This window comes from uncultured Tessaracoccus sp., from assembly GCF_947255005.1.
Classification (GTDB): Bacteria; Actinomycetota; Actinomycetes; order Propionibacteriales; family Propionibacteriaceae; genus Arachnia.
This window is the reverse complement of sequence record NZ_CAMYFI010000004.1, coordinates 1-57,062: the sequence shown is the minus strand read 5'-3', so window position 1 is coordinate 57,062 and position 57,062 is coordinate 1. Positions and strand designations below refer to the sequence as shown.

Genomic DNA, 57,062 nt, shown 5'->3' with positions numbered 1-57,062 from the left:
CGGACTCCCAGGTCCGGGAGCGTGATGAGGCTATGACGGCGTCCGTCAGCTGGGCTGCTCGGAGCCCGTCATCGAAGGTGGGGAGCCCATCTACGTCTTCGCCGCCAAGCTTGCGATAGACATCGTTGATGAGGAATGTGAAAGCTTCCCGGTACCCCTGCGGGTGGCCCGCAGGGGAGTGTGAGTAGGTGCTGGCGGACGGCTGGGCCGTGGTCGGGTCACGCATAACCAGGACATTCTGATCCCGTCCACCAACCCATAGTTGCTCAGGGTTTTCCTGATCGAAGGCAAAGGAAGCATCCGTGCCGTCGAACGAGAACGCGAGCCGGTTCTTACGGCCAGGGGACACCTGACTAGTAACGACGCTACCCGTCGCGCCCTGATCTGTCTCGAAAAGGACGACGCAGCCGTCTTCGGTGCCTTGACGTTCCTGGAAAGCGTTGGCCATGTGGGCGCTCAATTTGACAATGCGATGGCCAGTGACGAATTCCATGAGATCGCACCAATGAACGCCAATATCGGCGAAGGCGCGAGATGCACCACCTACTCGAGGATCCACCCGCCAGTTAGTGTCGCTGGCGCGCGAAAGCCAGTCTTGAAGGTAGGAACCGTGCAACATCCATAGCTTCCCGGCATCACCGCGAGCGATTCGCGCGCGGGCCTCTCGGACATTAGCGTGGAAGCGGTACACGAAGGGCACAGCCGTTACTGCACCCAGATGGTCGGCCTTACGCTGCAGAGCGAGTGCATCGGCCACCGTGGTAGCCAGCGGCTTTTCGCAGATCACTGCCTTGCCGGCATCGAGTGCGGCCATGGCGAGCTCGGCATGAGTGGCGTTGGGTGTGCAGATGTGGACTACGTCAATGCCTGGATCATTGATGAGCTCGAGCGGTTCGCGACTGCTTCGATCGGCACCGAGCTGAGCGGCTGCTGCCTGAGCATTGTCGCCGAAGGTATCGGCCACCATTGCGAGGTGACCTCCTGAGGCCCTCACTGCGTAGGCGTGGATTTTGCCGATCATGCCGGCGCCAACGATGCCGGAGGAGAATTGTGTGCGAGTCATGTTACTTCTTCCTTGCAAGTGCGACGGCGAGGATGATGATGATGCCGCGAACCACTTGCTGTTGACTAGAATCGAGGCCAGCGAGAATTAGACCGTTGTTGATCAGGCTCATGAGCAAGGCGCCAAAGAGCGTGCCAATCACAAATCCGGCACCGCCAAAGAGGCTGGTTCCACCAAGAATTACGGCGGCAATCGCTGACATTTCATCGCCCTGACCCCACTGGAACCGGCCTGAATGTAGCCGGCCTGCATAGAGCATTCCTGCAAGAGCGGCTGCCACGCCTGAGATGAGCAATACGGAGAACTTCATTCGCTTCGTTTTGACGCCGGCGTATTCTGCAGCTTGGCGATTGCCTCCGGTAGCAAGCACCTGTCGACCAAATTTCGTACGGTTCAGTACTATCACGCCTACGATGACAGCGATTGCCATCCAAATGAGCAGACCTGGAATTGGTCCAATATCGCCGCCTCCAAAAATCTGAATGTAGGTTTCATCCATGATCGGCTGAGGTGCAGACGCGGTGATCCATTGAGCAAGTCCGAATGCAATTCCCAACATTCCGAGCGTTACGAGGAACGAGGGGATCCCCAATGTGCTGACCAACGCGCCGTTGATGCCGCCGATGATCACACCTACCGCAAGACCAGCGAGGATTCCAGGGATCAGTCCATAGGTCGCGATAGTCATTGCTGTGACAACACTAGAAAGCCCTGCGACGGAACCGACGCTGAGGTCGATCTCGGCACATGCGATCACAAATGTCATTGCGACGGCCATCACCGTGATCGTTGCAGCTTGTCGGAAAATGTTGACGAGGTTATTTCCGGAAAGGAAACCTTCCTGCCCTAAGAGAATGGCGAAGAAGATAAAAATTAGGACGAATGCAATGTAGATTATGTAGCGTCGCCAGTCGATTTGAGTAACACGTTGTGACAATGTCGACGGCACGGCAGTTTCGGCAGTGGAACTGGCCATGGTTATCCTCCTAGAACCATAAGCTGGAGAGCTTCCTCATCCGGGATATCTTCCCGGTTGAGATTCTTAACAATCGCGCCCCGGCGCATAATGATAATCCGGTCGCTAACAGCGAGAAGCTCGGGGTACTCGGATGAGATCACGATGACGCCGACGCCTTCATCAGCAAGCTCACGAATCATCTCAACGATCTCTGTTTTGGTGCCAATATCAACACCAGCGGTGGGCTCGTCCAGAATCAACACATCGGGTGAGGTGCCGAGCCACTTGGCAATGACGACTTTCTGCTGGTTTCCGCCTGAAAGGCGGTTTACAGGCTTGCTGGGGTCTTGAACCTTCACCCCAAACTGCTCGATGAGCTGTTGAGCCTTCTTACGGCCGCGCTTCGGATCGACCAGTGCTCCTCGCTTCACATCGTCCAAGAGTGGGAGCAGCAGATTCTCGCGGACGGAGTGTTCCAAGACGAGGCCTTGCTCTCGTCGGTCTTCAGGAACCAGCACAATGCCAGCGTCAATGGCATCCTTGGGGCTTCTGACGGTGATCTGTTTGCCCTTGAGCAGGAGTTCACCGGAGTCGATTCGATCGACGCCGAACAGAGCCTGCGCGAGCTCCGTGCGACCACTGCCCATCAGGCCGGCGAGTCCGACAATCTCCCCTCTGCGTACAGTGAATGACACATCTCGGAGCTGCGGGCCCACGGTGACGCCACGGGCTTCAAGGAGCACTTCGTCGCTGATTGTGTCGCGAGCCTGATACACCAGTTGACCGTCAACCTGCTTTCCGACGATGCCCTCCACGATTTGCTCTGGGGTTACCTCATCGAGACGTTTGGTTAGTAGGCGCTGTCCATCGCGGAGGATCGTGATGCGATCCGCAATTCGGTACACCTCATCCATGCGGTGCGAGATGTAGATGATGGCGATGCCTTGCGATTTCAGACGCTCGATCAGTTCAAACAGAGCCTCCACCTCGTGCTTAGCGAGGCTGGCGCTCGGCTCGTCCATGATCAGCACGCGCGCATCCTGCACCAGCGCTTTAGCGATCTCGGTGAGTTGCCAGTATGCCGTTGAGAGAGTACGGACCTCTGCCTTTGGGTTGATCTCGACGCCCATACCGCTCAAGATCACGTGTGCCTTCTCTCGTGCAGCACGATCGTCGATTAATCCCAGTTTGGTTTGTGGTTCGACGGTGAGCGAAATGTTTTGGGCGACGGTCAGTGTCGGAACCAGGCTGAACTCCTGGAAGACCATGCCGATTCCTGCGGCTTTCGCCGATTGTAGGGAATCGATCGCGGTGGCCTTTCCGTCGACGAAGATCTCGCCGGAGTCTTTCGAATAGACGCCTTGGAGGATCTTCATCAAGGTGGATTTACCTGCACCGTTGCCGCCCGCCAGAGCGTGCACTTCGCCGGCCTTCACCTCGAAATCGACGTCACGGAGGACGGGAACACCGCCAAAGCTCTTGTGGATGCCTTGCATCTTGATGATCGCGCGGTCAGTCTCGACGGCGCCATCATTCGTAGCTGTGTTGGCTGCCATGACAGTTACTTCCCCGCGGCTTCTAGGAGATTGGCTGGAGCCTCTTCACCGAAGACGAGTTTCCACGAGTCGACGACATTCTTCTGCTCGACTGCGACGGCACCCAGTGCGACGTAGGGTGGGGCCTGCTTGCCGATCAGGGAGCCCACGGCGAGACGCGCCTCTGTGATGCCCTGGTCGTAGGGTCGTTGTGCACCAAGTCCGATGACGAGGTCATTCTTGGCCATAGCGAGCGCCACGTTGGTGCCTAGATCTTGGGTAGCGATCTTGAGGTCCAAGCGGCCAGATTCGCGAGCCGCTGCCATGACGCCTTCTGCGGGTACATCCCACACTGCCCAGATGCCAGCTAGATCGGCGTGGCGCGTTAGCATCGCATTCGCGGCGCCCTGCGCGTCACCGGCGAAGTCTGGACCAGCGATGCCTTGCTCCGCGACCATTTCGATGTCTGGGTACTGCTCACTGATCGTGCGTTTGAAGCCTTCGTAACGCTGTCGTGTGACGAAGAAGTCTGCTTCATGGAAGATCAGCCCAATCTTGCCTTTGCCGCCCAATCCCTTCGCCATGAGATGAGCTGCTGCGACACCGTTGCCTTCGTTATCAGCGGAGACCATGGACACGTAGTCCTTGCCCGGTTGGAGTCCCTCAGGAACGTTGTCCATGAACACGAGTTTGATACCCGCGTCGGCAGCCTTCTTGTAGGCGGAACTGGTTGCCACCGGGTCCGTCGGGATCGACACGATGATGTCGGGATTCATGGCCATGACGGTCTCGATGTCTGAAACCTGCTTATCGGGTTTGAAGTTGGCGTCGGTGATCGCCAAAATCTTGACGCCCAGCCGACCGAATTCATCCTTCAGCCCCTTGATCTGGGCGTTGGCCCAGTCGTTGCCGCCGTAGTGCATGACGAGGGCAGCCGACAGCCCCATGCTCTTCACCTTGGCCACTTCTTCGTCGGTGAGGTCAGCCTCGCTAGCCAATGCAGCTTCCTCGCCATGGGGGCCCTTGCTGAGCACCTTTTCGGCCATCTCCGTGAGGGCCTTATCCACTTTTGCGTCGATCTCAGGATTGCTTGCTGTTGCGCTGCCTCCTGCCGTGGTGCAGCCGCCGACGAAGAGCAGCGTCGCAATCGCAACCGGGGCCAAGAGCTTCCGAAGTGATCGGTTCATATCGAACTCCTTATGTTGTGCACCATCGCACTTCCGCATTACGTGTACGAACTTATGTTCTTAACGGGCAGAAGTCAAGTCCTCGTCTACACTCGTTCTCGAAACTTCAAATGAAGGAGGTGGACGCCGTGAGTCCTGCGTATAGCTGGGAGTCCCCTCATGGGGGGCTTCAGAGCATGGTCTCGGTACTAGACCTCATCCGTAGTGGCGAAGCGCAAACTCGACCGGAGTTAGTGCGGCAAACGCAATTGGCGCGCAATGTGGTCGCGGACCGCGTGGAGCGTCTCCAGGCATTAGGGCTCGTGCGCGACGGAGGTCTGCGGCGCTCGACAGGAGGGAGGGCGCCGAGGTCGCTCGAGTTGGTTCTCGATGCTGGTCTCGTCTACGCTGCGGAGCTCGGCGCCACGAGGCTGGAGGTGGGTGTCGCCAACCTTTCTGGGCAGATTCTCGTGTCGGAAGAGATGCCGATCGATGTCAAGGAGGGGCCAGTCCAAACACTCGAGACAGTCTTGCGTGCACTCAGCAGTCTCAGCGTGGACATGGAGCCACGAGTATGGGGAATGGGCATCGGGCTGCCGGGGCCAGTTGAATGGGAATCAGGGAAGCCGTATGCGCCACCAATCATGCCGGGCTGGGATGGGTTTGACGTGCGAGGATTCTTCGCGGATCGACTGGGCTGCCCAGTGTGGGTAGATAACGACGTCAACATGATGGCCGTCGGGGAACTGCGGGCCGGCGTTGCCCAACAGTATGAAGATGTCGTCTATCTGAAGGTTGGCACTGGCGTTGGTGCAGGCATCGTGTCGTCTGGCAAACTCCATCGTGGCGCGCAGGGGGCAGCCGGTGATATTGGGCATATCTCGGTGGCATCAGGTGACGCCGAACTGTGTCGCTGTGGTAACTATGGCTGCCTGGAAGCGGTGGCTGGCGGGACAAAGCTCGTCAGTGCTCTTGAGGATGCGCTGAATGAGCCGAACGCGTCACAGCTTGTGCAATGTTGCGCCTCCGGAGGACGCACGGTTGAGGCCATCGTGCGTGCTGCGCACTTCGGTGATCCCGTTGCAATTCGACTGCTTGTGGAATCCGCGCGCACAGTCGGCGGCGTTCTCGCGCAACTGGTCAACCTGCTCAACCCAGCGATGATCGTCATAGGTGGGCGGGTCGGGCGTTCGCTTGATCTCTATCTCGCCACACTCCGCCAGGCTGTGCTGCGTCGTTCGCTGCCGCTGGCCACGAGGTCCCTGGAAGTAGTGGTTTCGCCGCTGGGGGAGCGCGCTGGGCTTGTAGGTGCAGCGTTCACGGCCGTTGACCAGTTGCTTTCTGTTGAGGGTATCGCACGGCTCCTGCGGCGCCAGTCGCCTGTAGAAGTGGTGTGACGCGCGCATTGAGTGTCAGGACCGTGTACATCGGAAATGCGCCTGCGCCTTCGGACACGCTCTGGCGAGGTGCTTTCTGCATCGCCGCCGTGGTTCCGTCTCCAAGAAGTAAGGCGTTGCCTGTCTAACACTCGAGCTGGATGTCGGCGAGTCACGAACTGTCGCGCTGCCTGCATCGTCGCTGGCGAGTTCCAAGTTCCCACCCTTGCTCGCCCGAGAACGCCGCAGGAGAGTGTCTTTCCCGTGATCGAACGCGTATTCGAAGTCTGCGAGGTTTGCCACCTTGATCCGGTAGGCCGTCTTCGTCACGCCTTCGCAAGCGGCCTGAATCGTGTAGGAGCTACCCACTGTTGCCTGGCAGACGTGAGACAGTACAGTCTCGTCGTTGGCTTCGGCAGCGGCGATGGCCGTCGGATTTAACATTGGAATCTCCCGGTACGGAATCTCCCACTACGGAGCCGAGGTTGGTACACGGCCGCCTGTGGCAAAGGGCATAGCGGCAGGCCGCTGGAGACAGGGCGTCGGGTTGACGTTTGACCAGGTGCCGCTGAAGTCGTAGAGTAGTCCCTCGGTGCATTGCCGGGTGTCGCTGTTGTGATGCCGGCGCACTGGTTAACGTGAAGTAGAGTTTCCAAGAAGGTAGGTCAGGCGTGTACGCAATCGTGCGCAACGGCGGACGCCAGCACAAGGTTGCTGTTGGCGACATCCTCGACATCGATCTGGTGTCCGAAGAGGTCGGCGGTACCGTCAACCTGCAGCCCCTGCTGCTCGTCGACGGTGACAAGATCACCTCCGACGCCAAGGGCCTTGACAAGGTTTCCGTCACTGCAGAGGTGCTCGGCGAAACCAAGGGCCCGAAGATCCGGATCATGAAGTACAAGAACAAGACCGGCTACAAGAAGCGCCTTGGCCACCGCCAGCGCTACACCCAGGTGAAGATCACCGGCATCGAGAGCTGAGGGAGTAAGAACCATGGCATCCAAGAAGGGCGTTTCCTCCACCCGTAACGGCCGCGACTCCAACGCGCAGCGCCTTGGCGTCAAGCGCTTCGGCGGCGAGGTCGTTGGCGCAGGTGAAATCATCGTGCGTCAGCGCGGCACCCAGTTCCACCCCGGCGACAATGTCGGCCGCGGTGGCGACGACACCCTCTTCGCACTCGCTGAGGGCAGCGTGCAGTTCGGCGTGAAGCGCGGCCGTCGCGTCGTGAGCGTCGTCTCTGCCTGACGAATCTGTTTTCAGCGAAAAGCGGCCTTTCGGGGCCGCTTTTCGCATTCCTCCAAACGATAGGCTTGCCCCTATGGCCATTCCCTCCTTCGTAGACCGCGTGCGGTTCACCGTCGCTGCCGGCAACGGTGGGCACGGCTGCGCGTCCGTAAAACGCGAGAAGTTCAAGCCGCTCGGCGGCCCAGACGGAGGTAACGGCGGCGACGGGGGGTCCGTCGTTCTGCGCGTCGATGGCGGCCTCCACACGCTGCTCGAATTTCACAGGCAATCGATCCGTCGTGCGAGCAACGGCAACCCCGGACAGGGCGACTTCAAGCACGGCGCTGCGGGGGAGAGCATCGTGCTCAATGTGCCGAGCGGCACCGTCGTTACCGACATTGTCACTGGTGAACAACTGGCCGACCTCACCGAGGATGGCCAGGAGTTCATCGTCGCAGAAGGTGGCCGTGGTGGTCTCGGTAACGCCGCGCTGGCCTCGTCGACACGGAAAGCCCCCGGTTTCGCGTTGTTGGGTGAGGAAGGCGAGTCGCGGGAGATCCGACTCGAGCTCAAAGTGGTGGCCGATGTCGGCCTCGTCGGGTTCCCGTCGGCAGGAAAGTCATCGCTCATCGCCGCCATCTCGAAGGCGAGGCCGAAGATCGCCGACTATCCGTTCACCACGCTCGTGCCCAACCTTGGGGTGGTGAGTGCGGGCGACGTGACGTACACCGTCGCTGATGTGCCAGGCCTCATCGAGGGAGCGTCGCTTGGCAAAGGCCTCGGCTTCGATTTCTTGCGTCACATCGAGCGTTGTCAGGCGATCGTGCACGTCATTGATCTCGCCACCTATGAACCCGGGCGCGATCCGCTGACCGACCTGGAAATCATCGAAGGCGAGCTCACCGCGCACGGTGGGCTTGAAGACCGCCCGCGCCTCGTGGCGTTGAACAAAGTGGATCTGCCGGATGCTTCCGAGATGGCAGACATGGTTCGCCCGGAGCTGGAAGCGGCCGGTCATCAGGTGTTCACCATCTCCACGAAGACCAGCGAGGGGCTCAACGAGTTGAAGTTCGCGATGGCCGCTATCGTTGAAGAACGACGCGCGGCGTTGCCGAAACCGGCGCCCAGGCCAGTTATCCGGCCCAAGGCGGTCGGACGAAAGCGGGGTAGCGTCGAGGAATTCACCATCGAGAAGAAGGGCGACGGGGAAGGCGGCTTCCTGTGGCGCGTGCGTGGTGATAAGCCAGAACGCTGGATCCGGCAGACCGATTTCAATAATGCTGAGGCCGTCGGGTACCTCGCAGACCGTCTCAATCGTCTGGGAATCGAAGACAAGCTCCTGCAGCTCGGAGCCATCGCCGGCGATGCTGTGGCCATCGGCGGGGAGGACGCCGTCGTGTTTGATTTCGCCCCGCAGATCGAATCTGGTGCAGAAAATTTGAGCCGACGCGGTGAGGATCAGCGCTTCGACACCGAACGTCCCGCCGCAACGCGTCGCCGCGAGCGCAACGCGGAGTATCACGCGGCGAAGGCCGCCGGCGTGGACTACGCGCTGGAGGGGATTGCTGACGACGATGCGGAGTGAGATCACCAATGCGCAGCGCATTGTCGTCAAGATTGGCTCCTCATCGCTGACGCACCCCGACGGCTCCCTCGACGAGGCACGCATCCAGACGCTCGCGACGGTGCTGGCCGGGCTGCACAACGACGGCCGACGTGTCGTCGTGGTCACGTCAGGGGCCATCGCCGCAGCGCTGAAGCCGCTGGGGCTTCGCCGTCGCCCGCGTGACTTGGAAACACAGCAGGCCGCCGCAGCAGTCGGGCAGGGGCTACTTATTCGTTCCTACAGCGACGCATTTGCGGCGCACGGGCTGACCGTCGCGCAGCTGCTGCTCACCGTCGAGGATGTGCTGAGCCCCACCACCTACCGCAACGCGCTCAATACGTTTTCCAGGCTGTTTCGCCTCGGAGTCGTGCCGATCGTCAACGAGAACGATACGACGGCAACCCACGAGGTCCGCTTCGGCGATAATGATCGGCTTGCTGCGCTCATCGCCCATCTGGTGCGCGCCGACGCACTGGTGCTGCTGAGTGACGTCGACGGGCTCTACACGGCCCACCCTGAGACGCCGGGCGCGACGATGCTGAGCCGCGTCGACGACGTGGCAGCCCTCGACGTCGACACCTCCCGTATTGGTTCGCGCGTCGGAACCGGGGGCATGCGCACGAAGCTGCAGTCTGCTGAGATCGCGACCTCGGCCGGCATCGGCGTCACACTCACTAGCGCCGACAACCTGGCGCCCGCACTGCGAGGGGAGGACGTCGGTACCTGGTTCGTCCCCGCGGGCAAGCGACGCCCTCGCCGCCTGCTGTGGCTTGCTCACGCGGCCCAACCGCGAGGACGAGTGCACGTCGACGCAGGCGCCGTCACCGCCATCACGAGCCAGCACGCCTCGCTGCTGCCGGTTGGAGTCACGCACATTGACGGCGCCTTCGAGGAGGGCGATCCGATCGAGGTGCTGGGCCCTGACGAGCGTGTGGTTGCCCGGGGGTTCGCCGGTCACGGTTCGCACGAGCTGCGCGAGGCGCTGGCCGAAGGCGAGATCGACGACGCCCTCGGCATGCACGGGCCCGTTGTACACAGGGACCTGCTCATCCTATTGTGATCTGGACCCGGGCGCCCGAGCCGCTACGGAAACGTTACCGAAGTGAGACCCCCGGCTCTGGTGCCGCTGCATTACAAGTTGTAGTATCAGAGGCAACGGAAACGTTTTAGTGAACCACTTCCGTGCGCCCCTACTTGCAGGGGTGGGACAACGTCGTCGAGAAAGGCACATACGAATGCACAATCTGAAGCGTGCGGTGGCGCTGCTGGCCGTCACCACCCTGGCCGTCGGCTCCCTGGCCGCATGTGGCGGCGATGCGGGAGGCTCCGACGGCGATGGCAAGGGCAAGGTCTATTTCCTCAACTGGAAGCCCGAGTCCGAGGAGACCTACAAGGCCATCGCCAAGGCATACACCGAGGCCACCGGTGTCGAGGTCAAGGTCCAGACCGCGGCGTCGGGCACCTACGAACAGACCCTCAAGTCCGAGGTCACCAAGTCCAGTGCGCCGACGCTGTTCAACATCAACGGTCCCGTCGGCCTGAAGAGCTGGCAGTCCTATGCGGCAGACCTCACCGATACCGCGTTCGCGAAGGACCTCACGGATCCCGGCCTGGCGCTGAAGGGTGAGGACGGCAAGATCTACGGCGTGCCGCTGGCCGTCGAGGGCTACGGCATCATCTACAACAACACCATCATGGACAAATACTTCGCGCTGCCTGATGCCAAGGCCAAGTCCGTGGACGAGATCAAGGGCTTCGACAAGCTCAAGGAAGTCGCCGATGACATGCAGGCGAAGAAGGCCGATCTCGGCATCGACGGCGTGTTCGCGTCCACCTCGTTGTCCACCGGCGAGGGCTGGCGCTGGTACACCCACCTCATGAACCTCCCGGTGCACTTCGAGTATGCCGACGATCAGGTCACCGACAAGGACGAGTTGGCCTTCAAGTATTCCGACCAGTACAAGAACCTCTTCGACCTCTACCTCACCGACTCCACGGTGGAGAAGACTCTCTCCCCGTCAAAGACGGTGACCGACTCGATGGCGGAGTTTGCCACCGGCAAGGCCGCGATGGTCCAGAACGGCAACTGGGCCTGGAGCCAGATCAAGGACGTGCAGGGCACCACCGTCAAGGAGGATGACATTAAGTTCCTCCCGATGTACGGCGGATACCCGGGCGAGGACAAGATGGGCATTGCCATCGGCACCGAGGCCTTTATGGCGATCAACGCCAAGGCGCCCGAGGCTGATCAGAAGGCCACCATCGACTTCGTTAACTGGTTGTTCTCCGACGAGAAGGGCAAGAAGCACGTCACGGAGGAACTCGGCTTCATCGCGCCGTTCAAGTCCTTCGGCGATGCCGCCCCGAACGACCCGCTGGCCAAGGAGATCGCCCGCTACCTGGGTTCGGACATGACGCCGGTGCCGTGGGACTTCACCACCTTCCCGTCGCAGGCGTTCAAGGACAACTACGAGCAGCTTCTTGCGCAGTACGCATCCGGCAACATCCAGTGGGATGAGGTAGTGACCAAGGTCAAGGAAAGCTGGGCTGCCGAGAAGGCGGCAGTGAACGGCTGATCCGGTTCACCTCGATGCCAGGGGCGGAGCGGCTGGCCCGTTCCGCCCCTGGCAGGGCAGGCAATCATGGAACGATCCCTCAAGAAGTATTTCCCGCTGTTCGTGTTACCGACGTCGGTGGCGTTCCTCATCGCGTTTCTCGCGCCATTCGCCATCGGCCTGTATCTCTCGTTCGCAGAGTTCACGACGATCAACGACGCCCAGTTCGTCGGTCTGAAGAACTACCAGCGAGCACTGGCTGAGAAGGACGGCTTCGTCGCGTCCTTCGGATTCACGGTGCTCGTGGTCATCGTCTCGGTCCTCACCGTGAACCTCTTCGCGTTCGCCATCGCCAAGCTCCTGACCCAGAAGCTGGCGTGCACCAACGTCTTCCGCACCATCTTCTTCATGCCGAACCTCATCGGTGGCATCGTGCTCGGTTACACCTGGCAGTCGATCATCAACGCGTTCCTCGCGCAGTACGGCACCACGATCATCTCCAAGTGGGAGTATGGGTTCGTCGGCCTGATCGTGCTGATCAACTGGCAGCAGGTGGGCTACATGATGGTCATCTACATCGCCGGTTTGCAGAACGTCCCGCCCGAGCTGACCGAGGCCGCGGCCATCGACGGCGCCGGCCGCTGGCAGGTGCTGCGCAACGTGACGATCCCCATGATCATGCCCACGATCACGATCTGTCTGTTCCTCACGCTGTCCAACTCGTTCAAGCTGTTCGACCAGAACCTGGCGCTCACCAACGGCGCCCCGTTGCGGCAGACCGAGATGGTGGCGCTCAACATCTTCCAGACCATGTTCGGTCGTGTCGGCACTGAGGGTGTGGGTCAGGCGAAGGCGGTCCTGTTCGTGATCGTCGTCGTGATCATCGCTTTGTTCCAGCTCAACATCACCCGCAGCCGGGAGGTCGAGGCATGAGCCAGCACACCATCAAGCGCAACCCGGTGGCCGTCGCCACGATATACGTGCTGCTCATCGCGCTCACCGTGGTGTTCCTCGGCCCGATCGTGTTCATCCTGCTCAACTCGTTCAAGCAGAAGTTCGCGATCAGTGCCAACCCGTTCGCAATCCCCCTTGGGGAGATGTGGGCCGGCCTCGAAAACTACGTCACAGGGCTCACGAGGCAGGGCTTCCTGGGCGCGATCGGGTGGTCGTTCTTCATCACGATCACCTCGGTGGCGGTCATTGTGTTCCTCTGTGCGATGCTCGCCTACTACATCACCCGAGTGAAGCGGTGGTGGACGTCACTGATCTACTACCTGCTCGTGTTCTCAATGGTCATCCCCTTCCAGATGGTGATGTTCCCGACGGTGAAGCTCGCCGACATGCTGGGGCTGGCCAACCCACTGGGCATGGTGGTCCTCTACCTGGGCTTCGGCGCAGGTCTGTCGACGTTCATCTTCTCCGGTTTCGTGAAGTCGATCCCCGTCGAGATCGAGGAGGCCGCCTACATGGACGGTTGTTCCCCTGTGCAGAGCTATTTCCAGATCGTCTGGCCGATCCTGAAGCCGGTGAGCATCACCGTCGCGATCCTCAATGCCATGTGGATCTGGAACGACTACCTGCTGCCGTACCTCGTGATCGGCCTGTCGACCGAGTACAAGACGATCCCGGTGGTGGTGCAGCAGTTCGTCGGCTCCAACGGCAACCGTGACATGGGGGCAATGATGGCCATGCTGGTGCTCGCGATCATCCCGATCATCGTCTTCTACATGTTTGCTCAGAAGCACATCATCGAAGGCGTTGTCGCGGGATCGGTGAAGGGGTGAGCTCTTGACCTCCCGGGCCACCATCAAGGACATCGCCAGGGAGGCCGGCGTCGGATTGACCTCGGTCTCCCGGGCGCTCAACGATCAACCGGGCCTGTCCGACGAGACTCGCGCACGCATCCTCGAGGTCGCGAAACGTCTGGACTTCACCCCGAACCCCCATGCCAGGTCGTTGAAGGTCAAGCAGAATCCGCGGGCCATCTCAGCGCTGATGAAGGGCCCCACCAATCCGATGTTCCAGGCATTGGGAGACCATCTGGAGACGCTCATCCGTCAGCACGGATTCACCTTCGAGACGGTTCGTGTGCCCCACACCGCAGATGAGTACGCGAGCGCCGGACGTGTCGTCGAGATCGACAAACCGGCCGGGCTGCTTCTACTGGGCGGGACGGTCAACCCGTCACCGGCACAGGTCAACTCGATCACGCTGCCGTTCGTGCTGCTCACCACGCCCCGGCTCGAAGGGGTTGACGAGGCCACCTACAGCTCTGTGCGTGTCGACGACGAGGCCGCAGTGGCACTGCAAGTGCAGTCGTTGGTTGATCTGGGACACCGGCGCATCGCCTACGTCGGTATGCCGCCGGAGGAACACTCCGCCGGAGCCGTGCGGCTGCAGGCCTTCGTGCGTGCAATGGAGCGGGTGGGGCTGCCCTGCGGACCGGAGCTGCAGCTGTATGAGGAGACCGACCGTTCGCAGTACTACACCTTTGACTACGGACATCGGCTCACATCTGAGCTGCTCGAGCGTGGTACCGACGCCACCGCCATCTGTGCTGCCTCGGACACGATCGCGCTCGGGGCGCACAAGGCGATCATGGAGCGGGGGCTCAAGATCCCCGAGGACTTCGCCGTCGTCGGATTCGATGGGATCGAGCAGTCCTGCTGGGTTCACCCGGAGCTGGCGACGATTGCGCAACCGCTGCAGGACATGGCCGCCACGGCGTGCGATCTGCTGTTCGCGCAGATCGACCACGGCCAGTCGCATCGCCATGTCGTCGTACCGGCACCGCTGGTGCACAACGCATCACTCGGCCCGGTCAGATGAGATCCAGGCTCGGCCCCGATTCGCCACTGGCGCAGGCTATCTCCCAGTTCGCCGATGCTGTGGTGCTGAACCTGCTCTTCCTCGCGTGCTGCCTTCCGGTGGTCACGGCAGGTGCGGCGTGGACGGCCATGCAAGCCACGATGGTGGAGGTGGCGCGCGAGCAGGGGCCGAGGGTGTCGCGTCGTTTCTGGCAGCATCTGCGCACTAGCTGGCGGGGCGCGACACTGGCCTGGCTCCTTGTGCTGGCACTCACCGTGCTGCTCGTGTGGGAGTATGGGGTCCTCGGGGCCTTTCCGCAGTCACCCGCGGTCATCGTCGTCCAGGCGCTCGTGGTTACAGGGCTGCTCGTCGTGGCGCTGTGGGCGTGGTGGTTGTTTCCGCTTATCGGGGAGGGCATGCCACTTGGGCGCGCGGTCCGGTTGGCGTTGGTGCTGGCCTTCGTTCGACTGCCGAGGGGTGTCGTCGGGCTGGCAGCAGCCGGGGTGCCGCTGTTGCTACTGTGGCTCGTCGACGGCGGGTGGCGCTTCGTGCTGCCCCTGATGTTCGTGGTGGGGTTTGCTTTGCTCGCGTTCGTCAACGCGGTGCTGCTTGCCCGAGCGCTTCCATCGGCAGCTGCGTGATCGGTTGCGTCGCCAGTGCCCACACGGCCCCTCCCACCGCGAGCCCGCCGATCGCTGTCATCGCCATCACGAGACAGCACGCGTCCTTGCTACAGGTGGGCGTCACGCACGTTGAGGGGGCCTTTGAGGAAGGCGACCCCATCGAGATCATCGGCCCCGACGACGGCGTCTTCGCCCGCGAATTCGCCGGCCACGGCTCGCACGAGCTGCTCGACGCGCTCAGCAACGGCGCCGCAGACGGGGCTCTGGGCATGCACGGGCCGGTGGTGCACCGCGCTCTGCTCATCTTGCTCTGAGGGGTGGCGTAGGTCGTTGAGCCGTCTGTTCTGACGTGCGTCACCACCCGATCATCGAGTAGCGCCGTAGGCGCGTCTCGAGATGCGTGGTGTGGTTTCGATACGCGCCCTGCGGGCGTTACTCAACCGCCGAGGCGAGCGGTTGCTCAACCGCCGAGAAGGGCGCAGACAGCACGTCGAATCGACGCCCTTCAGTGCCCTTCTGGCTAGGCCTTTTGCCAGGTGTTGTCGCCGATTTTACAAACCGCGAAAACAGGTCTAGTTTCCTCTCGGAATCAAGCGTTTCTTCGTCCCTTTGGAAGCGTGGAACATGAATCTCGTTGTAGCCCTTTCTTGGCTCGCAGCACTGCTCGGCACAGCCACTGCCCTTCCGCAGTTTCTCAAGATTTTGCGTACCCGAATCACGACGGGTGTGTCCACACATCTGTGGCAGCTGAGCCTGCTCGGATCGATCGCATGGACCTTCCACGGCTTCTGGACAGGCCAGATGGCCATCGCGTGGCCGACGCTCATTCTTGGTGTGATGCAAGTCGGCATTCTCGTGCTGATCCGTCACAACGAGCGCCTCCCGATTGCACCTGTGTTCGTCATGCCGATGCTGGCGGGTGTGGGTTTCTGCCTCATTGACTCCTACGCCGGCGCGGCCGCATTCGGCACGGTTGCCGCGATCTCTCCGGTGCTCGGTCAGCTCGCGCAGTTGCGCACCATGCGTCGCGCGTCCGACTTGGCGGGCGTGTCTGTCGAGTATCTCCTGCTGAATCTCGGGGCGCAGGCCATGTGGATGAGCTACGGCTGGCTGGGTGTGGAGTGGGCCATGCGCGTTAATGCCTCCGCTCAGACGCTTGTTTGTGGGCTCGTGGTCGCGTATTTCATGCATCGCAAGGTGTCGCTGCGGCGCGCCGCGCAGCCGGTGCCCATGCAAGTGGCTGCCTGACCCTGCTGCGCTGCCCCTAGAATGCGGGCATGACGTTCCAAGACCAGGGGCTGGCGGCCCGTCGCGCATCGTTCTCGCTTGCCACGCTCGATCGCGCATCGAAGGATGCCGCGCTGCACGAGATGGCCGACGCCCTCCTCGACGCCAAGCAGGAACTGCTCGACGCCAACGCTCGCGACGTGGACCGCGCCAGGCAACAGGGCACAGCCCAAGCGATGCTGGACCGACTCTCGTTGTCAGATGCCCGCATCGACGCGATGGCCGCCGGGCTGCGGCAACTCGCCGCACTTCCAGATCCAGTGGGCGACGTGGTCCGCGGCTGGAAGCTGCCCAATGGTGTGAGCGTCAGCCAAGTGCGCGTACCGCTCGGGGTGCTCGGCATCATTTATGAGGCGCGCCCGAACGTCACCGCCGACGCCGCCGGCATCGCGCTGAAGTCCGGCAACGCGGTGTTGCTGCGCGGTTCCAGCTCGGCGCTCGAATCGAACCGTGTCACTGTCGCGGCACTCCGACGAGGTCTCGAGGCCGCGGGGATCACACCGGACGCGGTGCACCTCGTCGAAGGCGGCCGTGAGATCACGTCGGAGATGATGACGGCGCGAGGCATCGTCGACGTGCTAATCCCGCGCGGGGGAGCGAGCCTCATTGATGCTGTGGTCGAGGGTGCGACGGTGCCCGTCATCGCAACCGGCACGGGCAACTGCCACCTCTACGTTGATGCCGCAGCCGATCAGCGCATGGCGCTCGAGATCCTCCTCAACGCCAAGACCCAACGCCCCAGCGTCTGCAATGCCGCCGAGACGCTCCTCGTCCACGCGGATATCGCCGATGAATTCCTCCCCGCCGCGCTCGCGGCTCTGGCCGACGCCGGCGTGACGGTGCACGGCGGTGACGAGGTGCGTCGGTATGCTTCCGACGTCGTCCCCGCCACCGACGAGGACTTCGACACCGAGTACCTCGCGCTCGACATCGCGGTGAAAGTGGTAGGCAGCGTCGACGCGGCCGTCGAGCACATCCGCCAGCACACCACGGGCCATTCCGAGACGATCGTTTCTGAATCTCGACGCGCAATCGCGGCTTTCGTCGCTGGAGTCGATGCGGCTGCGGTGTTGGTGAATGCGTCGAGCCGCTTCGTCGACGGTGGCGAGTTCGGCTTCGGCGCCGAGATCGGCATCTCGACGCAGAAACTGCACGCACGCGGGCCGATGGCGCTGCCGGAGATGACCTCGACGAAGTACATCGTCGAAGGATCAGGGCAAATCCGCTCGTGATTCGATAATGTGCTGCCCATGAATCTTGTGCTGCTCGAAGCTTCGACCGAAGGCCTGCCCCCCGTGCTCGCAGGCGTGGTTGCATTTGTTGCGTTGCTGAGCGCCCTCATCTGGGTGATCGGCATGGGTTCTGGGCGCCCGAACTCGAAGTGACGTCAACCGAACTTGGCATCGCTCGTAGTGAGCGGTCCCGCCGCTATCGCCTCGGCGTGATGGGTGGAACGTTCGATCCGATCCACCACGGCCACCTCGTGGCCGCATCCGAGGTCGCCGCGCGCTTCAGCCTCGACGAGGTGGTTTTTGTTCCCACTGGTATTCCCTGGCAGAAGGCGGACCGCGACGTCTCGCTGGCGGAAGACCGTTACCTCATGACGGTGATCGCGACGGCATCCAATCCGCAGTTCTCCGTCTCACGGGTTGATATCGACCGCGAGGGCAACACCTACACCGTCGACACGCTGAAAGACCTCCGCGCCGAACGCGGCGACGACGTCGACTACTTCTTCATCACCGGTGCCGATGCGGTGCGTCAGATCCTCACCTGGCGCGGCGCCGACGAGCTCTTCGATCTCGCGCACTTCGTGGGCGTGACAAGGCCTGGCGTTCCGCTCACGAAGAAGGACCTCAGCCACCTTCCCCTCAATTCCGTCACGCTGCTGGAGGTGCCCGCGCTGGCGATCTCGTCGACGGATTGCCGCGAGCGCACGCAGCAGGGAATGCCCATTTGGTATCTCGTGCCTGACGGTATCGTGCAGTACATCGCCAAGCGCGGTTTGTACCCCGCCCCCGATTCTGGAGTTCCCCGTGACAGCCACTGATGAAGCATTGGCACTCACCCGCGCTGCGGCGCTGGCCGCGTCGAAGAAATCCGGCGAGAATGTCGTCGCGTTTGATGTGAGCGAGCAACTCAGCATCACCGACGTGTTCCTCATTATCTCGGCGGGCAACGAGCGCCTCGTCGGCGCGCTGGTAGATGCGGTGGAAGAAGCGCTGCTGAAGGATGGGCGCAAGCCGGTGCGGCGCGAAGGCGACAGGGAGAACCGTTGGGTGTTGCTCGACTACGTCGACGTCGTCATTCACGTCCAGCACGACGAGGAACGCACCCTCTACAACCTTGAACGGCTGTGGAAGGACTGCCCGACGATCGACCTGGAACTGCCGCAACTGTGACCCGCATCATCATGCTGCGCCACGGCGAGACGCTGTGGAACCGCGAAGGAAAGATGCAAGGCCAGGCCGACGTCGAGTTGAGCGAGCATGGCCGCGAACAGGCTCGGGAGGTTGCCGCCGAGCTCACCCAGTATGCGTTTGACGTGGTGTGGTCGTCGCCGCTGTCACGGGCGCGCGAAACCGCTCGCACGGTTGCCTCCGTGCGGGGCTTGGAGGTTCACGTCGACGCCAGGCTCGGCGAGATCGACATGGGCGATTGGGCAGGCAAAACCTGGGCGGAAGTGTCAAAGACGCACCCAGAGAGGGTTGAGCGGTTGCGCGCGGGAGAGGATTTCCGTCGCTCGGAATCAGGGGAGACCGCCGAAGAGATGGCCCGACGGGGCACCCGCGCGCTGCACGACATCGCGGCCAAGCACTCCGACCAGACGGTGCTCGTCGCCACGCACGGGTTCTTTACGCGCGTGACGGTGGCATCGCTGCTGGAGCTGCCAGGCCTTGGCCGGGGGCTCGGCACCATGAGCAACGCGCATTGGGCCGAGCTGCGTCACGACGATGTGGGCTGGACGCTGTTGGGGTATAACCTCGGTGGCGCGCAACCGCACGACATGTAAGTGAGTACTGCGCGAGCGAGAGCGAAACGTGAAAGAGTGGGACAAACAGCTCCAGAGGAGGAGTCGGCGGTGAAGCTGAAGCTAGGTACGCGAGGTACAGACCTCGCGATGGCGCGTACCAATCAGGTTGCGGAGAGTTTGCGCGAGCTCGGGCACGACGTCGAGGTGGTGCCGGTCACAAGCGCGGAACCCGACGCCAACCACATGCACGACGGACGGTCGTTCCAGGGCGGCTTTGCGGCAGAACTGCGCACGGCCTTACGCGAGGGGCAAGTAGATGCCGTCGTGCACTCCACGAAGGACATCCCCATCGGCGAGCAGCGCCAGTCTGACCTCGTGATTGCCGCCGTGCCCGCGCGCGACGATTGGCGCGATGCACTGATTTCTCAGAACCGTATGCCCCTGGCTGCTTTGCCCTCGCGTGCCCGCATCGGTGTGACCTCTCTGCGACGCATCGCACAGATCCGCCGGCTGTGCCCCGACCTCACCTTCGTTGACGTCGGCGGCACCATGGAGGAACGCATCTCCCGCGTGCAGCCGGGAGACCTCGACGCGCTGGTGTTGTCCGCGTCGGCCCTCGAGCGCACGGGCAAAACCGAGATGGTGACGGAGTATCTGCCCATCCTTCCCGCACCGGGCCAGGGCGCGAAGTCCATCGAGTGCCGCGTCGGCGACACTGAGGTCATTCAGGCGCTCGAAGGCATTGAAGACCTCGAGACGCGCATCTGCGTGGCTGCCGAGCGTGACCTCATGTACCGCTTGGGTGCCAACTATCGGATGCCGGTGGCGGCGCTGGTTTCGCGCAAGTCGATTCTCAACTTCAAAGCGTGCGTGACGAACGTCGATGGCTCCGAGCACATACAGCTCGAGATCGGCATGCCGACGTCGTTGTTGCACGCGAAGCGAGCCGGCACGCGGCTGGCAGATGCGTTCTTGGAACGCGACGTTATGCGCTTCATCAACGAGGAAGCGCTCGCGAATGTGAAGTTCACGAAGGAACACGACGACGAGACCGGCACACTCGACGAGAAGGGGCCCGACGCGCCCCACCTGCTGCTGCCTCGCCAGGAGGGGCTCATGTCTCGCTCCATCCGCGAGCAGGGCGTCAACGTCGATACGGCCCCGCTGCAGATTGCCGAGCTGCTCCCGAACGCAGAGAACCGTTTCGATGGAGCGGATTGGCTGGTATTCCCGACGGCGCACACCATCTGGGCGCTGCGCGAACTGGGTTGGAAACTGCCTGAGGGAGCCAAGGTGGCGGCGCTCGGCACCACCACCAGAGAGATGCTCGAAGACTACGGCGTGCACGTCACGCTGTCCCCGGAGGGTACCGCCAGCACCCCGAATCTCATCGCCATGTTCCCGGAGGGTTCAGGCCGCGTAGTGGTGCCCTGTGCCGACGACCTCAGCAACCGGATAGCCGAAGGCTTGGGGGAGCGAGGCTACGAGGTCACGCGCATGCCGGTGTACCGCATGCGCGACATCGATGAGGTGGCTGACTGGGTGCTGGAGGGCTGGAACAACGGCCGCTACGATGCGATCCTGCTCACGTCGCCCGTGGTGGCGCAGAGTTTCCTGAACTTGCTGCCACGCAACGAGCAGGTGGCCGTCGTCGCCTGGGATGACGATTCCGCTAAGGTGCTTCGCGACGGTGGTGTCGAGCCGGTGATGGTGGCGCCGTCGAAGGATGACCAGGGTGTGCTTGCAGTGGTGGAGAGGCTCAAGGAGATTACTGGCAAGTAGTCAGGCCGTGATGAACACCCGTTCGTCTGGGGAAGGGAACTGCACTGCTTCGTCCCCGAGCGGCGCTGTTTCCAGATAGCTCGGCACGTCGCTGTCGATAAACAGCAAGACGAGCGCGTCGTCGCGCTTGGTGCCCGCACCCAGTACCACGCGGGACTGAGTGTCCGCGCATGAGTTTGTCTGCTCGAGGTCGGCCAATTCCACCGAGCCACAGAGTGTGCAGTCGCACGTGTGGGTCACCGTCGTGCGTCGCAGGGCTTCGATCCAGCGTCGGCGCTGTTCCGCGCTTGGCGGTGGCTCGTCGGCATCCGTGGGGTTCGCGTGGGCGATCATGGCTTTCGCCAACGCGCGGTCACGATCAGAAAGCTCTCGGAGTATCAATACGGTGTCCATCTCTTGCACAGCGCTGGAGGAGTGGTATGAGAGTTAGCTTACGCGCGCATCTGCGCATCATTACTGGGCAGGGGGGCTTGGTTCGGGTGCAAGCACCAGTGTATTCGCCGCCAGCAGTGGGGTTGAATACTGCGAGCTCCGTCGATGGGGTCGGTGTCGGCTCGAATTGTGGAGCTAAGGGGATTCGAACCCCTGACCTCTTCCATGCCATGGAAGCGCGCTACCAACTGCGCCATAGCCCCGAGATCGCACTTGCGACTCGCAGAACATTAGCGCACTCATCCAGGAAAGGGAAATCGCTCGCAGTGAGGGGCTCGTCGCGAAATCTTTACCTCCCCCAGGCAGGTGCAACCTGTGCGGCAACTGAGCGGATCATGTGTCATCTGCTTCCCGACGGTGCCTCGTCGCGCGGGAGCAAGTGACAGTTGATCCGGAACTGAGCCGCACAGGTTGCCTGTGCCTGGGGAGGGGACGGGGCTCTAGGCTGGTGGTATGTCGTCGCATGGTCACCGTCTGCTTCACGTGGACGATCTCACTGTGGAGGTGGCGCGTCGCAGCGTCAAGCGCGCTCGCCTGATGGTTCGCCCCGACGGCAGCGTCAGGCTGAGCGCTCCGCAGCGCATGTCCGAACGTGAGCTCAGGGCATTCGTCCTTGACAATCGGGATTGGCTGCTGCGCACCATGCAACGCCAGCGCAACCGGCAGATGCCCGTCGACGACCTCACCGACGGCGGCTCCATGACGCTGTGGGGGAGCAGCGTCGCAGTGGAACGACTCGCAGGCCGCACCCGAGCGACATTTCAAGACGGCCGCGTGTTCATCACCGCACCCGACGATGCCGCGGCCGCTCGTGCCGCCCACAGCCTACGTCAGCGGCTGCTGGCACAAGCCGTCGAGCGGCTTGCTCCGCCGTTGCGAGATCGCGTCGGGCGGACCCCGTCGGCCTTCCGATATCGCGCCATGACCTCGCGCTGGGGAAGCTGCAACGTGCGCACCCATGTGATCACCTTGAACACTTGGCTCGTGCAGCGGCCCGAAGCGGAGCTCGAGTACGTACTCGCGCACGAGCTGGCGCACCTCGTCGAGGCGGGGCACGGACCCCGCTTCTACGCCATGCTCGATCGCGCGCTGCCAGACTGGAAGCGACGCCGGTCGGAGTTGCGCAACCACGTTCCGCCGCGCGGCTAGGGTGAGTGTCATGTTGACGCGCGAGCAATGGCAATCACGGGCGGCTCAGCACCGTGACGGGGTCCAGCGTGAGCTCGCCGACGTCGTCTGGCGCCGAGACCGCGGCATGAAAGAGCCCGTCGACGACTTCCTCTTCCACTACTACAACCTGCGCCCCTCACACCTCATGCAGTGGCACCCCGGGGTGGGCGTCGAGCTCGAAGACGACGGATCGTGGCAGCCACCGCACTACCGCGTGCAGAACGGCATCGCGCAATTCGACGCGGACGCATTCCTTGCCAAGCGTCGGGGCACAGTTGAGACTGCCCGACGCCTACTCGCCGCCGCGGCCGCGATGCAGCCAAGGTTCGGATGCTTCGGCATGCACGAGTGGGCCATGGTGCACGGCCTCGAGCAACACGAGACCAGGCACTCCTACCTTCCGCTGCGCTACAGCGTCGACGAACGCGCGCAGATCTTGCGAGATGTGGGCTGTCGCTGCTCCCATTTCGATGCGTTCCGGTTTTTTACACCGCAAGCGAAGCCGCTCAACCTGGTGACTCCGACGCGAGAACTGCAAACAGAGTTCGATCAGCCAGGCTGCCTGCACGTGAACATGGATCTCTACCGATGGGCGGGCAAGCTCTGGCCGGCCGTGTCATCGTCGCTGCTGTTCGCAACCTTCACACTTGCGCGCGAGATTCGCGTCGTCGACATGCGAGCCTCCGCCTACGACCTCACCGAGTGGGGACACGAGCCCATCCGCGTAGAGACCTCCGAAGGGCGTCATGAGTACGCCCGGTTACAGCGCGGGTTTGCCGAGCGGGCGGAGCCGCTTCGCAACGATCTCATCAAGGTGATCGCGCAACTCGGCGTGGCAACCTAGAAAATCCCCACCCATCTGCAATTCTAACCCCGCCGCAGGCATGTGGCGTCTTCCCCTTAGGCCAGTCGGAGGGTCTCATGCGTAACCGACATGCGTTGTTTGGTGTGATCACCACGCTGGCGACGGTGTTCTCTGTGTCAGCCTGTGCGCCGGCCCCCTCCGCGATCCCCGCGCCCCGCGACGCACGGGTGGCATCGTCAACGACGACGCCCGCCACCCAGAGCTTTCCCAGCGCGACAGTCACCCCAACGCCGACCACAGTGTCGATCAAACCCACTCCGACGCCCACCGAAGCACCGTCTTCACCTTCCGCGATGCCCAGCCCGACGCCAACTATCGAACCATCCCTCTACCACGCAGGAGACGAGGGTGAAGAGATCCGCGAGCTCCAGCACCGCCTTCTCCAGCTTCACTGGTTCGAAGGCGAGATCACGGGTTCGTATGGCCCGACGACGCAGGCAGCCGTCGAAGGGTTCCAGGCCAAGCGGCAGCTCCCCGTGACGGGTACCGTCGATGCGACGACGTGGAAGCGTCTCGTGGAGATGACGAAGACACCCACGCACGATGAGAAACACAACGTGGTACAGCCTGGCCCGGCGCTGATGAAGCCAGGGGACAAGGGCGATGAAGTCCGCGAACTGCAGTCCCGCCTCCGGCAGATCGGCTGGTATGGGCCCACCGTCGACGGCGTGTACGGCAAGGCAACCGTCGAGGGCGTTCGCGGATTCCAACAGAAGCGTGATATTCCCGTCACCGGCGAGGTCGACCAGCGAACCCTCGACCGCCTGCGCGCCATGACGCACAAACCCACGCCCGACGAGCTCGCGAACAAGATTCCGAAGAAGACGGAAGCCACCACTGGCGGCATGAAACTTGATCCTCGCTGCCTGAGCGGGCGAGCAATCTGCATCTCGAAGCAGGCACGTCAGCTCGCGTGGGTGGTCGACGGGAAGGTCAGTCTCACGATGGATGTCCGTTTCGGCTCCAAACGCACTCCGACGAGGGAAGGTGCGTTTAGGGTGGAGTTTAAGTCGCGTCACCACGTCTCGAAGCTGTATAACTCGAAGATGCCCTACGCTATGTTTTTCAGCGGAGGGCAAGCCGTCCACTACTCGAGCGATTTCAGAGCCCGCGGCTACAACGGCGCCTCGCACGGTTGCGTCAACGTACGAGACGAGGGTGCCGTCGCCGCGCTCTTCGCAGCGGTGAACGTGGGCGACAAGGTCATTGTCTACTGACGTAGCAACAATTTTGGAAGGTGCAGCACGTTGATCGGTTTCGCGATCCTCCTTCAGGTCCTGGGGTCCTTCCTGTTTGCCGGGGGAGCCGCACTTCAGAGCCTTGGCGTTCGTTCTACGTTCGACGAGGACACCCCCGCCTCAGATAACCGGCTTTCCATCCGTGGGTTGTTGGAGCTCGTGTTGATCCCGAAGTGGTCGCTCGGTTTGCTGTGCGTGTTGCTCGGTGCGGGAATTAATTTCGCGGCGCTCACGTTCGCGCCCATCGCCGTGGTGCAGCCGATCGGCATCGTCGCCGTCATCTGGTCTGTGTTGCTGGCAGCTCGAATCCACAAGCATCGGATTTCGGGGCATGTGTGGATCGCGGTGGCTGTCACCTTCGTTGGGCTGGTGGGGTTCACCATCATCTCGACGCGGAACGCCACCGGCAATGAGGAAGCAACCTTGCTGTCGTTGCTGGTGACCTTCGGTGTGGTCGTGACCATTTCTGTTGTGATGTCGGCCATCACACCGCACGTGACGCCATGGTTGAAAGCCATGCTGTGGTCGTCGATCGGGGCCATGCTGTACGGCATGGCGACAGGCATGCTCAAAGCCACTGCTGACATGGTGTTGACGTACCACGAACCATGGCTCGACCCCAAAGTGCTTGTGGCAATCGCGTTGATGCTCGTCGGGTTTCTTGGCGGAGTCTGGATGATCCAGCAGGGCTACGCCTCCGGCCCGGCCGAGATCACGGTGGCCACCATGACGACGGTGGATCCGGTCGTCGCTGTGCTCTTCGGCCTCATCGTACTCGCTGAAGGCAGGTACATGGGGGTATGGGCTGGCACCGGCATGATCGTGATGGGCGCTGTCGCCATTTACGGCGTCGTGATGCTCAGCCACTACCACCCCGACGCCGTCAAAGAACGGGCCGAGCGCAAGCGCCAAAGCGCTGCCGGTCAGCCGACCTCTCACTAACCGGGAATCGGCAACGCCGTGATGGCGCGGCCATTCGCGGTGGTGAGCACCAAGGTGGCATCGCCGCGCGGCATCCTCACCTCGAGTGTTCCGGTGGTAGGGGCGCCCGGCGACACGGTAATGACGGGCTCCCCCTCTGGTGCGTAACTTTCACGGGTTTCATTCGTGAACACGAAGAAAGAGAACCGTCGACTTTGCTGGTCGGTGGTGATGGAGTAACCAAGCTCCAGCCCGTCTGAGGTCCAGCGATGCGAGGTAATCTCAACGATTCCCGTACCGTTGCCGTCGTACGGGATAGCGTTCCCGGTGACGCTGGGGGACGGAAACGCGGACGCGGGCGGTTGCTCAGACGCCTCAGGTTCGGGCTGCGCCGGCTGCACCACGAGCACGATCAGCAGCACAGCAACCGCACCGATGATGGCCGCCACCCACGGCCACACGGGTTTGCGCGGGGGCTCGAAATCTGGCACAACTGGTGGCGTCGAGGGACGCTGGCCGAACGGTTGCCGGGGATCTCGCTCCACCCGTTCCTCAAAATGCGGAGGACGCCAATTCGGGTCATTGCGCGACCACGGATCGGGCTGCCCAGGCTGCCCGCCGGGCCACTGCTGGTTACTCATGGGTTGAAGCGTAGCCGCCGGAGTTATCCACAGCTTCATGCCCCGATGCAAATTTACCTGTGCTCGCTGCCACAGTGCAGAGCATGACGATTACTGAAACCCGTACTGTCCGCTGCCGCAGCCGTGCCGAACTCCTCGCGCTGCCGCCCGCCCAATTCGGCTTCTTGCCGAAAGAATCTGTCGTCGCCATGCGCATGTCCGGCACGGAAATGCTGTTCATGGGCCGCCTGGATCTCTCCCACGTCGGGGAGAGCTGTCAACACGCGGCAGAGAGCATCACGAGGATGGCGGCGAGCAACCCTGCTCGTGATCCGCACTGGATGCTGCTCGGCTACACAGCCTCCCCGAACTTGGGTGCCGCGTTGATGACAAGCCTCGCCGACGAGTTGGATGCAGTCTCCATCATGGTGCTCACTGACGGGACGAGCACCTGGGAAGTCGTGAACGGTACGCTGATCGATGAAGAAGCAGCGGTCGTCTCCGACGCACTCACCGAGCACATCGCCGAACTGTGGCCGGGGGAGGTGGCAGCATCGCGCGACGAGGCCGTCGCGGGGGTCTATCGCTGGCAGCCTTCGAAAGAACTCACCTCCGCAGCCCGACGCCGCGTCGAAGCGTTGAACGATGCGGCCCGCATGGAGCTCCTCGAGTCGCTGCTGGGCGGCACCCTCACCGACGCCGAGGCTGCCGAACTGGCCGTGCTGCTGGGCTACGAGGAACCATTTGGTGAGGTGGTGGCGCAAATGAACCGCGACGTCGCGCCGTCGCGACGCGCATCGCTACTGGCTGCTCGCGTTCAGGCGCCTGTACGCAGTGTCGCTAACGTGCTGTCACTGCTGGCCCTTGCCTACTGGCTGGAAGGCGCCGGTGCACTCGCCGCCGAGTGCCTCATCCAAATCAATCGCGACGAGGAACGCCACCCGCTCGCTGACACGGTGGGCGTGCTGCTTAAGTTGGGAGTTCCTCCGTCGCGTTGGGATGAACGCTGAACTATCGTAGAGGCCATGCGCTTTGTTGTCTTAGGTGAAGCCCTCATCGACCTCATCCCCGACGGGAACAAGACCTCCGCGAGCAGTTCATGGGTTGCCCGCTCAGGCGGCGGGCCGATGAACACAGCCATCGGGCTCGGACGTCTTGGCTGCGACGTGCAATTTCTCGGCCGATTGAGTGAAGACTCCTTCGGGCAACAGCTCACACAGCACATCGAAACCAACGGTGTCGGCACCGACTACGCCGTCCGCACCTATGATCCAACCACGCTGGCCGTGGTGTCACTCAGCGACGACGGGAAAGCCAGCTACGCCTTCCACACAGTGGGAACCACCAATTTCAACTGGTCAGAGCAAGAATTTCCTGAACTGGACCCGTCGGATTGGTTGCACTTCGGGTCGCTCGTCGCTGTCCTCGAGCCATCTTTTGCACAAGTACATCGTTTCTTGTCGAAAACCCCGAACAAGAAAAGCTTTGACATCAACGTGCGCCCCAATGTGCTGAGGGATCGGGAGGAGTACGTGCACAAGGTGCGCGCCATGGCCTCCCTCGTCGGGCAGTCGGGCGGTTTCGTGAAGGCCTCCGACGAAGATCTCGCCTGGCTCGTCGATTTCAAGGAGGAACCGCTCGACGTTGCTCAACGCTACTGCCGTGACTACTCCGTTGATTTCGTGATTGTCACCCTGGGCAGCGACGGCGCCGTCGCGGTGGGGCGTGGAGGGGAACTCGCCAGGGTTCCGGGCCGGCGCGTCGAGGTGGTGGACACCGTCGGTGCAGGCGACACCTTCAACGCCGGATTCTTGCAGGCCTTCAACGGCGACAACCTCGAGGAAGCCATGCGACGAGGCGTGGCCGCGTCGTCGCTGGTATGCACGAAGGCGGGGGCTCAACCGCCGACGAGCGACGAGGTGGATGCCGTCCTCGCCTGACGGTCAGCCGACACTAACCCCGTGCTGGGCACGATATATTGGCCCAGCACCATGCACAGGAGGATCAACGTGAGTCGCGAGCACTACGACAGGGAAGCAGCCCAGGAGAAGTGGCAGGCTTTCTGGGAACACGACGAGACGTTCAAGGCGAAGGACGACGGCAAGCGTGAACGCCGCTACGTGCTCGACATGTTCCCGTACCCGTCGGGTGATCTGCACATGGGCCACGCCGAAGCCTATGCGATGGGTGACGTGGTGGCGCGCTATCTGCGCCTCAAGGGTTACGACGTGCTGCATCCCATCGGTTGGGACTCGTTCGGGTTGCCCGCCGAAAACGCGGCCATTCAGAACAATGCGCATCCGGCTGAATGGACGTACAACAATATCGAAACGCAGGTTGGTTCCTTCAAGCGGTACGGTCTGAGCCTCGACTGGTCCAGGCGCCTGCACACCTCCGACGAGGAGTATTACCGCTGGACCCAGTGGCTGTTCTTGCGCTTCTATGAGCGTGGTTTGGCGTACCGGAAGGACTCCTACGTCAACTGGTGCCCGAAAGACCAGACGGTGCTCGCGAATGAGCAGGTGGTGGATGGGCGCTGCGAGCGCTGCAAGAGCGAGGTCACTAAGCGCAAGCTCAACCAGTGGTACTTCAAGATCACCGATTACGCCGACCGATTGCTCGACGACATGCAGCAGCTGCAAGACGGCTGGCCCGAGCACGTGCTGGCGATGCAGCGCAACTGGATTGGTCGCTCCGAGGGCGCTCATGTCGATTTCCATGTCGACGGTCGCGACGAGCCCATCACGGTGTTCACGACGCGCCCCGACACCCTCTATGGTGCCACCTACGTCGTGGTCGCGCCCGATTCCGAATTGGCGGCCGAGCTCGTCACCGACGAGCACAAGGCTGAGTTCGAAGCGTACGTTGAGGCAGCGAAGAAGGCCACGGAGATCGAGCGGCAATCTACCGAACGAGAGAAGACGGGCGTCTTCCTCGGCTCCTACGCCGTCAACCCCGTCAACGGTGAACAGATCCCCATCTGGGCGGCTGACTACGTGCTTTCCGACTACGGCACCGGCGCCGTGATGGCCGTCCCAGCACACGATCAGCGAGACCTCGACTTCGCCCGGAAGTTCGGGCTGCCCGTGCGCGTCGTCCTCGATGTCGACGGCGCCGACCCGGCCGAGACGGGTGTGGCCACCGTAGGCGATGGGGCCTACCGCAACTCCGATGTGCTTGATGGACTCACCGACAAGGTCTCGGGCGTTCGTCGCATCATCGACAAACTCGAATCCGACGGCACCGGGCGTGGCACCATCCAGTACCGCCTGCGCGACTGGCTCTTGTCTAGGCAGCGATTCTGGGGCTGCCCCATCCCCATCATCCACTGCCCAGCATGTGGCGAAGTGCCCGTACCCGACGAGCAACTACCCGTCCGGCTTCCCGATCTTCGTGGCGAACAGCTCGCTCCCAAGGGCACCTCGCCCTTGGCCGCAGCCACGGAGTGGGTCAGCGTCGCGTGCCCCAAGTGCGGTGCCAAAGCGAAGCGCGACACCGACACGATGGACACGTTCGTCGACTCCTCGTGGTACTTCTTCCGCTACTGCTCGCCGGGCTACACCGAGGGCCCTTTCAACCCCGACGACGTGAACCGTTGGATGCCCGTTGCGCAGTACGTGGGCGGCATCGAGCACGCCATCTTGCACCTGCTTTACATGCGATTCTTCTCGAAGGTGCTGCACGATCTCGGCCTCATCCAATTCGACGAGCCCATGCTGAAGCTGCTCAACCAGGGCCAGGTTCTCAACGAGGGTAAGGCCATGAGCAAATCGCTTGGTAACGGCGTCGACCTCGGGCAGCAGATCGACGAGTTTGGCGTCGACGCAGTCCGCGTCACCATGGTGTTCGCCGGCCCTCCGGAGGACGCCATCGACTGGGCGAACCTCTCACCGGCGAGCTCGCTGAAGTTCCTGCAGCGCGCGCACCGCGTCGCTGCGGAAGTGGCAAGCGCACCCGGCACCCCGGCAGATGGGGGAGATAAGCAGCTACGGAAGGCGACGCACCAGGCCATCGCTGAAATCTCGACGCTCGTGGAGGACGGGCGCTTCAACGTGGCAGTGGCGAGAATCATGGAACTCGTTAACGCGACGCGTAAGGCCATCGACGGCGACGCCGGCCCGGCAGATCCCGCCGTCCGTGAAGCGGCGGAGTTCACCGCACAGGCGCTTTCCCTGGTGGCACCCTACGTCGCTGAGGAAATGTGGGAGCTGCTCGGTCACGCTCCGTCGGTGGCGAACAGCACGTGGCCGACATCCGATCCGGAGCTGGCTGCAGAAGATCTCGTCACGATGGTGGTGCAGATGCAAGGCAAGATTCGCGCCAAGATAGAGGTGGCGGCGGATATTGACGAGGACGCTGCCCTTGAGCTGGCCATGGCCGATCCGAACGTACAGCGCAACCTCGACGGACGCCCTGTCGTCAAGGTGATCGCCAAGCTGCCCAAGATGCTCAGCTTGGTGGTTGGAAAGTAGCCGAGCGAGCGACTTTTCCACAGATTTCGTCTCGCGTGGGAATCTCGGGCGTGTCGCGCCCATCCTGCTTGTATGAAGAAGCAGACCACGAACCAGGCGGATGAACTCGCCAGAGCCAGGCTGGCGTACGTAAGCATCGGCCAGCCCTCCCTCACCGCACCCAGGCGTGCCGCCGACAAACCCGACGCGCCGCTGGAATCAGACCAGGAACCACCGCCCGACCAGCACGGTGCGCCGGTGCTCCCGGAGCCGCCCGACGCAGAACACAAACAGATGCTTGCATCCTGGCGTGACGCGCTTGCGCTCAAGCGGGCTCACGTTGTTGCCCTGGCCATGGTGCTGGCGGTGGTGGCGGTCACGCTGGGGCTCACGTTCAGCAAATCCAATGCGACGGAGGTGGCGCTCCAGCCCGAGCTCGCCACGTCGGACGTTCCCGGCGAGCAGCCGACCCCGGCGAAATCCCAGCAGGTGTCTTCACCGTCGGTCTCGCCGTCGCCTGCGACCATCAGGGTGCACGTTGCCGGGGCGGTATCGTCCCCGGGCGTGGTGACGCTCCCCGCCGAGGCCATCGTCGTCGATGCCATCCAGGCCGCAGGCGGCCTCACCGATGAAGCCGTTCCCGGAGACCTCAACCTCGCGGCGCCGGTGACGGCAGGAATGCAGGTGAAGGTGGGACGCCGAGGCGATGAGAGCCACATCGTGGCCGCGGAGGGCGCTGCCGCTGCCGGTGACGCCGCGTCGACTGGCAACGATGGCAGCGGGTCCGACAAGCGCGTCAACCTCAACACGGCCACAGCGCAACAGCTTGAGGCGCTCCCCGGTGTGGGTCCGGTGACGGCTGCGGCCATCGTCGCGTGGCGAGAAGAGCACGGGGGGTTCACTGCCCCAACGGAGCTGCAAGAGGTCACAGGCATCGGCCCGAAAACCTTCAGCAAACTCGAGCCCCACATCACGGTGTGAAACGGCACGACTGGCGGCTCCTGCCCATCGCGGTGGGGGTGTGGGTGGGTGCGGTGGTGGGTACGTCGGAGCTGGTTTGGTGCATGCTCACAACTGTGGCGACGGGGACTATCGCCGGCATCGTGGTGTGGCGTCGGTATCCGTGGGCAGCGCTGGGCTGCCTCGCGCTGGTGATCGTCACGGGGCTCATCGGACTGCTGGCCCTGCAACGTGCCGGTTCGACATTGGCTGCACTCGCCGAGCAACGCGCGATCGTCCGGGCAGAAATCCGCATCGTCTCCGAACCGAAGCCGCTGCCGGCCAAGCCGCCGTTGCCTCCCTCAGGTACCGTCCTGGTCACCGTGGTAAACGTGGAAGCCCGGGGCATGGGTACGCGCCAAGCCATGCCGGCGCGATTGCGCGGAAGTGGGGAGCAGCTCGACGATCTGCTCGCCCTGCGTATCGGCGCAACCTACGTTGTACAAGGTCGCTTGCGCGCCACCGACCGCGGCGACAGCGAGGTTGCCGTGTTGGCCTTACGGCAGGTCGAGTCCATGCGTCACCCACCGGACGTAATCGATCGGCTCGCTGCCGGGTTGCGCGACGGGCTTCGTCGCTCGGTAGCTTCGTCTCCCGAGGATCAAAGGGCGTTGGTGCCGTCGCTGGTCGTGGGTGATACCTCCCGTATCTCGCAGGCGATGTCGGATGATTTCAAAGCGACGGGGCTCACCCATTTGCTGGCGGTGTCCGGTGCCAACTTGGCGCTCATGCTCGGTGTGATCCTGGCGCTACTTCGAGGTGTGGGTGTGCGCGGATGGCTGGTGCGCGCCGCCGCGGTGGCGGGCGTCGGCCTGTTCGTTATCGTCTGTGGCCCGGAGCCGTCGGTGCAACGCGCAGCAGTGATGGGGCTGGTGAGTTTGGCCGCGACGGGCGTCGGTACCGGACGGCGCAGCATCCGAGGCATGTGCGTGGCAGTGGTGGTGCTCATGGCGCTCGACCCGTGGCTGTCCAGAGCCCCCGGATTCTGGCTGTCGCTGGCTGCCTGCTTGGGCATCGTGTTGCTCGGCCCGGTCTTTATACAGGCGCTCACCCGCTGGGCGCCCCGCTGGCTCGCGGAGGCGCTCTCCATTCCGCTGGCGGCACAGATCATGACGCAACCCATCGTCACGTGGTTGAGCGACCAGGTCTCCCTCGTGGGAGTTCTCGCCAACGTTGTGGCCGGGCCCTTTGTCGGGCCAACCACGGCACTCGGTTTCGCGGCTGCCTGCACCTGCATGCTGCCGCCGGTCAGCACCATGCTGGGCTGGGCAGCAGGATGGAGTGCGCAGCCCATTGTGTGGATTGCAGAAGCCGGAGCGCGCCTGCCGAACGCCACTATTGCTTGGGTGCCGGGACCTGTGGGGTTGCTGATGGTGATGCTGGCGTGCGGAGCACTCCCAGTGCTCGCCCAACCCGTACTGAGGCGCTGGTGGGCGACGATGATCGTCGGCGCGTTGCTGTGCTCGGGCATGGTGTGGAGGCCAGCGCAGCCAGGCTGGCCAGGCGAAGACTGGCGGGTCGCGTTTTGTGATGTAGGGCAGGGCGATGCCACCGTCTTGCGCGCGAGCCCCACCACCGCCGTGTTGGTTGACGTCGGCCCGGAGCCAGCGCCGGTGCTGGAATGCCTCGAACTTCTGGGAGTGCAGCAGGTTCCTGTGGTGGTGCTCACTCACTTTCATGCCGATCACGTCCGAGCGTTTCCCGCCATCGCACGACGGTTTCAGCTCGAGCTGGTGCTGACGAGCCCGTTGCAGAAGCCCACCTTCGAAGCAGAGCAGGTGCGCCGCACAGCCGGCGAAGCGGAAGTGCGTGCCACCCGTTCCGGCGAGACGTTCGCTATCGGTGACGTGCGGTGGGCGACGATCTCCGCGTGGCAACCGCGTGGGGGCGGAAGCGCCGTTGGGCAAGGGGAGTCTTCGGAGGAGAACGATTCGTCTGTCGTGGGCGTCGCGCATGTGCAGGGACTCTCGGTGATGCTAGCAGGCGACGCCGAGCCAGCTGGGCAGCGCGAGGCTCTGCGGCAGGCACGTCGCCATGGCTTGTCGTTGCGAGCGCAAGTGCTGAAATTACCGCACCATGGTTCGTCGAGGCAGGAGCCTGAATTCTTTGCGGCTACCGGGGCGGTGATCGCGGTCGCCAGTTCGGGAGCCGAGAATTCCTACGGACATCCTGCGGACGCGGCTTTGCGGTTAGCAACGCAGCAGGGCATGGCGGTGGCCCGCACGGACGAGGATGGCTCGGTGGCGCTCGAGCTGGGGGAGCGTATCCAGATTCGGAAGGCTGGCAAGTGAGCACCACGCGCCGCTCAGATGTGCCCCTGTCGAGTTGTCAGCTGCACAGCATAGGCTTAGCTACATGAACGGATTCGGCAGCACGATACTCATCACAGGCACGGCGTCGTTGCTGGCCGAACGTGCCGTCGACGAGCGCAAGCGCGCGGCACTGAGCGTCGAGCCAGGGGCAGATGTGAATCAGATCACGGCCTCCGAGCTGGAAGACACCATGCTCAGCGAGGTCGTCGGAGGGTCACTGTTTTCCAGCCAAATCATCGCCATTATTGACGACGTGGGCGCCTGCCCGGCAGTGGTCGTTGACCAGCTCGTCGACGTGGCGAAACATCCCGGGCCGGATCTGTGCCTCATTCTCGTCCACGGTGGAGGAAACAAGGGCAAGGGGCTCATCGACAAGCTCAAGAAAGCGAAGATTGAGACCATCAAAGTCGAGGCGCCAAAACCGTGGGAGCTGTGGAAATTCGTGGTAGCCGAGGCGCGCAAATATCGGCTGCGCACGACGCAGGAAGCAGCCGAGGCGCTGATCGCTGCGGTAGGTTCCGACCTACGCGCCATCGTCGCGTCGGTCGCGCAGTTGGCTGGCGACAACGATCGCGACGAAATCGACGTTCCCCTGATCCGCCGCTACTTCGCCGGGCGAGCTGAGGTATCGAGCTTTTCTGTGGCCGACGCGGTGCTCGCTGGTAACGCCACGTTGGCGCTCGAACGCCTCAGGTGGGCGGTCGATACAGGAACTGCGGCAGTGCTCATCACGTCCGCGATGGCGAGCAACTTCCGATCGATGGGGAAGTACCTCGACGCCCAGAATCGCCGCATGAACGACGGCGAACTCGCCCGGCACCTCGGGGTGCCGTTCTTCAAAATAAAGGACCTGCGCAATTATGCCCGCCGATGGAATTCCGACGGGGTCAGCTCGGCCATCGAGCGCATCGCCCAGGCGGACGCGGACGTGAAGGGCGCGGCGACGGACCCTGACTACGCCTTAGAATCTATGGCGCTCGACGTGCTCCAGTGCCAGTACCGAGGGAGCTGAACGGTCCTGCGTCGTTACCCGCGAAGATAGATCAACTTCGTGGCTCGTCTACCCGCCACGAAATTGATCTATTTTGGCCATGGACGTGAAGTGGCACGCAAAACAGCGCCTCGGCCACCGAGTCGGGCCGAGGCGCTAAACCTGATTGGCTGGTATCAGGCCTGCAACGCGGCGGTTGTCGACGAGAGCGCCGACTTCCGGTTTGCAGCCTGGTTGGCGTGGATGACGCCCTTCGAAACGGCCTTGTCCAGAGCGCGGTTCGCGACGGCGGTGAGTTCTGCTGCCTTCTCAGCATCGCCCTCGGCGATGGCGGCGCGGGCTTCACGCACGTGCGTGCGCAGCTTCGACTTCACGGCCTTGTTGCGCTGGCGCGCAGCTTCGTTGGTCTTGTTGCGCTTTATTTGGGACTTGATGTTTGCCACGAAAAATCCTTCTGGTGCTCGGTCATGCGTAAACCTGGACGCGACGATCCACAATACAGGGCAAGGCCGCGGCTCACCAAATATGCGGCACAGCAACTCGCCAAGTGCACCGCGAGGTGAGATGATGGGCCGTCAGAAGTCCCGTTTCTATGCAAGGAATGATGCATGGCCATCCCAGGCAAGACCGATCCGTCGATCATCCGCAACTTCTGCATCATTGCACACATCGACCACGGAAAATCGACGCTCGCCGACCGCATGCTGCAACTCACCAAGGTAGTTGATGACCGCAGCATGCGCGCGCAATACCTCGACCGGATGGACATCGAGCGCGAACGCGGCATCACCATCAAGTCCCAGGCCGTGCGGATGCCATGGCCGGTTGACGACACCGTGCACGTGCTCAACATGATCGACACCCCTGGCCACGTCGACTTCAACTACGAGGTGTCCCGCTCCTTGCAGGCGTGCGAAGGGGCGATCCTGCTGGTGGACGCGGCCCAGGGCATCGAGGCGCAAACGCTGGCAAACCTCTACCTGGCACTCGAGGCCGAACTCACCATCATCCCTGTGCTCAACAAGATCGACCTGCCAGGCGCAGACCCGGACAAGTACGCCGCAGAGCTGGCGTCGATCATCGGATGCGACGAGGACGAGGTGCTGCGGGTCTCCGGTAAAACTGGAGTGGGCGTTGCCGAGCTGCTTGACGCCGTTGTCGAGCGAGTCCCAGCGCCCGTGGGGGACGCCGACGGGCCAGCACGCGCGCTCATTTTCGATTCCGTCTACGACACGTTCCGAGGCGTGGTCACGTACGTCCGCGTCGTCGACGGTGCGCTGCGCCACCGCGACCGCATCCAGATGATGTCCACTGGCGCTCAGCACGAACTGCTCGAGGTTGGCGTCATCGCGCCCGACCCGTCCAAGCAGGATGCCATCGGCGTCGGCGAGGTGGGGTATCTCATCACGGGCGTAAAGGATGTGCGGCAGTCCCGCGTCGGTGATACGGTCACCGTCGCCACCGCACCTGCGGCAGAAGATTTGGGCGGCTACGAGCCCCCGGTGCCCATGGTCTACGCCGGCCTCTACCCGATTGATGGTGACGATTTCACCGAGCTTCGCGAAGCGCTCGAGAAGCTCCAGCTCAACGACGCCGCCTTGCTGTACGAGCCAGAGACGTCCAGCGCGCTCGGCTTCGGTTTCCGCATCGGTTTCCTCGGACTGCTCCACATGGAGATCGTGCGCGAGCGGCTCGAGCGTGAGTTCAACCTGGACCTCATCTCCACAGCGCCGAGCGTGGTGTACCGCGTGGTGATGGAGGACCATTCCGAACACATCGTGACGAACCCGTCGGAGTTTCCTGAGGGCAAGGTCGACGAGATCTACGAGCCGGTCGTTGACGCCACCATCCTTGCGCCAGCGGAGTTTATCGGAACCATCCTTGAGCTGTGCCAGACCAGGCGCGGTGTGCAGAAGGGCCTCGACTACCTCTCAGAAGATCGGGTGGAGATCCGCTACCAGTTGCCGCTCGGCGAAATCGTCTTCGACTTCTTCGACGCGTTGAAATCGCGCACGAAGGGGTACGCGTCGCTCGACTACGAACCGGCAGGGGAAGCGCCGGCCGACCTAGTGAAAGTCGATATCTTGCTGCACGGTGACCCCGTCGACGCGTTCTCCGCCATCGTGCACCGCGAATCCGCCTACTCGTACGGTCTCCAGATGGCGTCCAAGCTCAAGGAACTCATCCCGAGGCAGCAGTTCGAAGTGCCCATCCAGGCCGCCATTGGCTCCCGCGTGATCGCGCGCGAAACCATCCGCGCCATCCGCAAGGACGTGCTCTCGAAGTGCTACGGCGGCGACATCTCACGAAAGCGCAAGCTGCTCGAGAAGCAGAAAGAGGGCAAGAAGCGCATGAAGATGGTGGGCCGAGTCGAGGTGCCGCAGGAGGCCTTCGTCGCGGCGCTGTCCACGTCGGAGCCGGCAAAGAAGAACTAGCGGCCGCTGCGCCTAGCGCAGCCCCGACGTGGTGAAGCCCCGCACCAGGTAGCGCTGGAGGAACAGGAACATCACCAGCATGGGCAGAATCGCGATGATCGAGCCCATGAACAGCTCCGGCAACCGCACGCCTTGGCTGGTCATGAACTGCGACAGGGCCACCTGCACGGTGCGCGTGTTGTCACGACCCACCAGGCTGGGCCACAGGAACGCGTTCCAGGCGCCGAGCAGCACGATGGTGCCGACGGCGGCGATGATCTCCTTGGAGTTCGGCACCACGATGCGCCAAAACACTCCCCAGGGCGTGCATCCGTCGACGAAGGCAGCGTCTTCTAACTCCTCGGGGAAATCGAGGAAGAACTGGCGGAACAGGTATGTCGCGAACGCTGAGAAGGCCGCCGGAATCACCAAGCCGCGGTAGGTGTCAATCCACCCGAACTGGGCGGTCATGATGAACGTAGGCACGAAGGTCATCGTCGCGGGAACCATCAGCGTGAACACCGTGAGCCCCAGCAGGAAACTGGCGAGCCTGTGCTTCCAACGCGCCAGCGCGTAGCCTGCCATGAGGCTGACGAGCACGGTGATGATCGTCTGCAGGCTGGCGGTGACGGCCGAGTTCAGCATGGCCGCGCCGATGCCGATCGTGTCGTTGGCAAGTAGCGACTTCAGGTTGGTGAAATCGAGCTGATCTGGGAGCCAGTGCCACTTCGGCGACGCGATGTGTTTCTGCGTCGAGAAGGCGTTGCGGAACATTACGTAGAAGGGCAGCAGGAAGAACAGCGCCAGCATGATGAGCAGCGCGTACCGGGCGATCCTGGCGGCTTTCATGCTTTCGCCTTCTTCGCTGCGCGCCGCTCCTTGCGCTCCTCCCGGCTCATCAGCCAGTTCTGTGCTACAGAAAAGAGCACGATGATGGCGGCGAGAATCATGGTTCCCGCGCCTCCCAAGCCCAGGTTCTGTTGCCCGCCGCCAAACGACAGCAAATACAGGTGCACCAGGGGAGGGCGTCCATAGGGTGGGTAGGAGCCGATGGTACCCAGCATGTTGTAGAACTCGTCGAACGCCTGGAACGCGTTGATGAGGAGCAACATGATGACAGCCACGCTGGTGGCGCGAAGTTGGGGAAGCGTGATGTAGCGAAGCACTCGCCAGCCGGATGCTCCGTCGATGGCCGCCGCCTCGTAGGTATCAACCGGGATGCGCTGTAGTCCGGCGATGATGAGGATCATGTAGAAGCCCACCTGCAGCCACAGCCGAACGCTGATGAGCGCGACCCAGTAGAGGTTGTTGCCGCCTCCGAGCCAGTTGACGGAGTCGCCGCCCCAGGAACGGATGAGTGAGTTCAGCATGCCGAAGCGGGCGTTGTTGAAGAACACGAGCCGCCAGACGATGGCCGCCACAACGTAACTCACCGCCGAGGGGATGAAGAACACCGAACGGAAGAACGCCTGGCCCCACTTGAGGTCGTTGAGAAGGAGCGCCAAGCCTAGTGAGCACACATAGGTGAGTGGCACGATCACGAGCGAAAACACGACGAACACGGCCAGCGAGTTGATGAAGAGTTCGTCGCCCAAAAGGCTGGTGTAGTTGTCCAGCCCGACGAACTTCGTCGGCGTGATCGTGTTCTTGGCCTCGAAAAAGGACAGGTAGGCGCTCCATAGCACCGGCACGTAGACGAAGACCGTCAGCCCGAGGAAAAACGGTGCGACGAATACCAGGAACCACAGGTTGCGGCCCTGGTATCCGCGCAGGCGTTGCCACACGTCGAGATCAGCCTTGGAGCTTGGCGAGTTCCTTCTTCGCCAGGTCGCCGAACTTAGAGAACGCGCTCTTCGGGTCGGCGCCGTCCACGATCACGTTGCTCACGGCCGCACCGTAGGCTTCACCGAGCGAGCCGGACCACATGATGTCGTTGGCGAAGCCGTTCTCGCTGACGAACTTGGCCGCGTCGGCGCCCGGGCCGTCCTTGAACTGCTCCGTCTTCGACGTCAGCGCGTCCTTTGCTGGGATGTGCACGCCGTAGGCTGTGGAGAAGTCGATCTGCTTGTCTTCCTGGTCGATCCACAGCCACTTGATGAATGCCTTAGCGGCATCGACGTGCTTGCTCTTGGCATTGACGCACGCACCGAACGCGCCGAACGGCACCGCTGGGCGGCCCTTCGCCCCAATCGCGGGGAAGGGCAGCACGCCGAAGTCGTCGCCGAAGGCTTCCTGCACCTGGGGTAGACCCCACAACCCGCCCCACTGGAAAGCGCACTCCTCATTCACGAACGCCTCGGGGCCGTACCAATCGTTGGAGGCCCCCGACAGCACCGCGCCAGACTTCACCAGTTCGCGGTAGTCGACGAGCGCCTGGTAGAACTCGTCGGTGAGGAACGCGGCCTCGGTGCGATCAGCGTTGAGCTGATCGTGGCCAGAAGCCCAAATGAAGATGGTGCCCAGCACGCCGACGCCAGAGTCGTTACCGGCGAAGAAGCCGCCCATGTCCTTCGAGTTCACAGCTTTGGCTGCGGCGGCAAGTTCCGAGAAGGTCGTTGGCGGCGTAATGCCCTTCTTCTCTAGCACGGACTTGCGGTAGAAGAGCATCTGCATATCGATGGTCTGCGGGATGGCGTAGATCTTGTCCTGGAACGTGAACCGATCGATGACAGCCTTGTTGAACTGATCCTTCACCGGGTCCATGAGTTCGGTCAGGTCTGCCAGCTGTCCACCGCGGATCATGTCCAGCGAGCCGCCTTGTTCGTACTCGAACACGTCGGGCGCTTCGTCGGTCAGTAGCGCCGCTCCGAGGATTTTCATGTAGTCGCCGGGGGTCCACTGCACGCTCACCTTGGCGTCGGGATACTCCGAGGCATACTTCTCGACGGCCTCCTTCACGCCAGCTTCACCGTACTCGTGGTACCACTGCTTGAGCGCGACGCTGCTGTTGCCGCCGGAACCAGCCGAACCGGAGGACCCTTCGAGTGGATTGTTGTCGCCACATGCGGCGAGCACAGACAAGGCAGCGAGCCCGCCGCCGGATGCGAGGAGTGAACGTCGATTGATCATGCAACACAGTGTGTCATCTCGAACGAGCTGGTGGGAGCTTGCCCACGCACGAATCTGTCTTCTGTAAGCGAACGAGTTGAGATACGACGCTAGGCTTCCGCCCGTGGCTTCCCAACTCCCAGACGGTGAGCCCGCGCCCAGCGACGGTTCACTCCCACCCGGTACCGACGTCGACGCCCCGGTGTCGTTGTACGTGCACGTGCCGTTTTGCAAGTCGCGCTGCGGCTACTGCGACTTCAACACCTACACCGCTGCAGAGCTTGGGGCGATGTCGCCGAACGCCTACCTGTTCGCTGCCCGCGCGGAGCTCAACTTGGCACGTCGCGTGCTTGGCCCTCAGGTGGTTCGCACGGTGTTTTTTGGCGGAGGCACCCCGACGATGCTGCCGCCGGGGGAGCTCGTCGGGCTGCTCGACGCGATCCGGGAGCGCTTCCCGATAGCCGCCGACGCGGAGATCACGACGGAAGCGAACCCGGAGAGCGTTGATCCGAGCTACTTCCAGGCGCTGCGCGACGGCGGATTCACGCGCATCTCGCTGGGGTATCAGTCGTCGGTGCCGCACGTTTTGAGGGTGCTTGATCGACAGCACAGCCCCGGTCGTGGCCTGGATGCGGCACACTGGGCGTCGGAGGCCGGGTTCGAGCATGTCAGCCTCGATCTCATCTACGGCACGCCGGGGGAGTCGCTCGACGATTGGCGACGAAGCCTCGACGCGGTGGCCGACACCCCCGTCGACCACGTCAGCGCCTACTCGCTCATCGTCGAAGAGGGGACACGGCTTGCCTTGCGGGTGCGCAAGGGCGAGCTGGCTATGCCCGACGAGGACGATCTCGCCGATAAATACATGATTGCCGACGAGTTCCTGACCGCACGCGGTTTCCACAACTACGAGACCAGCAACTGGGCGCTGCCCGGCGGCGAGTGCCGGCACAACATCGCCTATTGGAAAGGTGCGAACTGGTGGGGCATTGGCCCGGGCGCGCACAGTCACGTCGGCGGCGTTCGATTCTGGAACCGAAAACACCCGCGCGCCTACGCGGACGCCCTGGCCGCAGGCAAGTCGCCGGCGCAAGGGCGCGAGGTGCTCACGGCGGAGGACCGCCGCGTCGAACGGGTGCTGCTGGAGCTTCGGTTGGCCGACGGGCTCCCGCTCAGCGTTCTGACGCCGTCGGAGCGTGCGCGCATTCCTTCGATGGCAGCGCGAGGGCTGGTCGATGTCGTTGACGGGCGGCTGATCGTGCGACGGCGCCTGCTGGCCGACGGGATCATCCGCGACCTACTCGACTGATAGGCACTTTTTTGCTTCGAGGTGTTGACAGCGCAGCTCCACTGTCTTACTGTATTAAGCATCTAGTACAGCAATACAGGAGGTGCAGGAATGCAGTTCGACAATTCCTCGCCCATCTGGTTGCAGTTGGTGGATGAATGCTCGCGCAGAATCGTCACGGGCCAGTGGCCCGCGGGGAGCAAACTGCCCGGCGTTCGCGATCTCGGCGTTGAACTCGGGGTCAACCCCAACACCATCCAACGCGCTATGGGCGAGCTTGACCGCATGGGCGTCACTGTGCCGGATCGCACGAAAGGGCGGTTCGTCACCGACGACGTCACCGTGATCGACGAGCTTCGCGAACGCGTGGCCACTAGCCACGCCGACGAGTTTGTGCGTCGTGCCCAAGGGCTCGGCATGCAGCAAGCCAGAGCGTTGGAGTTATTGAAGCAACGATGGCGACAACTGGAAGGTGAGCAATCATGAAAGCCATCCAAGTGCAATCACTCACGAAGAAGTACGGGGCATTTCCCGCGCTCAACAACCTCTCGTTCAGCCTCGACGAGGGTAACGTCGTCGGGCTCCTCGGAGAAAACGGCTGCGGCAAGACCACGCTGCTCAAAGTGCTCGCCGGCCTCATTGTTCGCTACGACGGCGACGTCACCGTCGCGGGTGAATGCCCCGGCCCGGCATCGAAGGCGAAAGTGAGCTTCCTCCCCGACGAGAGCTTCCTCGCCGATGGCGACAAGATCAGATTCTGCGCCCAGCAATACGACGATTACTTCGACGACTTCAACCGGGCGAAATTCGACAATCTCCTCCAATTCTTCCGCTTAGAGCCCCAGATAAAGCTCTCGCAACTGTCCAAAGGCATGCGCGAGAAGGTGCAGATCGCGCTTGCCATGAGCCGTGACGCCAAGGTGTTTCTCCTCGACGAGCCCATCTCAGGCGTCGATCCGGCAGCCCGCGACGTGATTCTGCGCGCCATCGTGCGCAACCTCGAACCGGATTCGCTCGTGCTCATCTCTACCCATCTGATCGCCGACATCGAACCCGTGCTCGACCGAGTCATCATGATGCGCTACGGACAGGTGCTCATTGAGGGTGCCGTCGACGATCTACGCACCGAATATGGCAAAAGCATGGACCAACTCTTCAGGGAGGTTTACCAATGGTCGGAACAGTACTGAAATACGAATTCATCCGAACTAAGTGGGCGATAGCCCTGGGTTGGGGCTTCACCCTCCTGCTCGCGCTGATCTCGTACGGAGCCGCCCACATCTCAGGCGTTGTTGCGGGAGTGCCGATTGTCGTGGGGATCATCGCGGTAGCTGCACTGCCGTTCGCCGTGCAGCTGTACCTCGGGATACATCTCTACCGCAGCACATTCGGCCGACGGGGATACTTCGAGCTCACCGTTCCCGTGAAGAACTCCACGCTGATCGCCACCAAGTTTCTCTGGGCCAGCCTGGTGAGCCTGATGTCTCTCGCGGTCTGCGCCTCGTCCCTGTGGATTATCGGAAAGGCAGACGCTGCCCTCGGCGGTATCAGCCTGGAGCAGGTGACCTTGGCCACCGCAGCGTTCTTCCGTGATCGTCTCGATGTGGGCGTGATCGTCTTGACAATCGTGCTGCTTTCCTATCTCAGCATGCTCGCGCAGGTCTACTTCGCCGTTGTGATCGGCAGCGAGGCGTGGATCAACAAGTCGGGAGGCTTCGGGCCGGTCGTCGTCTACATCATTGTCTACGTGGCGATGCAGCTGATCGGGGTCGGGTTGTTTCTGATCCCTCCGGTGTACGACGTGCTGGATAAAACCTGGCTCTGGGTTTCGCCACTGCTCACCGACATGGGTGACACGTCGGCGGGCCTTCCTGTTGTCGTGGTGATCGGAACCGTTGTCATCACTGTGGCGATGTTCTGGCAGACCTTGGTGAGCGTGCAGCGTCGACTTGAGCTTCGCTGAAGTCTCACACCTCTCAACTTGTGGCGTCTCGGAGTGGCTCCGGGGCGCCACAAGCCATGTTCGGTAGGGTCGCCAGCCGTGAACCGATACTCCCGTGACGTCCTCGCGCCCGGCTGGCAGCGTTCCCACATGATGAAGACCAGGAACGTGCCCGTCGAACTCGACGTGGTGCTCGAATTCGACGACTTCTGCGGCGCCGTCGTCGGGTGGGAGAACGGCGTGGTGTTGCTAGAAGACCGCAAGGGGAAGCGTCGCGGATTCCCGTTCGGTGCCGGGTTCTTGCTGGAGGGGGAGCCCGTCGCCCTGCAGCCGCCGCTGCGCGCAGGAACGAAGAAGCCCAAGTACACCGCGTCCGGATCGCGTGCGAGTGACGCTCCAGAGCCAGCGAAGGTGGCGCTACCCAGCCGTATCTACGTCGAGGGACGCCACGACGCCGAGCTGGTGGAAAAGGTCTGGGGCGACGACCTGCGCCACGTCGGCGTCGTCGTGGAGTATCTGGGTGGCATCGACGATCTCCCCGCCATCGTCGACGAGTTCCGGCCGGAACCGGGCAGGAGGCTGGGGGTGCTCGTCGACCATCTGGTGCCTGGGTCCAAGGAATCACGCATCGTGAAACAGGTGTACGCCGGCGGCCACGAGGATTGCGTACTGGTGCTCGGACACGAGTTCATCGACATCTGGCAAGCCGTGAAGCCGGAGCGCGTCGGCCGCAAGGCCTGGCCCGACGTGCCCATGGACGTTGATTTCAAGAAGGGCACGCTGGCTGCGCTCGGGCTGCCGCACGACGATCAGCGCGACGTGGCACGCGGCTGGCAAGCGATTCTCGCCAGGGCCAACAGTTGGCGCGACTTGGAGCCGCAGCTCAACACGATCGTCGAACGCCTCATCGACTTCGTCACTCAGGACCACATCGACGTCTAACCCGCGTTCGCTACAGTTGCCAGCATGGACATCGACGGCATTGCGGCAATGCTCAAAGACACAGCCGACGCGGTGGTCAACCCGCGGTTTCGGCAGCTGGCGGACGCGGAGATCGACGAGAAGGAGCCGGGCGACTTCGTCACCGTCGCGGATCGCGAAGCGGAGCGCCACCTCGCCGGCCTGCTGAAGGAAGCGTTCCCGAGTGCGCTGATCGTCGGTGAAGAGGGCGTGTTCCTCGGCGCATCGACGCTCGACGAGCTCGCGTCGGCACCGCACGCGTTCGTGATCGACCCGATCGACGGCACGAGGAACTTCGTGAACGGCAAGCGCGAGCACGGCGTCATGCTCGCCGAAGTGCGCGACGGCGTCACTACGCGCGGCTGGATCTGGCAGCCGCAATACGAGCGCATGTACACCGTCGAGGCTGGGTCGGGGCAGGTGCTCATGAATGGCCTGCCCGTCGAGGCTCAGCCCGAACGGGAACAACCGAAGGGGGTTACGGGGCAGCAGCGGTGGCTCGGCCACGATGGGGGCGGCCGACACGAGCCCATGGGCCGCAGCTCCGGTGCGGCCTGCTTCGACTACCCGATGGCGGTATCGGGCGAGATCGATTTCATGTACTACAACAATGCGCACCCGTGGGATCACCTTGTCGGCTGCCTCATGCTCACCGAAATCGGAGGAACCGGGCGCATGTTGAACGGGGAAGAGTACTCAGCTGCCAGCCGCGGCAAGGGACTGCTCGCCGCGCGCTCGGAGCGTGTGTGGGACCTCGTCGCGGAAGGGTGGGACCGCTGAGCTAGACGCCCCGGATGGGCAACTGCTTTCGTGGGACGACGCCGCGCGAGGCCAGTTCGTCCACCAACAACGGCAGGGCCTGACGCACGGTGGGTTCTGAGAATGCCCACCGCTCGGCGGATTCGTAGAGCTGCTCGAGCTGCACGCCTTGCTGCATCAGCGTCGAGGCTGTGGTGAACATATCGGCGAGGCGCCCGGCGCAATCGATGACGGCGTCGCGGTTGGTGACGGGGCCATGCCCAGGGATGACCACGGTGCTGGGTTTCGACGAGGTGAGCACGCCGTCGAGGGTGAGCGGCCAGGTGTCGAACTGGGTGGTTTCGTCGAACTGGGGCTCGTCTTCGACGAGGTCGCCCACGATAATCACGTCCGCCGATGGAACGACGACCACGAGGTCGGACTGCGTGTGTGCCTTGCCGAAGTGCGCGATCTCGACGAAGCGCTCACCCAGCTGGATGCCCTTGAGCACGCTGATCACCGTGGTGGGACGGAGTTCGGCGGGGGTGGTGTCGTCGACGATGCACTCGTGCGCAATGGTTTCTACGTCGGACATGCCGGCGAGGCCGTGCCAGTGATCGGCGTGGTGATGAGTGATGACGACGGTCTCGACGGGCACCGTCACCAGCGTGCGTGCCGAGGTGAGCAGCGCTGCGCCGACGTCGGCGGTGCCTCCCGCGTCGACGAGCATGGCGCTGTCGTCGCCGGCGATGAGCGTGACGTTCGCGGCATCCGGATCTACCGTCGTGACCCAAACCCTGTCGGCAACCTCACTCCACGAAATCTCCATGCGCCTGAGCCTAAGCCACGACGCCAAGGACCTCGAGCACACTGAGGGGATGCCGGATAAAAACTGCAAAACTCGCCAACAGTGGCTCGGAACTTGCCCAAAACCGGGGTGTTGGGCCAACTGTTGGCGAGTTTTGCAGTTTTCTCATCGGACACCCGGCTGCCATGTGGCCCGCGGGGTCGGCACGCGACGCATTTCAACCATCTTGGGAAGAGGGGTAGGCTGGCACTCGCCTGTTGTGAGTGCTAGGAGGTGACATGCTCGACGACCGAAAGCTGGATGTATTGAAGGCGATCGTGACGGACTATGTTGCCAGCCGCGAGCCCGTCGGGTCGAAGGCGCTCGTGGAGCGCCATCAGATGAAGGTCTCGGCAGCAACGGTGCGCAACGATATGGCCGTCCTCGAAGAGGAGGGGTACATCACCCAGCCGCACACGAGCGCGGGCCGTATCCCCACCGACAAGGGCTATCGCCTCTTCGTCGATCGACTGGCGAGCATCAAACCGCTGTCGACGGCGGAGCGACGCGCCATCGCTTCGTTCCTCGACGGCACGGCCGGCATGGATGACCTCATGGGGCGTACCGTGCGGCTGCTGGCGCAGCTCACCCACCAGGTGGCGATCGTCCAGTACCCCGTGACGCAGCGCGGCCAGATCCGCCACGTCGAACTCGTGGCGCTGTCGCCGGAGCGGGTGATGGTGATCATCGTCACCGCGGCTGGGCGTGTTGACCAGGAAGTGGTGGATGTCGGGTTCGTGGATCCCGAGGCGCTCTCGGAGCTGCGGAACGTGATCGTCGGTAGCGTCATGCAACGCTCGCCTGCGGAAGCGGCCGATGCGCTCGCTAGTCAGATGGATTCCATCCGCCCGGAGTATCGCCCCATTGCAGCGAACATCATCGCGACGACGCTGCAGCTGCTCGCTGCCGAACCAGCTGCGCAGGTGGTGGTCGCGGGAGTGCCGAACCTGGCGGGCGTTCCATTCGAGCGCAATCTCCGCCCGCTGCTTGAAGCGCTGGAGGAGCAGGTGGTGCTTCTGCGCTTGCTGAGCGAGGCTGCTGGCGACGACGTGACCGTCCGGATCGGTGAAGAGAACACCGCCGACGGTTTCCAGTCGACGAGTTTGGTGGCCAGCGGGTATGGGCAGGCGGGCAATCTGGGGGCGAGCCTTGGCGTGGTTGGTCCGACGCGTATGGACTATCCCGCAACCATTGCATCGGTGCGTGCGGTGGCACGTTACGTGAGTCGATTCCTCATGGAAGGTTGATCTAGCAACTGTGAGCACGAAGGATTACTACGGCATTCTGGGCGTCTCCCGAGATGCGTCGGCGGAGGAGATCAAGAAGGCCTACCGCCGCAAGGCGATGAAGGTGCACCCGGACGTCGCCCCCGACGACGCTGAGGCCGCTGACAAGTTCAAGGAACTCAGCGAGGCCTACGAGGTGCTGAGCGACCCGAACAAGCGCTCCATCTTCGACCGCGGGGGAGACCCGCGTCAGGCTGGTGGCGGTGGCGCTGGGTTCTCGGGCTTCGGCGGCGGGTTTGCCGGAGGGTTCGACTTCACCAACTTGGTGGACGCCATGTTCGGCGGCCAGGGTGGGCACGGCGGCCCGAGGTCGCGTGTGCGCCAAGGGCGCGACAAGCTCATCTCAGCGCAGATCAAGCTGCACGAGGCGGTATTTGGCACGAAGAAGACGATCAAGCTCAACTCGGCTGTCGTCTGCCCCCAGTGCTCCGGGCACGGCGGGCAGGACGGTTCCGAGCCGGTCGAGTGCAAGATCTGTGGCGGCCAGGGCGAGATCATCCAGATGCAGCGCAGCTTCCTCGGCGACATCCGTACCTCGCAGGCCTGTCCCGAATGCCGCGGGTATGGCACCGTCATTCCGCACCCGTGCACCGAGTGCTCTGGGGAGGGGCGCGTCGCAAGCCAGCGCACGATCACGCTCAAGGTGCCGGCGGGTGTCTCGACCGGGAACCGCATTCACCTCCAGTCACAAGGCGACGTGGGCCCAGGCGGTGGGCCTGCTGGTGATCTCTACGTGGAGATCCACGTCGCAGATCATGAGAACTTCCGACGCGATGGCGACAACCTGGAAGAGGTCGTGCGCATCCCGATGACCGCCGCGGCGCTCGGGACGACGCTCACCCTGCCCACGCTGGAAGCCGAATGGGAGGGTTCCGACCCGGCCGACCGCACCGTCGAGGTGGAGATTCCGGCGGGCACGCAGTCGGGTACCCGCATTGCGCTTAAAGATCGGGGCGTCCCGCGGCTGCGCGGCGGCGGACGAGGTGAACTCGGCATCACGTTCTTGGTGCAGACCCCGACGAAGCTCGACGATCACCAGCGTGATCTGCTCCGGAAGCTTGCCGAGGCGAGGGACGAGACGAAGGGCGAACCCATCGTCGACAAGGGGAAACACGGCGGCCTGTTCGGCTGGTTACGCGGAGATAAGTAGTCATGACAGGGGCGCTGTTCCTCGCGCACCTCGATAACCCCCAGGTGGGGGATCAGGTCATGGTCGAGGGAGACGAAGCTCGTCACGCAGCAGTCAAGCGCGTCGAGATAGGGGAGCAAGTGCTCGTTGCCGACGGCAAGGGCCTCGGTATTGAGGGCAGCGTCGTCGAATGTACGAAAACGACGCTCACCGTCACCGTGGAAGCGGTGCGACGCGAAGAACCTCGTCGGCGGGTCACCGCTGTGCAGGCGCTCGCGAAAGGCGACCGCTCTACACTCGCGGTGCAGATGCTCACCGAAATGGGCGCTTCGCGGATCATCGCCTGGCAGGCGGACCGCTCCATCGTGCGGTGGCCGGCAGAGCGACGCGACAAGGCCCTCGCGAGATGGGAAGCCACGGCGAGGGAGTCGTCGAAGCAGTCACGGCGGTTCAGCATCCCTGAGGTGTCGTTTGCGACGACCAAGCAGTTGCCCGACGTGCTCGGCGACGTCTCGACGGTGTTGGTGCTGCACGAGGATGCCTCGCAGCACATTCGCGACGTGGCGGTGGAAGGTGATGTTGCGGTGGTCGTCGGGCCGGAGGGCGGTATCGCGCCTGATGAGCTCGACGTGCTCGTCGCGGCTGGCGCGCAGCCGGTGCGCATCGCCGACCACGTGTTGCGCACGTCGACGGCCGGGGCTGTGGCGCTTGGACAATTGGAGTTGTTGTGAGTTTTTCGTTCGACGTAGGCACCCGCATCGAGGGCTGCGGCGGGCGTACCGGCACGATCCACACGCCGCATGGTGACATCGAGACGCCCGCGTTCATCGTCGTGGGTACGAAGGCGACGGTGAAGGCGGTGCTGCCTGAGACCGTTCGCGAATTGGGTGCGCAGGCCGTGCTGGCGAATGCGTATCACCTCTACCTGCAGCCGGGAGCGGACATCGTCGATGAAGCTGGTGGGTTGTCGCCGTTCATGAACTGGCCGGGCCCGACGTTTACCGATTCGGGCGGCTTCCAGGTGATGAGCTTGGGGGCAGGCTTCAAGAAGGTGCTCGCCATGGACACCACTGGGCTTCAGAACGACGATGTCATTGCCGACGGCAAGCAGCGCCGTGCCCACGTTGATGAGGATGGGGTCACGTTCGTGTCTCACCTCAACGGCGACCTGCATCGGTTCACGCCCGAGGTGTCCATGAACATCCAGCATCAGCTGGGCGCTGACATCATGTTTGCCTTCGATGAGCTCACGACTCTCATGAATACGCGTGAGTATCAGGAGAAGTCGGTGGAGCGCACGCATCGGTGGGCCGAGCGGTGCTTGCGCGAGCACCGTCGCCTCACTCAGATGCGTGCTGACAAGCCGTATCAAGCGCTGTTTGGGGTGATCCAGGGCGCCCAGTACGAGGACTTGCGACGCCAGGCCGCGCGTGGATTGGCGGGGCTCGATGTCGATGGGCAGATGTTCGACGGGTTTGGCCTGGGCGGAGCGTTGGAGAAGCAGCGCATGGGGGAGATTATCGGCTGGATGGTGGATGAATTGCCGGAAGGCAAACCCCGCCATTTGCTGGGCATCTCAGAGCCTGACGACCTCTTCGCGGCGGTGGAGGCCGGCGCAGACACATTCGACTGCGTCAACCCTTCCCGCGTGGCCCGAAACGCGGCGATCTACACCGCCGACGGCCGATACAACGTCAACACTGCCAAGCATCGTCGATCCTTTGTCCCCCTCGAAGACGGGTGCGATTGCTACACCTGTCAGCACTACACCCGCGCCTACCTGCATCACCTGTTCAAGGCGAAGGAGATGCTGGCTTCGACGCTCGCCACCATCCACAACGAACGGTTCACCGTACGGCTCGTCGACGATATTCGTCTTGCGATGCAGCAGGGCCGGTTTCACGAGTTTCGCGACGAGTTCCTCGGACGTTTCTACTCGCGGTAAGCGTACCTTCCAGTCAGGCTTCAGCTGGCTGTTACGTAACTCGGCTCGTAGCGTTTCACGAGTTTGATGACCTGGTAGGTGATCGGCATGACGAGCACCTCGATGAGTACCTTCCAGATGTAGCCGACGAGGATGTAGTTGATCATCGTGCCGCCGGTGATGACGCCGTAAAACGCGATGAGGCAAAACGCCGTGGTGTCCGCGGCTTCACCCACCAGCGTGGAACCCAGCAGTCTCGCCCACAAGCCCTTCTCTGCAGTACGTGCCTTAATCTTCACCAGCACCCAGGCGTTGAGAAGCTGGCCAACGAGGTAGCCACACAGGCTCGCCAGCACGATGCGCGGCACGAAGCCCAAAACAGCCTCGAACGCCTCCTGATTCGGCCAGTCCGCCGCCGGTGGGGCGATGCCGACGAGCAGGAAGGTCACCGACGCCAGCGCGGCCATGACGAAGCCCATCAGAATCGCCCGACGCGCACCCTTCATACCGTACACCTCGGCCAGCACGTCGCCGATCACGTAGACGAGCGGAAACAAGATGGCGCCACCATCGGTGATGAGAGGCAGCACAGGGAAGCCCAGGACGTTCACCTCGGGGCCGAATTGAATAAGCTTCGTAGCGGCAACGTTGGAGATCAGCAGGAGGCCGACGAACGCGACGGCGATGATGTCGTAGTGTCCTCGACCATGCTGGGCGAATTGAGTATCTGTCACCGGAGAGATGGTAGTTGATCTCCTTTGACTTTCTTTGCGTGCCCAGCCCGGAAGGGAGAGAAAGATGGGAGACTTGGTGCATGGAAGGCAATGAAGCATCGGAACGTAACGACGGCGAACTCGACCAGCTCCAGGCTGGCGATACCTTGATTGATCGCGGCGTGGATGACGTGCTGGATGAGGGCTACATCCTGCCGGACAACTGGGGCCCAGGCATGGGATACGGCACCACGGCCGCAGAGATGCGGCAAGGTGAGAGCATCGACATGCGCGCTAAGCAGGAAGAGCCCGAGCATGACCCCCAGAAGCTCGGAGGCAAATGGAACCCCTTGTTTGAAGACCGCGAGGTAGGCAAGCAGCGCGCCGGGAGGTTGGTCGTCGGCGACGATCACAACGTCGGTAGAGAGATGGGAATCAGTGGAGGAGCAGCATCGGCGGAGGAAGCGGCGATGCACATCATTGACGAAGACGACGAAACGAGTGATGACTGAACCATCGTCGACGGCTAAGCTGAGCATGCCCGATGAACGACGTCGGGCCACGTCGGAAGGCCAGCCCCCTGAATCCCCTGCATCAGTTGCCCGGAACCCGCACCGTCGGTGTTCCACCATCCATCGACATGATCAGTATTCTCGGCCCCAGCGACGAGAATTTGCGCATGCTCGAATCATTGCTTGAAGCCGACGTGCACGTGCGAGGCTCTGAGATCACACTCACTGGGTCGGCAGAAGCCGTGACCAAGGCAAACGACGTGGTCAGCGAGCTCATTGCGATTCTCCGAACCGGCCAGGGGCTGTCCCCGGAAACCGTGGAGCGCGTCGTCACGATGACCGCCGAGAACGAGTCGCCGTCGGACGTGCTCACTCAGGGCATCGTCAGCTCACGCGGGCGCACAGTGCGGCCCAAGACGCTGAACCAGAAGCGTTACGTCGACGCGATCGATCGCCACACCATCGTGTTCGGCATTGGCCCCGCCGGAACGGGCAAGACGTACCTGGCTATGGCGAAAGCGGTGCAGGCCCTGCAGAGCAAGCAGGTGAATCGCATCATCCTCACTAGGCCCGCTATCGAGGCGGGCGAGAAACTTGGCTTCCTGCCCGGCACGCTCAGCGACAAGATCGACCCCTACCTCCGCCCGCTCTACGACGCGCTGCACGACATGGTGGAGCCAGATTCCGTGCCTAAGCTGCTCACCTCGGGCGTGGTTGAGGTGGCACCCCTGGCCTACATGCGCGGGCGCACTCTCAACGACGCGTTCATCATCTTGGACGAGGCCCAAAACACCACTGCCGAACAGATGAAGATGTTCCTCACCCGGCTGGGCTTCGGCTCGAAGATCTGCGTCACCGGTGACGTCACCCAGATCGACCTTCCTGGCGGCGCGCGCTCCGGGCTGCAGCTGGTGCAAGGCATCCTCGACGGGGTGGACGACATCGCGTTTTGTAATCTCACAGCCCGCGACGTGGTGCGTCACCGACTGGTGGGCAAGATCGTCGCAGCCTACGACGAGTACGACTCTGCGCAGGACGCGCGAAGGGCGAAGCGGAAGTGATCGACCTCAACAACGAATCCGGCATGGAGGCCGACGAACAGGGCCTCGTGCGCTTGGCGCGCTTCGCTCTCGATCGGCTGCGCATTCATCCCCAAGCCGACCTCTCCATCCTCCTTGTCGACGAGCAAACCATGGCTGACTACCACGAACGCTTCATGGATCTGCCTGGGCCGACCGACGTGATGAGCTTCCCCATGGACGAGCTGCGCGAACCCTCCGACGACGAAGATCCGCCGCTCGGAATGCTCGGCGACATCGTGCTGTGTCCGGCGGTCACGCAGCGCCAAGCCGCGGAGAACGGGCGCCAACCCGACGAAGAAGCCGAGTATCTGCTCATTCACGGGCTGCTGCACCTGCTGGGGCACGACCACGCGGAGCCTGAAGAGAAAGCCATCATGTTCGGCCTCAACGACAAGATCATCCAAGCATGGGGCTTGGAGCGTGCTCGATGAGCCAACTGGCGAGACAGCTCAAGCTGAGCGATGCCATCGCGATCGGTGTGGCGTCGATGGTGGGAGCTGGCGTCTTCGCGGTGTGGGGTCCGGCCGCCGCTGCTGCGGGCAGCGGACTCGTCATCGGCCTCGTGCTCGCCGCGTTCGCGGCCTGGTGCAACGCCACCAGCTCCGCGCAGCTGGCCGCGCAGTACCCGTCGGCTGGCGGCACCTACGTCTACGGGCGCGAACGCCTCGGTGAATGGCCCGGCTACCTTGCTGGATGGTGCTTCGTCATCGGGAAGACCGCGTCCGCGGCAGCGATGGCGATGGTGTTCTCGTCGTACTGGGCACCCGAGGGGTGGGCCAAACCCATTGCGGTGGGCATCGTCTGGCTCATGGTGCTCATCAACATTCTGGGCGCCACCCGCACCGCCCAGGCAGCCAAATTGCTCGTGATCATCGCGCTCATCGGCATCGTGACAGCATTGGCCACGGGGTGGATTTCGCCGCCCACCTCGGCGAGCTTCAAGTGGGTGGGCGCGACCCCGTACGGCGTGCTGCAAAGCGCCGGCCTCATGTTCTTCGCCTTTGCCGGCTATGCGCGCATCGCGACGATGGGCGAGGAAGTGATCGACCCCGAGCGCAACATTCGCCGAGCCATCGTTGGAGCGCTCACCATTACGCTCGTGCTCTACGCACTCATCGCGTGGACGTTGGTGGCCAGGGTGGGTCTTGCCGCACTGGCTGACAGCCCAGCCCCGCTGACGTTGCTCGTCGGTGACCATCTGGTGCAGAAGACCATCTTGATTATCGGCGCGACGGCGGCGAGCGCGGGTGCGCTCTTGGGCCTGCTGTCGGGCATCGGGCGCACCTGGTTGGCGATGGCTCGCACCCACGACCTGCCCGGATGGTTCAGCCACACCAGCCAGCGGTTCCAAACCCCGCACAGGATTGAACTGACCGTCGCCATCGTACTCAGTGTCGTCCTGATGCTGGCCGACCTTCGCGGCGCCATCGGGTTCTCGTCGTTTGGTGTGTTGCTGTACTACTTCGTGGCGAACGTCGCCGCCTATACGCAGACGGGGCAGCACCGCCGTTATCACCGCGCCTGGCAGGTGCTCGGTGCTGCCACCTGCCTCGTATTCGTCGTTACGCTGCCCATCTGGTCGATGCTGATTGGCATGATTGTTCTGGGCGTCGGCGTAGTATGGCGGCTGGTCAAGCCCGAACCCATGTCAACCCGTGCAGAGGATGCTGCCTGATGTTCTCGCAAACCCAATGGATCGAGCTGACGCTCGCACTGATCTTCGCTATTTTGGCAAGCCTGCTCGCTGCCATCGAAGCCGCGGTGGCGGTGACGACGAAGGGCAAGGCCGAGCGCCTCGTCGCGGAACAACCGTCGAAGGCGCATGAGCGCATCGCACTGATCGCACAGGACCCGGCACCGACGGTGAACTCCGTCATGTTTGCACGCATGTTGTTGGAGATCTCGTCGATCACACTCGTCGGGCTCCTGATTCACGCGTCCTTTGGTGCTGACTGGCTGCGTGTGCTGCTCACCGTCGCCATCATGCTCGTCGTATCGTTCATCCTGTGGGGTGTGGCGCCGCGCACATTGGGACGCCAGAACCCGTTCCGCACGCTCAAGATTTTCGGTGCGACCGTGAGCGTGCTGACCACTATCTTCAGCCCTGTTGCGCAGCTCATGGTGCTCATCGGCAACGCGTTGACGCCGGGGCGCGGTTACTCCGACGGGCCGTTCGCCAACGAGGCAGAGTTCCTGGACATGGTCTCCGTCGCTGAAGAGCATGAGGTGATCGAAGACAGCGAGTCGAAGATGGTGCGCTCGGTGTTTGGCCTCGATGACACCTTCGTCAAGGAAGTGATGGTTCCCCGCACCGACATGGTGTTCATCAAGGAGAACCACACGCTGCGGCAGCTCATCAGCTTGGCGCTGCGTTCCGGCTTCTCGCGTATCCCGGTGGTAGGGGAGGGGCTCGACGACATCCGCGGCATTGTCTACATCAAGGACGTCACCAAACGCATCTTTGATTACCCCGACGCGGAGCGCGGCGAGACCGTGAGTGAAGTGATGCGCACGGCGGAATTCTGCCCAGACTCCAAGCCCGTCTCTGAGCTGCTGCAAGAGATGCAGCGCAACCATTCGCACATGGTGATCGTCGTCGACGAGTTCGGCGGCACGTCCGGTCTAGCCACCATCGAAGACATTCTGGAAGAGATTGTCGGCGAAATCGTTGACGAATACGACCAGGAGGTTCCGAACGTGGTGGATCTGGGCGATGGCCGCTATCGCGTGTCGTCTCGGCTATCTGTCAGCGACCTAGGGGAGCTGTTCGACCTCAACCTCGACGACGAAGACGTGGACACCGTCTGGGGCCTTATGGCCAAGCAACTCGATCTGGTGCCGATCTCCGGATCGAAAGCCGTGTACGAGGGCATCGAGATGATCGCAGACCGCACGATGGGGCGTCGCCACCAAGTCGCGACGGTGCTCGTGCGGCAACTGCCCAAGGAGGAAGACACCGAAGATGAGCACAGCGACGACGAATAACCACCGCTCCGGTTTCGCCTGCTTCGTGGGTAGACCCAACGCAGGAAAATCGACGCTCACCAATGCGCTCGTCGGGCAAAAGATTGCCATCGCTTCGTCGAAGCCGCAGACCACGCGCCACGCGATCCGCGGCATCATCACCCGCGACGACGGCCAGCTAATCCTCATCGACACGCCGGGGCTCCACAAGCCCCGCACGCTGCTCGGGGAGCGGCTGAACGCGCTCGTCTACGACACCTGGGCCGAAGTGGATGTGATCGGCGTTTGCATGCCTGCCAACGAAAAAATCGGTCCGGGCGATCAACACATCCTGCAGGAGATTCAGGGGCTCACGGACCCGCCGAAACTTCTCGCACTGATCACGAAGATCGATCTTGTGCCGAAGCCACACGTGCTGCAGCGCATCGCCGCGGCGAACGAGCTCGCGCTGGAGCTCGGCATCGAGTGGGAAGCGATCGTGCCGGTGTCCGCGACATCTGGGGAGCAGATAGACACCGTCGCTGACACGCTCCTCCAGCTGCTTCCCGCTGGCCCCGTGTACTACCCCGATGGCGAAATCACCGACGAGCCCGAGGAAACGCTCATGGCGGAGCTCATCCGAGAAGCTGCGCTCGAAGGGGTGCGCGACGAGCTCCCCCACTCCATCGCGGTGATGATCGACGAGGTTGTGCCGCGCGAAGGCCGTCCCGAGGACAAGCCTCTGAGCGACGTGTACGCCAGCATTGTCGTCGAGCGTGACTCTCAGAAGGGCATCATCATCGGCAAGGGCGGCAGCCGACTGAAAGAGATCGGCACCGCAGCCCGGCTGCAAATCAACAAACTGCTTGGAACCCGCGTCCACCTTCACCTGCACGTCAAGGTGCTCAAAGAATGGCAGCGCGACGCCAAACAACTCGGCAAACTCGGCTTCTAGCCGGGGCTTGGTCTATCCCGGTGGTTGAGCCGCCCGCGAAGCGGACTTGTCGAAACCCGGAGACCACCGGTGGTTGAGTAGCCCGCGCAGCGGGCGTATCGAAACCCGCCACTGCGTCTCGATACGGGCCTTCGGCCCTACTCGACGGCCGGGGAGGTGAGCGGTCACCTCTTGCCGGTGGTTGAGTAGCGAGCGAAGCTCGCGTATCGAAACCCCCGGCCTCCATCACCCGTCGCGAAACTTCAAAATCCGTACGCAGATGAGGTGAAGGGGCTCATCGTATTTGAGGGTGTAATCGGGGTCTGAATCCGCCGGTTTCGAGGAG

56 protein-coding genes, 1 tRNA gene and 1 pseudogene (1 of these 58 running past the window's edge) are annotated in these 57,062 nt (G+C 62.8%); 45 read left to right on the top strand and 13 right to left on the bottom strand.

Features of this window, described 5'->3' with window-relative positions:
- The 4 genes in view from Q0X61_RS01920 to Q0X61_RS01905 are tightly spaced (at most 5 nt apart) and all read right to left on the bottom strand, a layout consistent with a single transcriptional unit that may run on beyond the window.
- Positions 1-1,063, bottom strand: partial view of a Gfo/Idh/MocA family protein gene (locus Q0X61_RS01920; protein WP_297739799.1) — the 5' portion only. 29 nt of this gene lie to the left of the window's left edge; 1,063 of the gene's 1,092 nt are visible here — the first part of the coding sequence; it begins with the start codon at positions 1,061-1,063; its stop codon lies off the left edge, out of view.
- Position 1,064: 1 nt separating this feature from the next.
- A complete protein-coding gene (locus tag Q0X61_RS01915; protein WP_297739797.1) occupies positions 1,065-2,039 on the bottom strand; it encodes an ABC transporter permease in 975 nt (324 codons plus the stop codon).
- Positions 2,040-2,041: 2 nt separating this feature from the next.
- Positions 2,042-3,577, bottom strand: a complete 1,536-nt coding sequence (locus tag Q0X61_RS01910) for a sugar ABC transporter ATP-binding protein (protein ID WP_297739795.1) — start codon at positions 3,575-3,577, stop codon at positions 2,042-2,044.
- A gap of 5 nt (positions 3,578-3,582) precedes the next feature.
- Positions 3,583-4,743, bottom strand: coding sequence for a substrate-binding domain-containing protein (locus Q0X61_RS01905; protein ID WP_297739793.1), 1,161 nt, complete (start codon positions 4,741-4,743; stop codon positions 3,583-3,585).
- A gap of 233 nt (positions 4,744-4,976) precedes the next feature.
- Here Q0X61_RS01905 and Q0X61_RS01900 point away from each other — a divergent pair, with 233 nt between their 5' ends.
- The 18 genes and pseudogenes from Q0X61_RS01900 to hemC all read left to right on the top strand — a co-directional run bounded on the left by Q0X61_RS01900 (position 4,977) and on the right by hemC (position 20,957).
- Positions 4,977-6,119, top strand: a complete 1,143-nt coding sequence (locus Q0X61_RS01900) for an ROK family protein (RefSeq protein WP_297739791.1) — start codon at positions 4,977-4,979, stop codon at positions 6,117-6,119.
- Between the two features lie 650 nt (positions 6,120-6,769).
- Positions 6,770-7,078, top strand: coding sequence for a 50S ribosomal protein L21 (rplU, locus tag Q0X61_RS01895; RefSeq protein ID WP_108871754.1), 309 nt, complete (start codon positions 6,770-6,772; stop codon positions 7,076-7,078).
- 13 nt (positions 7,079-7,091) lie between these two features.
- Positions 7,092-7,343 (top strand): 50S ribosomal protein L27, encoded by a 252-nt coding sequence (rpmA, locus tag Q0X61_RS01890; RefSeq protein ID WP_108871755.1) that lies wholly within the window; start codon positions 7,092-7,094, stop codon positions 7,341-7,343.
- A 73-nt stretch (positions 7,344-7,416) separates the two neighbouring features.
- Positions 7,417-8,853: pseudogene (gene obgE, locus Q0X61_RS01885) on the top strand (GTPase ObgE); the annotation flags it as partial.
- 43 nt (positions 8,854-8,896) lie between these two features.
- A complete protein-coding gene (gene proB / locus Q0X61_RS01880) occupies positions 8,897-9,988 on the top strand; it encodes a glutamate 5-kinase (protein ID WP_297739785.1) in 1,092 nt (363 codons plus the stop codon).
- Positions 9,989-10,163: 175 nt separating this feature from the next.
- On the top strand, positions 10,164-11,504 hold the full coding sequence (locus Q0X61_RS01875; RefSeq protein WP_297739782.1) for an ABC transporter substrate-binding protein: 1,341 nt from the start codon (positions 10,164-10,166) through the stop codon (positions 11,502-11,504).
- A gap of 66 nt (positions 11,505-11,570) precedes the next feature.
- The gene (locus Q0X61_RS01870; RefSeq protein WP_297739781.1) at positions 11,571-12,416 is read left to right on the top strand and encodes a carbohydrate ABC transporter permease; all 846 of its coding nucleotides are present in this window, start codon (positions 11,571-11,573) and stop codon (positions 12,414-12,416) included.
- Positions 12,413-13,267, top strand: a complete 855-nt coding sequence (locus Q0X61_RS01865) for a carbohydrate ABC transporter permease (protein ID WP_297739779.1) — start codon at positions 12,413-12,415, stop codon at positions 13,265-13,267. The genes Q0X61_RS01870 and Q0X61_RS01865 overlap by 4 nt, the downstream gene beginning before the upstream one ends.
- A 4-nt stretch (positions 13,268-13,271) precedes the next feature.
- Positions 13,272-14,312 (top strand): LacI family DNA-binding transcriptional regulator, encoded by a 1,041-nt coding sequence (locus tag Q0X61_RS01860; protein ID WP_297739776.1) that lies wholly within the window; start codon positions 13,272-13,274, stop codon positions 14,310-14,312.
- On the top strand, positions 14,309-14,932 hold the full coding sequence (locus Q0X61_RS01855) for a YesL family protein (protein ID WP_297739774.1): 624 nt from the start codon (positions 14,309-14,311) through the stop codon (positions 14,930-14,932). Before Q0X61_RS01860 ends, Q0X61_RS01855 begins: the two co-directional genes overlap by 4 nt.
- Positions 14,929-15,228 carry a PUA domain-containing protein gene (locus Q0X61_RS01850; protein WP_297739772.1) on the top strand — a complete coding sequence of 100 codons (300 nt, stop codon included), beginning with the start codon at positions 14,929-14,931 and terminating at the stop codon, positions 15,226-15,228. The genes Q0X61_RS01855 and Q0X61_RS01850 overlap by 4 nt, the downstream gene beginning before the upstream one ends.
- Before the next feature lie 310 nt (positions 15,229-15,538).
- Positions 15,539-16,162: a PQ-loop domain-containing transporter gene (locus Q0X61_RS01845; protein WP_297739770.1), complete on the top strand. Its 624-nt coding sequence runs from the start codon at positions 15,539-15,541 to the stop codon at positions 16,160-16,162.
- 29 nt (positions 16,163-16,191) lie between these two features.
- Positions 16,192-17,433 (top strand): glutamate-5-semialdehyde dehydrogenase, encoded by a 1,242-nt coding sequence (locus Q0X61_RS01840; RefSeq protein ID WP_297739768.1) that lies wholly within the window; start codon positions 16,192-16,194, stop codon positions 17,431-17,433.
- Between the two features lie 18 nt (positions 17,434-17,451).
- Positions 17,452-17,586 carry a hypothetical protein gene (locus Q0X61_RS01835; protein WP_297739766.1) on the top strand — a complete coding sequence of 45 codons (135 nt, stop codon included), beginning with the start codon at positions 17,452-17,454 and terminating at the stop codon, positions 17,584-17,586.
- Positions 17,583-18,251: a nicotinate-nucleotide adenylyltransferase gene (gene nadD, locus Q0X61_RS01830; RefSeq protein ID WP_297739764.1), complete on the top strand. Its 669-nt coding sequence runs from the start codon at positions 17,583-17,585 to the stop codon at positions 18,249-18,251. The genes Q0X61_RS01835 and nadD overlap by 4 nt, the downstream gene beginning before the upstream one ends.
- Entirely contained in the window at positions 18,238-18,603 is a 366-nt protein-coding gene (rsfS, locus tag Q0X61_RS01825; RefSeq protein ID WP_297739762.1) for a ribosome silencing factor, read from the top strand. The genes nadD and rsfS overlap by 14 nt, the downstream gene beginning before the upstream one ends.
- Positions 18,600-19,214, top strand: a complete 615-nt coding sequence (locus tag Q0X61_RS01820) for a histidine phosphatase family protein (protein WP_297739760.1) — start codon at positions 18,600-18,602, stop codon at positions 19,212-19,214. The genes rsfS and Q0X61_RS01820 overlap by 4 nt, the downstream gene beginning before the upstream one ends.
- Positions 19,215-19,283: 69 nt before the next feature.
- On the top strand, positions 19,284-20,957 hold the full coding sequence (hemC, locus tag Q0X61_RS01815; RefSeq protein ID WP_297739758.1) for a hydroxymethylbilane synthase: 1,674 nt from the start codon (positions 19,284-19,286) through the stop codon (positions 20,955-20,957).
- Here hemC and Q0X61_RS01810 read toward each other — a convergent pair whose 3' ends face one another.
- Together Q0X61_RS01810 and Q0X61_RS01805 are read right to left on the bottom strand one after the other, a co-directional pair.
- Positions 20,958-21,350 carry a hypothetical protein gene (locus tag Q0X61_RS01810; RefSeq protein ID WP_297739756.1) on the bottom strand — a complete coding sequence of 131 codons (393 nt, stop codon included), beginning with the start codon at positions 21,348-21,350 and terminating at the stop codon, positions 20,958-20,960.
- Positions 21,351-21,519: 169 nt separating this feature from the next.
- A tRNA-Ala gene (locus Q0X61_RS01805) sits at positions 21,520-21,592 on the bottom strand.
- A 250-nt stretch (positions 21,593-21,842) separates the two neighbouring features.
- Between Q0X61_RS01805 and Q0X61_RS01800 the strand changes: the two genes are divergently transcribed.
- The 4 genes from Q0X61_RS01800 (at position 21,843) to Q0X61_RS01785 (ending at position 25,604) form a co-directional block, all read left to right on the top strand.
- A complete protein-coding gene (locus Q0X61_RS01800) occupies positions 21,843-22,538 on the top strand; it encodes a M48 family metallopeptidase (protein ID WP_297739754.1) in 696 nt (231 codons plus the stop codon).
- Positions 22,539-22,548: 10 nt separating this feature from the next.
- On the top strand, positions 22,549-23,403 hold the full coding sequence (locus Q0X61_RS01795) for a 3-methyladenine DNA glycosylase (RefSeq protein ID WP_297739752.1): 855 nt from the start codon (positions 22,549-22,551) through the stop codon (positions 23,401-23,403).
- Positions 23,404-23,480: 77 nt separating this feature from the next.
- Positions 23,481-24,641, top strand: a complete 1,161-nt coding sequence (locus tag Q0X61_RS01790; protein WP_297739750.1) for a peptidoglycan-binding protein — start codon at positions 23,481-23,483, stop codon at positions 24,639-24,641.
- A 30-nt stretch (positions 24,642-24,671) separates the two neighbouring features.
- Positions 24,672-25,604 (top strand): DMT family transporter, encoded by a 933-nt coding sequence (locus Q0X61_RS01785; protein WP_297739748.1) that lies wholly within the window; start codon positions 24,672-24,674, stop codon positions 25,602-25,604.
- On the opposite strand, the gene Q0X61_RS01780 is transcribed toward Q0X61_RS01785, so the two are convergent.
- Entirely contained in the window at positions 25,601-26,224 is a 624-nt protein-coding gene (locus tag Q0X61_RS01780) for a hypothetical protein (protein ID WP_297739746.1), read from the bottom strand. The genes Q0X61_RS01785 and Q0X61_RS01780 overlap by 4 nt on opposite strands.
- 83 nt (positions 26,225-26,307) lie before the next feature.
- Here Q0X61_RS01780 and Q0X61_RS01775 point away from each other — a divergent pair, with 83 nt between their 5' ends.
- The 6 genes from Q0X61_RS01775 (at position 26,308) to holA (ending at position 34,977) form a co-directional block, all read left to right on the top strand.
- Positions 26,308-27,213, top strand: a complete 906-nt coding sequence (locus Q0X61_RS01775; RefSeq protein WP_297739744.1) for a DUF4192 family protein — start codon at positions 26,308-26,310, stop codon at positions 27,211-27,213.
- 15 nt (positions 27,214-27,228) lie between these two features.
- A complete protein-coding gene (locus Q0X61_RS01770; protein WP_297739742.1) occupies positions 27,229-28,143 on the top strand; it encodes a carbohydrate kinase in 915 nt (304 codons plus the stop codon).
- A 69-nt stretch (positions 28,144-28,212) separates the two neighbouring features.
- A complete protein-coding gene (gene leuS / locus Q0X61_RS01765) occupies positions 28,213-30,675 on the top strand; it encodes a leucine--tRNA ligase (RefSeq protein WP_297739740.1) in 2,463 nt (820 codons plus the stop codon).
- A 72-nt stretch (positions 30,676-30,747) separates the two neighbouring features.
- A complete protein-coding gene (locus tag Q0X61_RS01760) occupies positions 30,748-31,635 on the top strand; it encodes a helix-hairpin-helix domain-containing protein (protein ID WP_297739738.1) in 888 nt (295 codons plus the stop codon).
- Positions 31,632-33,944: a ComEC/Rec2 family competence protein gene (locus Q0X61_RS01755; protein ID WP_297739736.1), complete on the top strand. Its 2,313-nt coding sequence runs from the start codon at positions 31,632-31,634 to the stop codon at positions 33,942-33,944. Before Q0X61_RS01760 ends, Q0X61_RS01755 begins: the two co-directional genes overlap by 4 nt.
- A gap of 64 nt (positions 33,945-34,008) precedes the next feature.
- Positions 34,009-34,977: a DNA polymerase III subunit delta gene (gene holA, locus Q0X61_RS01750; protein ID WP_297739734.1), complete on the top strand. Its 969-nt coding sequence runs from the start codon at positions 34,009-34,011 to the stop codon at positions 34,975-34,977.
- 155 nt (positions 34,978-35,132) lie between these two features.
- On the opposite strand, the gene rpsT is transcribed toward holA, so the two are convergent.
- Complete coding sequence (gene rpsT / locus Q0X61_RS01745) at positions 35,133-35,399, bottom strand: 30S ribosomal protein S20 (protein WP_297739732.1); 267 nt, start codon at positions 35,397-35,399, stop codon at positions 35,133-35,135.
- Positions 35,400-35,564: 165 nt separating this feature from the next.
- On the opposite strand from rpsT, the gene lepA reads away from it, so the two are divergent.
- Complete coding sequence (lepA, locus tag Q0X61_RS01740; protein WP_297739729.1) at positions 35,565-37,391, top strand: translation elongation factor 4; 1,827 nt, start codon at positions 35,565-35,567, stop codon at positions 37,389-37,391.
- A 12-nt stretch (positions 37,392-37,403) separates the two neighbouring features.
- Here lepA and Q0X61_RS01735 read toward each other — a convergent pair whose 3' ends face one another.
- From Q0X61_RS01735 to Q0X61_RS01725, 3 genes are read right to left on the bottom strand one after another with little or no spacing between them, the layout of a single operon-like run.
- Positions 37,404-38,219, bottom strand: coding sequence for a carbohydrate ABC transporter permease (locus tag Q0X61_RS01735; protein WP_297739728.1), 816 nt, complete (start codon positions 38,217-38,219; stop codon positions 37,404-37,406).
- Positions 38,216-39,154: a carbohydrate ABC transporter permease gene (locus Q0X61_RS01730; RefSeq protein WP_297739727.1), complete on the bottom strand. Its 939-nt coding sequence runs from the start codon at positions 39,152-39,154 to the stop codon at positions 38,216-38,218. The genes Q0X61_RS01735 and Q0X61_RS01730 overlap by 4 nt, the downstream gene beginning before the upstream one ends.
- Before the next feature lie 7 nt (positions 39,155-39,161).
- A complete protein-coding gene (locus tag Q0X61_RS01725; RefSeq protein ID WP_297739726.1) occupies positions 39,162-40,439 on the bottom strand; it encodes an ABC transporter substrate-binding protein in 1,278 nt (425 codons plus the stop codon).
- Between the two features lie 103 nt (positions 40,440-40,542).
- Between Q0X61_RS01725 and hemW the strand changes: the two genes are divergently transcribed.
- From hemW to Q0X61_RS01695, 6 genes are all read left to right on the top strand, one after another.
- Entirely contained in the window at positions 40,543-41,727 is a 1,185-nt protein-coding gene (hemW, locus tag Q0X61_RS01720; protein ID WP_297739725.1) for a radical SAM family heme chaperone HemW, read from the top strand.
- 90 nt (positions 41,728-41,817) lie between these two features.
- Positions 41,818-42,192 carry a GntR family transcriptional regulator gene (locus Q0X61_RS01715; protein ID WP_297739724.1) on the top strand — a complete coding sequence of 125 codons (375 nt, stop codon included), beginning with the start codon at positions 41,818-41,820 and terminating at the stop codon, positions 42,190-42,192.
- Positions 42,189-42,896, top strand: coding sequence for an ABC transporter ATP-binding protein (locus Q0X61_RS01710; protein ID WP_297739722.1), 708 nt, complete (start codon positions 42,189-42,191; stop codon positions 42,894-42,896). The genes Q0X61_RS01715 and Q0X61_RS01710 overlap by 4 nt, the downstream gene beginning before the upstream one ends.
- Complete coding sequence (locus tag Q0X61_RS01705) at positions 42,878-43,669, top strand: hypothetical protein (RefSeq protein WP_297739720.1); 792 nt, start codon at positions 42,878-42,880, stop codon at positions 43,667-43,669. Before Q0X61_RS01710 ends, Q0X61_RS01705 begins: the two co-directional genes overlap by 19 nt.
- Before the next feature lie 78 nt (positions 43,670-43,747).
- Positions 43,748-44,590, top strand: coding sequence for a DUF3097 domain-containing protein (locus tag Q0X61_RS01700; protein ID WP_297739718.1), 843 nt, complete (start codon positions 43,748-43,750; stop codon positions 44,588-44,590).
- Positions 44,591-44,614: 24 nt separating this feature from the next.
- Positions 44,615-45,388: an inositol monophosphatase gene (locus Q0X61_RS01695; protein WP_297739716.1), complete on the top strand. Its 774-nt coding sequence runs from the start codon at positions 44,615-44,617 to the stop codon at positions 45,386-45,388.
- 1 nt (position 45,389) lies between these two features.
- Here the strand turns inward: Q0X61_RS01695 and Q0X61_RS01690 are convergent, their stop codons facing one another.
- Entirely contained in the window at positions 45,390-46,175 is a 786-nt protein-coding gene (locus Q0X61_RS01690; RefSeq protein ID WP_297739714.1) for an MBL fold metallo-hydrolase, read from the bottom strand.
- Positions 46,176-46,432: 257 nt separating this feature from the next.
- On the opposite strand from Q0X61_RS01690, the gene hrcA reads away from it, so the two are divergent.
- From hrcA to tgt, 4 genes are read left to right on the top strand one after another with little or no spacing between them, the layout of a single operon-like run.
- The gene (hrcA, locus tag Q0X61_RS01685) at positions 46,433-47,440 is read left to right on the top strand and encodes a heat-inducible transcriptional repressor HrcA (RefSeq protein ID WP_297739712.1); all 1,008 of its coding nucleotides are present in this window, start codon (positions 46,433-46,435) and stop codon (positions 47,438-47,440) included.
- Positions 47,441-47,450: 10 nt separating this feature from the next.
- On the top strand, positions 47,451-48,629 hold the full coding sequence (gene dnaJ, locus Q0X61_RS01680) for a molecular chaperone DnaJ (protein WP_297739710.1): 1,179 nt from the start codon (positions 47,451-47,453) through the stop codon (positions 48,627-48,629).
- 2 nt (positions 48,630-48,631) lie between these two features.
- On the top strand, positions 48,632-49,339 hold the full coding sequence (locus tag Q0X61_RS01675; protein WP_297739708.1) for a 16S rRNA (uracil(1498)-N(3))-methyltransferase: 708 nt from the start codon (positions 48,632-48,634) through the stop codon (positions 49,337-49,339).
- Positions 49,336-50,553 carry a tRNA guanosine(34) transglycosylase Tgt gene (gene tgt, locus Q0X61_RS01670; RefSeq protein WP_297739706.1) on the top strand — a complete coding sequence of 406 codons (1,218 nt, stop codon included), beginning with the start codon at positions 49,336-49,338 and terminating at the stop codon, positions 50,551-50,553. Before Q0X61_RS01675 ends, tgt begins: the two co-directional genes overlap by 4 nt.
- 20 nt (positions 50,554-50,573) lie before the next feature.
- Here the strand turns inward: tgt and Q0X61_RS01665 are convergent, their stop codons facing one another.
- Entirely contained in the window at positions 50,574-51,266 is a 693-nt protein-coding gene (locus tag Q0X61_RS01665; protein ID WP_297739705.1) for a queuosine precursor transporter, read from the bottom strand.
- 80 nt (positions 51,267-51,346) lie between these two features.
- Here Q0X61_RS01665 and Q0X61_RS01660 point away from each other — a divergent pair, with 80 nt between their 5' ends.
- The 6 genes from Q0X61_RS01660 (at position 51,347) to era (ending at position 56,737) form a co-directional block, all read left to right on the top strand.
- A complete protein-coding gene (locus Q0X61_RS01660) occupies positions 51,347-51,757 on the top strand; it encodes a DUF5709 domain-containing protein (RefSeq protein ID WP_297739703.1) in 411 nt (136 codons plus the stop codon).
- 128 nt (positions 51,758-51,885) lie between these two features.
- A complete protein-coding gene (locus Q0X61_RS01655) occupies positions 51,886-52,818 on the top strand; it encodes a PhoH family protein (protein WP_297739701.1) in 933 nt (310 codons plus the stop codon).
- Positions 52,815-53,270: an rRNA maturation RNase YbeY gene (gene ybeY / locus Q0X61_RS01650; RefSeq protein WP_297739699.1), complete on the top strand. Its 456-nt coding sequence runs from the start codon at positions 52,815-52,817 to the stop codon at positions 53,268-53,270. Before Q0X61_RS01655 ends, ybeY begins: the two co-directional genes overlap by 4 nt.
- Positions 53,267-54,514: an APC family permease gene (locus tag Q0X61_RS01645; RefSeq protein ID WP_297739697.1), complete on the top strand. Its 1,248-nt coding sequence runs from the start codon at positions 53,267-53,269 to the stop codon at positions 54,512-54,514. The genes ybeY and Q0X61_RS01645 overlap by 4 nt, the downstream gene beginning before the upstream one ends.
- A complete protein-coding gene (locus Q0X61_RS01640; protein WP_297739695.1) occupies positions 54,514-55,824 on the top strand; it encodes a hemolysin family protein in 1,311 nt (436 codons plus the stop codon). Before Q0X61_RS01645 ends, Q0X61_RS01640 begins: the two co-directional genes overlap by 1 nt.
- The gene (gene era, locus Q0X61_RS01635) at positions 55,802-56,737 is read left to right on the top strand and encodes a GTPase Era (RefSeq protein ID WP_297739693.1); all 936 of its coding nucleotides are present in this window, start codon (positions 55,802-55,804) and stop codon (positions 56,735-56,737) included. Before Q0X61_RS01640 ends, era begins: the two co-directional genes overlap by 23 nt.
- Positions 56,738-57,062 lie beyond the last annotated feature (325 nt).

Excerpts from the sequence above, each read along its gene's own strand:
- Q0X61_RS01915 (WP_297739797.1), bottom strand. The coding sequence starts at position 2,039 with ATGGCCAGTTCCACTGCCGAAACTGCCGTGCCGTCGACATTGTCACAA.
- Q0X61_RS01910 (WP_297739795.1), bottom strand. The coding sequence starts at position 3,577 with ATGGCAGCCAACACAGCTACGAATGATGGCGCCGTCGAGACTGACCGC.
- Q0X61_RS01905 (WP_297739793.1), bottom strand. The coding sequence starts at position 4,743 with ATGAACCGATCACTTCGGAAGCTCTTGGCCCCGGTTGCGATTGCGACG.
- rpmA (WP_108871755.1), top strand. The coding sequence starts at position 7,092 with ATGGCATCCAAGAAGGGCGTTTCCTCCACCCGTAACGGCCGCGACTCC.
- proB (WP_297739785.1), top strand. The coding sequence starts at position 8,897 with ATGCGGAGTGAGATCACCAATGCGCAGCGCATTGTCGTCAAGATTGGC.
- Q0X61_RS01875 (WP_297739782.1), top strand. The coding sequence starts at position 10,164 with ATGCACAATCTGAAGCGTGCGGTGGCGCTGCTGGCCGTCACCACCCTG.
- Q0X61_RS01870 (WP_297739781.1), top strand. The coding sequence starts at position 11,571 with ATGGAACGATCCCTCAAGAAGTATTTCCCGCTGTTCGTGTTACCGACG.
- Q0X61_RS01865 (WP_297739779.1), top strand. The coding sequence starts at position 12,413 with ATGAGCCAGCACACCATCAAGCGCAACCCGGTGGCCGTCGCCACGATA.
- Q0X61_RS01855 (WP_297739774.1), top strand. The coding sequence starts at position 14,309 with ATGAGATCCAGGCTCGGCCCCGATTCGCCACTGGCGCAGGCTATCTCC.
- Q0X61_RS01845 (WP_297739770.1), top strand. The coding sequence starts at position 15,539 with ATGAATCTCGTTGTAGCCCTTTCTTGGCTCGCAGCACTGCTCGGCACA.
- Q0X61_RS01840 (WP_297739768.1), top strand. The coding sequence starts at position 16,192 with ATGACGTTCCAAGACCAGGGGCTGGCGGCCCGTCGCGCATCGTTCTCG.
- Q0X61_RS01835 (WP_297739766.1), top strand. The coding sequence starts at position 17,452 with ATGAATCTTGTGCTGCTCGAAGCTTCGACCGAAGGCCTGCCCCCCGTG.
- Q0X61_RS01810 (WP_297739756.1), bottom strand. The coding sequence starts at position 21,350 with ATGGACACCGTATTGATACTCCGAGAGCTTTCTGATCGTGACCGCGCG.
- Q0X61_RS01800 (WP_297739754.1), top strand. The coding sequence starts at position 21,843 with ATGTCGTCGCATGGTCACCGTCTGCTTCACGTGGACGATCTCACTGTG.
- Q0X61_RS01795 (WP_297739752.1), top strand. The coding sequence starts at position 22,549 with ATGTTGACGCGCGAGCAATGGCAATCACGGGCGGCTCAGCACCGTGAC.
- Q0X61_RS01790 (WP_297739750.1), top strand. The coding sequence starts at position 23,481 with ATGCGTAACCGACATGCGTTGTTTGGTGTGATCACCACGCTGGCGACG.
- Q0X61_RS01780 (WP_297739746.1), bottom strand. The coding sequence starts at position 26,224 with ATGAGTAACCAGCAGTGGCCCGGCGGGCAGCCTGGGCAGCCCGATCCG.
- Q0X61_RS01775 (WP_297739744.1), top strand. The coding sequence starts at position 26,308 with ATGACGATTACTGAAACCCGTACTGTCCGCTGCCGCAGCCGTGCCGAA.
- Q0X61_RS01770 (WP_297739742.1), top strand. The coding sequence starts at position 27,229 with ATGCGCTTTGTTGTCTTAGGTGAAGCCCTCATCGACCTCATCCCCGAC.
- Q0X61_RS01760 (WP_297739738.1), top strand. The coding sequence starts at position 30,748 with ATGAAGAAGCAGACCACGAACCAGGCGGATGAACTCGCCAGAGCCAGG.
- holA (WP_297739734.1), top strand. The coding sequence starts at position 34,009 with ATGAACGGATTCGGCAGCACGATACTCATCACAGGCACGGCGTCGTTG.
- lepA (WP_297739729.1), top strand. The coding sequence starts at position 35,565 with ATGGCCATCCCAGGCAAGACCGATCCGTCGATCATCCGCAACTTCTGC.
- Q0X61_RS01735 (WP_297739728.1), bottom strand. The coding sequence starts at position 38,219 with ATGAAAGCCGCCAGGATCGCCCGGTACGCGCTGCTCATCATGCTGGCG.
- Q0X61_RS01725 (WP_297739726.1), bottom strand. The coding sequence starts at position 40,439 with ATGATCAATCGACGTTCACTCCTCGCATCCGGCGGCGGGCTCGCTGCC.
- Q0X61_RS01715 (WP_297739724.1), top strand. The coding sequence starts at position 41,818 with ATGCAGTTCGACAATTCCTCGCCCATCTGGTTGCAGTTGGTGGATGAA.
- Q0X61_RS01710 (WP_297739722.1), top strand. The coding sequence starts at position 42,189 with ATGAAAGCCATCCAAGTGCAATCACTCACGAAGAAGTACGGGGCATTT.
- Q0X61_RS01705 (WP_297739720.1), top strand. The coding sequence starts at position 42,878 with ATGGTCGGAACAGTACTGAAATACGAATTCATCCGAACTAAGTGGGCG.
- Q0X61_RS01695 (WP_297739716.1), top strand. The coding sequence starts at position 44,615 with ATGGACATCGACGGCATTGCGGCAATGCTCAAAGACACAGCCGACGCG.
- Q0X61_RS01690 (WP_297739714.1), bottom strand. The coding sequence starts at position 46,175 with ATGGAGATTTCGTGGAGTGAGGTTGCCGACAGGGTTTGGGTCACGACG.
- hrcA (WP_297739712.1), top strand. The coding sequence starts at position 46,433 with ATGCTCGACGACCGAAAGCTGGATGTATTGAAGGCGATCGTGACGGAC.
- Q0X61_RS01675 (WP_297739708.1), top strand. The coding sequence starts at position 48,632 with ATGACAGGGGCGCTGTTCCTCGCGCACCTCGATAACCCCCAGGTGGGG.
- Q0X61_RS01660 (WP_297739703.1), top strand. The coding sequence starts at position 51,347 with ATGGAAGGCAATGAAGCATCGGAACGTAACGACGGCGAACTCGACCAG.
- Q0X61_RS01655 (WP_297739701.1), top strand. The coding sequence starts at position 51,886 with ATGATCAGTATTCTCGGCCCCAGCGACGAGAATTTGCGCATGCTCGAA.
- Q0X61_RS01645 (WP_297739697.1), top strand. The coding sequence starts at position 53,267 with ATGAGCCAACTGGCGAGACAGCTCAAGCTGAGCGATGCCATCGCGATC.
- Q0X61_RS01640 (WP_297739695.1), top strand. The coding sequence starts at position 54,514 with ATGTTCTCGCAAACCCAATGGATCGAGCTGACGCTCGCACTGATCTTC.
- era (WP_297739693.1), top strand. The coding sequence starts at position 55,802 with ATGAGCACAGCGACGACGAATAACCACCGCTCCGGTTTCGCCTGCTTC.